A 43,008-nucleotide genomic window follows, 5' to 3' on the forward strand; every position below is an offset into this window, starting at 1 on the left:
GGGAAAAATAAACCAAACTTGGCACTGGCTTATACAAACACCCTGTTGAGTTCTCAAAGAACAAACACACACCGCGACTTGGATCTCCTCCGAGGAGCTCCCCGCCGTGGGGCACTTGTTTTACATTACCTGACCGCTTCGTTCCCGTCAAACCGGTGTGACCCGATCTGTGGAGCTAACGACAGGTTTGTCCCGAAGTTACGGACAGCAAGAAGCTGCTGACCATGATCCTCGGGGTTTGGCAGAACCGGCCGCTCGCGGTGATCCCGCGGCTCGCCCGGTGCCCTGCCGGTCGTCAACCTTACCCGGTCGGTCTCGCGTCGCCAAATCGGCTCCGCACCGCCCGTGGGCAGGGAGAAAGTTACGTGTGCGGAGGGGACAACGTCAAATCGGCGCGCCTTGTTCCACGTCACACAACAGAGCGTCATCGCGCCATCCCGGAAACACGAACGCGGCGCCCCGCGGAAGGACGCCGCGTTCCGTGTACTCAGGCCGTGACCTCGACACCGGCGAACGTGCGCTTGCCCCGCCGCAGCACCAGGAAGCGCCCGTGCAGCAGCGCGTCCGGCGACACGGGCGCCTCGGCGTCGGTGACCCGCTCGTTGTTGACGTACGCACCCCCCTCGGCGATCGCCCTCCGGGCCTCGTTGAGGCTCGCCACCAGCCCCGCGTCGCGGAAGAGGACGGCGACCGGAGGCAGCTCACCCTGTACCCGATGCAACCCCGCCTCCGCCAGCGCGGCCTGGAGGGTCGCGGGCATGAGCGAGTCGAGCGCGCCCCGCCCGAAGAGTGCGTGGCTCGCGGCGATCACGTCGTCCGCCACGTCGGCCCCGTGTACCAGCGCGGTGAGCTCGGCCGCCAGCGCACGCTGCCCCGCACGGGCGGCCGGGCGTTCGGCGATCTCCTTCTCCAGCGCGAGCAGTTCCTCCTGCGATTTGAAGGAGAAGTACCGCAGGTACCGGCCGATGTCGCGGTCGTCGGTGTTGAACCAGAACTGGTAGAACGCGTACGGGCTGGTCATCTCGGGGTCGAGCCAGATCGCCCCACCCTCGCTCTTGCCGAACTTGGTGCCGTCACTCTTGGTCACCAGCGGCGTGGTGAACGCGTGCACCGGCCCCGCCCCCCGGCGGCGGATGAAGTCGACGCCGGCGGTGATGTTGCCCCACTGGTCGGACCCGCCGAACTGGAGCTCGCATCCGTGCCGCTCGTGCAGCTGGAAGTAGTCGTGCGCCTGGAGCAGCTGGTAACTGAACTCGGTGTAGCTGATCCCCGACTCCAGCCGCGCCTTGACCACTTCTCGAGCGAGCATGCGGTTGACCGGGAAGTGCTTGCCCACGTCGCGGAGGAACTCGACCACCGACATCGGCCCGGTCCAGTCGAGGTTGTTGACCAGGGTGGCGGCGTTGTCGCCGGTGTACGTGACGAAGGGCGCGAGCTGGTCGCGGATCCGCTCGACCCAGCCTGCGACCACCTCGGGCGGGTTGAGCGTGCGCTCGCTGCTCTCCTTGGGATCGCCGACCTGGCCGGTCGCGCCCCCGACGAGCAGCAGCGGGCGGTGCCCGGCCAGCTGCCACCGCCGCGCGGTCAGCACCTGCATCAGGGAACCGGCGTGCAAGCTGGCCGCGGTGGGGTCGAAGCCGACATAGAACGTCACCGGCCCGGCGGCCACTCGGGCACGCAGCTCGTCGAGGTCGGTGGAATCCTGGATGAGGCCTCGCCAATGCAGGTCGTCGATCAGATCCGTCACGGTCGGTATTGTCCCCCATCGCCCGGACGGGTCCGCCACCCGGTTTCACGCCGGCACGCCGAAGGCCTTCCGCAGGTACTCCGCCACCCGCGCGGTCGCCTCCCGGGCCGCCGCGAGCGTGCCGGTCATCGTGAAGAAGCCGTGGGTCATGCCGTCGTAGCGGGCCAGCTCGACCGGCACCCCGGCGGCGCGCAGGCGCTCGGCGTACTGCTCGCCCTCGTCGCGGAGCGGGTCGTACTCGGCGGTGACCACCAGGGCCGGCGGAAGGCCGCTCAACGAGTCCGCGCGCAGCGGGGAGGCGAGCGGGTCGCCGGCGTCGGCCGGGTCGGCGAGGTAGTGGCCCCAGTACCAGTCGACGGAGGTGCGGTTGAAGAAGAACGGGTCGGTGTTGTCGCGCATCGACGGGGTGTCGGCGCCGTAGGCCACGTTGGGGTAGACCAGCACCTGGGCGGCGAGCGCCGGGCCGGCGTCGCGCGCCTGGAGGGTGACGGCGGCGGCGAGGTTGCCACCCGCGCTGTCGCCGGCCACCGCGAGGCGGGCCGGGTCGCCACCGAGCTCGGCCGCGTGCGCCGCCAGCCACGTCACCGCGGCGTGGCAGTCGCGCGGCGCGGCCGGAAACGGGTGCTCGGGGGCGAGTCGGTAGGCCACCGAGACGACCAGGCAACCCGCGTCGGCGCAGAGCCGCCGGCAGATGCCGTCGCTCGTCTCGAGGCTGCCCAGGACCCAGCCGCCGCCGAAGAAGTACGCGAGGAGCGGCAGCGGGCCGTCGGGAGCGCCGGCCGGACGGTACAGGCGGGCGTCGAGGTCGCTGTCGGGGCCGGGGATGCGCAGCGGGACCACGTCGCCGACCGGATGGGCGGCGCCGCGATCGGCCTTGATGGACGCGAGGTCGGCCGCGCGGGCCTCGGCGATGGACATCTCGTAGAGCGGGCGGGCGCCGGAAGCGGCGCGGTGTGCGCGCATCAACGCGAGCTGCGGATGCAGGGGCATCGGTGTCCTCCTAGCCACTTTCGACGGCTCCTGGAGGTGCCGTCGATACGGTGAGAAAACCGAAACCCAATCCCCGCAACGCATACTCCTACAGAGGTCCCGCCCGTGCAACTCACCGACCTGCATGGCTCGTTGAGTGACCCGCTGCTCGACACGATGAACTTTCTCAACGAGGTGACCGCCCGTTTCCCCGACGCGGTCTCCTTCGCGCCCGGCCGGCCGTACGACGAGCCCTTCGACCCGAGCGTCGTGGCGGGTTACCTCGACGCGTACGCGAAGTACCTGGAGCGCGACCGCGGCCTGTCACAGCGGCAGGTCGGCGGCCTGTTGTTCCAGTATGGACGGACGAAGGGGCAGATCCACGAGCTGGTCGCCGCCACCGTGGCCAACGACGAGGGCATCGAGGTGTCACCCGAGTCCATCGTGGTCACCGTCGGCGCGCAGGAGGGCATGCTGCTCGCGCTCCGGGCCCTGTTTCGCGACTCAGCCGACGTCCTGCTCGTCGCCTCCCCTTGCTACGTCGGCATCACCGGCGCCGCCCGCCTCCTCGACATCGCCGTCGAGCCGGTGCCGGAGGGACCGTCCGGTGTGGACGCCGCCGCGGTGGGCGCCGCCGCGGCCCGGGTGCGCGCGAGCGGGCGCCGGCCCCGCGCGCTCTACGCGGTGCCCGACTTCGCCAACCCGTCCGGCACGAGCATGCCGGAAGGCGCGCGCCGGGAGCTCCTCGCGACGGCGGTCGAGGAAGACCTCTACGTGTTGGAGGACAACCCGTACGGGCTCTTCTCCCGCACCGGCGCCCGCACACCCACGCTCAAGCAGCTCGACGAGCACCGCCGCACCATCTACCTCGGCTCGTTCGCGAAGACGTGCTTTCCCGGGGCGCGGGTGGGATACGCGATCGCGGACCAGCCGGTGGTCGGCCCCGACGGCGGCGTCACGCTCCTCGCCGACCAGCTCTCCAAGATCAAGAGCATGACCACCGTGAATACGTCGCCGCTGGCACAGGCGGCGATCGGCGGGATGCTCGTCACCTACGGCTGCCGGCTGCGGGCGCTCAACGAGGAGCGGATCCGGCGCTACCGCGAGCGGCTCGTCGCGCTGCTCGCGGCCCTGCGCCGGCACTTCGGTGACGACGGCGCGGTCAGCTGGAACGTGCCGGACGGCGGGTTCTTCCTCGTGGTGAGCCTGCCCTTCGTGGCGGACGAGGCGGCGCTCACCCGCTCGGCGCGCGACCACGGGGTGCTGTGGACGCCGATGAGCTACTTCTACGCCGGCGCGGGCGGCGAGCGGCAGATCCGCCTCTCGTGCAGCTACCTGGAGGTGGCGGAGATCGACGACGGGGTGCGCAGGCTGCGGGAGTTCACCAGAGCGCATAGATAAGCTTGACTGGATTGAAACGGTTCGATACGGTGCCGGCACGTCCGGAAAGCCCTTTCCCTTCCTGAAAGGCGGGCACCGTGAAACCACGATGGCTGGTCCTCCTCACCACGGCCGCGCTGGCCGTCCCCGGCGCCGCCTACGCCGCGACGGCGCCGGAAGCGCCGCCGGTCACCACCCTGGCCGCGTGCGGTGACGGGTCGTTCAACGCCGAGGCCGTGCTCAGCGGCAGCACCTGGACCTCGCGCAACGGCAGCCGCACCGTCTACACCGGCTCCGACATGCGCGCCGCCGTACAGGCCGCGCTGGACAGCCTCACCGCCGGCCGCACTTCCAAGCAGTCGGTGGTCGTGCGCGGCTCCGGCACGATGAGCGCCGGCTCGCGCATCTCCGTGCCCAGCTACACGATCCTCGACGTCTGCGGCGCCATCACCGTAAACGGCTCGGGCTCCGGCGACCAGGCGCCCATCTACTCCCGCGGCACCCGCGACATCGAGGTGCGCCACCTCCAGGTGCGCGGCGCGCCGCTCTACGGGATCTTCATGCGCAACGTGAACAACCTCGTGCTCGGCCAGATCGACATGCGCCTGTCCGGCGGGCTCGCGGTGCGCATCGACAACCACGGCGGCGACCGCGCGGTCAAGGTGCGCAACATCCGGATCGACAACGTGTACGTCGAGGGCGCGACGAACCAGGGCGTGGAGACGTACGGCGTCGACGGGCTGACCGTCGGCACAGTCACCGCCCGCCGCGTCGGCTACTCCGGGCTGCTGCTCAACGACACCATCAACGCCACCATCGGTACGGTCGACGCGGACAACGTGGCAGCCGGCACCGGATACGCGGCGTTCCGGATGGCCAACCGCAACGGGCGGATCGGCAGCAGCTACCCGACCAACATCCGGGTCGGCAACGTCATCGCGCGTGGTGGCGGGCGTGGCATCTTCTGCGTCTCGGAGAGCGGCGGCGCGGTCATCGACCGGATCACGCTGAGCAACAACGGCAACAACTCGATCCTGGTGGAAAACTGCTACAACGTGACGGTAGCGGCGCAGAGCGGCACGATCAGCGGCGGTGGCGAGGTGCGGATCGCGGCGCGGACGGAGTTCGCGCCGTCGTCCAACATCACGTTCCAGAACCTGACCGTGAGCAACACGAACATCCGGTGGAGCCCCTGCACCGGCAGCAACAACGTGGTCCGCAACGTGACCCGCAACAGCTCCAACCTCTACTGGTGCTGAGCACCGGCGAGTAGCGCGGAATCCACATCGGAGAGTCGGGGGCGTCCGGAGAGGACCATCGCCTCCTCGAGCTCGGCGGCGAGGATGTCGAGCACCGCCCGGGCCCCCGACTCCCCGTCGACGGCCAGGCCCCACAGCGCCGGCCGGCCGACCAGCACGGCGCTCGCCCCGAGCGCGAGGGCGCGCAGCACGTCGGTGCCGGTGCGTACGCCGCCGTCGAGCAGCACCGGGCCGCGCCCGCCCACCGCGGCGGCCACCTCGGCGAGCGCGTCGACGCTCGCGACGGCGCCGTCGAGCTGGCGGCCGCCGTGGTTGGAGACCACCACACCGGCCGCGCCGTGCGCCATCGCGAGGGCCGCGTCCGCGCCGGTCAGCACGCCCTTGACCAGCACCGGCAGGTCTGTCTGAGCGCACAGCCAGGACAGGTCGGCCCAGCCGAGCGCCGGGTCGAACTGCTCCCGGGAGTGCCGCACCAGCGCCGACTCCCCCTCGACCGCCTCGTGCGACCGCGCCATCACGGCGGCGTCCACATTGGCCGCGACGATCCCCGCCGGTACGGCGAAGCCGCGCCGCACGTCGCGCAGGCGCCGCCCGACGCGGGGCGTGTCAACGGTAAGCACCAGCGCGCGGTAGCCGGCCGCCTCGGCCCGCCGGACGAGACCGGTCACGACCTCGCGGCGGCGGAACCAGTACAGCTGTAGCCACAGTGGACCCGACGCGGCGGCCGCGATCTCCTCCAGCGTGCGGCTGGCGAAGACGCTTACCACGAGCAGCCCGGCGGCGCGCGCCGTCGCCACCTCGCCCTCCGGGTGGGCCAGTTGGTGGTACGCGACGGGAGCGACACCGATCGGCGCGCGCAGCGGGGCGCCGAAAAGCTCCGTCGACGTGTCCGGCCGCGACACGTCCACGAAGAACCGGGGGCGCAGGGCGAGCCGGGCGAAGGCCTCCCGGTTGGCGGCGAGCGTCCGCTCCTCTCCGCTCCCGCCGCAGATGTAGTCCCAGATCCCCTCGGGCAGGCGCTCGCGGGCGGCCGCCTCGTACTCGGCCACGCTCAGCAGGGTGTCCACGGTGGTCTCCTAGCCGGTCTCGAGCGCGGACGGAAAGGATATGGGTGTGGACGAGGTGTGCGTGTGGCTGGTGCGTTCACCGCTGCCGGACGCCGTGCTCGACCGCCTGGCCGGCCTGCTCGACCCGCGCGAGCGCGACCGCGCCGCCGCGCTCGACCCGGTGGGGCGGCGGCGGTTCGTCGCCGCGCACGGCGCCGCGCGGGTGCTCGTCGCCGAGCGGGTCGGCACCGCGCCGCGGGACGTGCGGTGGGAGTACGGGCCGCACGGCAAGCCCGAGGTCGACGGCGTGCGGATGAGCCTCTCCCACTCCGGCGACCTGGCCGCGGTGGCGCTCACCCCCGCGCGGGCGGTCGGTGTCGACGTGCAGCGGCACACGCCGGGCCTCGACACGCGTGCCATGGCGGTGCGGTATTTTCCGGCCGACGAAGCCCGCCTCGTCACCGGCGCCGCGGTCTTCGCCACGCTGTGGGCGCGCAAGGAGGCGTGCGTCAAGGCGACCGGTGGGCGGCTCACCCAGGGGCTCGCGCTCCCGGTGGCCGCCGGCCCGGTGGTCCGCGGCGCGTACCACGTCGTGGACCTGCCGGTGCCGGACGGCTTCGCCGGCGCGGTCGCGCTCCACGGGCCGGAGCCCCTGCGGGTCAGCACCGCGTGGTGGTCAGTCACGGAGTGAGCGGCCGGTCTTGGCCAGGAAGACGTCGTCGAGGCTGGGCCGGTGCAGCTGGATCGAGTCGAGGTCGAGGTGGGCACCGTCGAGCGCGCGCATGACCTGCGGGATCGCGGTGGCGCCGTCGTCCACGTACAACCGGAGGCCGGCGGCGTCGGTCTCCAGCTTGCGCACGTACGTCGCGCCGTCGAGCAACTCCGCCGCCTTGGGGGTGGCCCCGTTGAGGCCGACCACGAGCACGTCGCCGGTGATCTCCCGCTTGAGCTGCTCCGGTGACCCTTCGGTGACGATCTCGCCGTTGTCGATGATGGCGATCCGGTCGCAGAGCGCGTCGGCCTCGTCGAGGTAGTGCGTGGTGAGGAAGACGGTCATCCCGCCGTCGCGCAGCCGCCGGATCTCGTCCCACATGTGCGCCCGGCTCTGCGGGTCGAGCCCGGTGGTCGGCTCGTCGAGAAACACCAGCCGCGGCCGGTGGATGATGCCGAGCGCGATGTCGACGCGGCGCCGCTGCCCGCCGGAGTACGTGCGGCAGGGACGGTCGGCGTACTCGGTCAGCTGGAACGCCTCCAGCGCGTCGGCCGCCCGCCGCCGCGCCTCCGCCTTGCTGAAGCCGTGCATGCGCGCGTGCAGGACGAGCTCCTCGCGGGCGGTGGAGTCCTCCCACGTGCTGCCGCCCTGCGCCACGTATCCCACCCGCACGCGCACCTGCGCCGGGTCGCCGAGCAGGTCGACGCCGGCGATCGTCGCCTCACCGCCGTCGGGCTGGATGAGCGTGGTGAGCATCTGGAGCGTGGTGGTCTTGCCAGCGCCATTCGGCCCGAGGAAGCCGAAGATCTCGCCCTCTTTGACGTCGAGGTCGACGCCGCGCACCGCCTCGACGACCGTGGCCTTGCGACCCCGACCGGACCGGTAGGACTTGCGCAGGCCTCTGGTCACAATCATGGCCCTCACTTTATGTGCCGGCTCTCGAAGTCCCGTGGAAGTGGGCTAAAGGCCGCTCCCGCCTTGTTCCGCAACGGGATACCGTGAGACCACTATGGACACCCTGCGAGAGATCGCCGGCATGCTGCGCGATGTCACCGGCGAGGACGAGCGGTGGGCCGCGGCGGTCACACCGGAGAGCCGGCTCGAAGACGACCTGCGGCTGGAGAGCGTGGAAGTGGCCGCGCTGGGCGAGGCGCTGCACGCGCGGTGGGGCGTCGACCTGCCGGCGTACCTCGCCGACCTCGACCTCGACCAGCTGGTCGACCTGAAGGTCGGCGACCTCGCGAGGCTGGTGCGCGCGTGAGCCGTTTCCTCTTCGTCGCGCCGCCGCTGGCCGGCCACGTGTACGCGGCCGGTGCCGTCGCGAGCGCGCTCGCCGAGCGGGGACACGACGTGGCCTGGGCCGGCCCGGAGACCACGCTGCGCCGCATGCTCGGCGACGGCATGACCGTGTACTCCACCGGCATGCGCCCGTACCGGGGGCAGCGCGACCGCGGCTTCCGGGCGGTGCGCTCGCTGTGGGAGGGCTTCGTGCTGCCATACGCGACGTTCACGCTGCCGGCCGTGGAGAAGGCACTCGCTGCCTTCGGCCCGGACGTGGTGGCCGCCGACCAGCACGCGCTCGCCGGCGCCGTGGCCGCGCACCGGCACGGCGTGCGCTGGGCCAGCCTCGCGCCGCAGTCGATGGAGCTGACCCGCCCCTTCCACGCACTGCCCAAAGTGGAGGAATGGATCCGGCGCGGCATCGACAACGCCGGTCTGTCCATCGGAGACGGCGCCGACCCGCGCTTTTCGCCGCACCTGGTGCTGGCGTTCACCAGTCGGGCACTGACCGGAGCGCACGACTTCCCGCCGCACTACGCGCTCGTCGGGCCGGCGCTCGGCACCCGTGCGGCCGCGCCGGACTTCCCGTGGGACGCCCTCGACCCGGCCCGGCGGGCGGTGCTCGTCACGATGGGCACGCTCGCCGAAGACGTGGCCCGCGACTTCTACCCCCGGATGGTCGGGGCGCTGCGGGCGCTGGAGGGCCGCGTCCAGGCGGTCGTCGCCGCGCCGCCGGGCGCCGTGCCCGACCCGCCGCCCGGCACGATCGTGCTGCCCCAGGTGCCCGTGCTGGCGCTGCTGCCCCGCCTCGCCGCGGTCGTCTGCCACGCCGGGCTCAACACGGTCTGCGAGGCGCTCGCCCACGGCGTGCCCCTCGTCGTCGCGCCCATCAAGCACGACCAGCCGGTCACCGCCGCCCAGGTGGTCGCGGCCGGCGCGGGGCTCCGGGTGCGGTTCGGCCGTTCCGGCGCGGACGAGCTCGCGGCCGCGCTCACGGCGGTGCTCGACGAGCCCGGCTACGCGGCCGCGGCCGGGCGGGTGCGGGATTCGTTCGCCGCGGCCGGGGGTGCCCCGGCCGCGGCGTCACACCTGGAACGGCTTGCCGCTAGCTCGTGACAGCGGCCGCGCGCGCACGCCGGCCGCCCAGGGTGGACCGCCCGCCACGAGGACGCTGGCGGGCGGCCCATCGGTCGCGACTCCCAGGGGTCAGCTCTTGACGACCGCCTGGATCGCCGCGACCAGCTGAGCGCGGCTGGGCTGCACCGCGAGGTCGAGCTCGGGAGCACAACCCACCACCACCGCCGCGTCCGGGCGGGTGACCCGCTTGGGCGGGGCCACCAGCCGCATCTCCTCGGCCGCGGTGGCGAGCACCTCGGCGCCCACGCCGCAGAACCGGTTGCCGTCGTCGAACACGACGAGCCGGCCGGTGCGCTCCACCGACGCGGCCAGGCCGGCCCAGTCGAACGGATGCAGCGAGCGCGGGTCGAACACCTCCACCGACACGTCCTCGGCCAGCTCGCCGGCGACCGCGAGCGCCTCGTGCACCAGGTGGCCGACCGCGAGGACGGTCACGTCGGTGCCGGAACGGCAGACCCGCCCCACGCCGAGCGGGATCGGCGCGAGGTCCACGTAGGACACGTCCTCGCGCAGGGCGAGGGCCGGCATCGGGCAGAAGACGACGACCGGGTCGTCGTCGCGGATCGCGGACAGGAAGAGGCCGTACGCGTCCGTCGGGGTCGCCGGGATCACCGTCTTCACGCCGAGGTGGGCGAAGACCCCGTACGGCTGGTCGGAGTGCTGTGCGCCCCAGCCCGGGCGCCAGCCGGTGCCCGGCAGCAGGTACGTCACCGGCACCGTCACCTGGCCGGCGCTCATCAGCCGAAACTTGTTGGCCTGGTTGGCGATCTGTTCCAGCACGAGCAGCAGCAGGAACGGAATCTGGTACTCCACCACCGGCCGCTTGCCACCCATCGCCGCGCCGGTGGCGAAGTTGGTGAAACCCTGCTCGGACAGGGGCGTCTCGAGCACCCGGTCGGGAAACCTGTCGAGCAGGCCGGTGGTGACGTTGTTGAGCGCGAACTTGATGTCCTCACCGAGCACGAAGACGTCGGGATCGCGCTCCATCTCGTCGGTGAGCGCCCGGTTGAGGGCCTTGGCGTACGACAGCTTAGGCATGCGAAACTCCCGCGCGGAGGCGTACCGGCGTGGCGTAGAGGTAGTCGAACGCGTCCGCCGGGTCCGGCCGCGGGCTCTCCAGCGCGAAGCGCACCGCCGCGTCGAGCACCTCCTCGATCTCCGCGTCGATCGCCTCGCGGAGGGGCAGTGGCACGCGGGCGGACTGGATGGCGAGCGGGTCGCGCTCCCGCCACCGGGCCACCTCGGCCTCTTCCCGGTAGGCCAGGCGCATCCGCCGCTCGAAGGTGTGGTGTCCCTCGTACCGGTAGGTGGTGAACTCCACCAGCGACGGCCCGCCGCCGCTCCGGGCCCGGTCCACCGCGGCGGCCATCGCGTCGTACACCACCTCGGCGTCCTGTCCGTCGACAGTAGACGCCGGGATGCCGAACGCCTCGGCCCGCCCGACGACCGAGCCGGCGATCGCGGCACCGGCCGGCAGGGTCGTGGCGTACCCGTTGTTCTCGCACACGAACACGACCGGCACCCGCCACAGCGAGGCGAGGTTGAACGACTCCAGCAGCGCGCCCTGGGTCACCGCACCGTCGCCGAAGACGCTCACCGCGATCCGGTCGCCGTCGCGGGCCAGCGCCCAGCCCAGACCGGTCGCGATCGCCGCGCCGTGGCCGACCGTTCCGCTCGCGCCCCAGATGCCGGCGGACAGGTCGGACGGGTGGAACGAGCCGGCCCGCCCGCGGTCGATGCCGCCGACCCGGCCGGTCAGCTCGGCGAGAAACCGGCCCGGGTCGCTCCCCCGGGCCAGGAAGTGGCCGTGGCCGCGGTGGTTGCTCAGCAGGGCGTCGTCGGGGCGCAGCGCGGCGCACACGCCGGCCGCGACACCCTCCTGCCCGATGCAGGGGTGGATGCCGCTGCCGATGTCGCCGGAGCGGACCAGGTCGATACACCGCTCCTCGAAGCGGCGGATCAGCCGCATCGTGCCGTACAAAGCCTCCGGAGCCGGGCGCTGAGCCTTCCACGCTCCGCCGCTCGGCGCTCGTCCGCCGTCGTGGTCAAGGCCCGTGGCCTCGCGGCTCCCGCTCACCCGTCAGACCGCCTTGATGGCGGCGAGGATGCCGTCCCAGAAGGCGTACCGGGCGGTGAGGGCGTGGTTGACCGTGTCGGCGGCCTCCCGCCACTTCGCCTCGTCGTCGCCGCAGAGGTCGGTGACCATCTGCATGGCCATCGGCGTGTGCTCCTCGCCGTCGACCTCGATGTGGCGCTCCAGGTAGTCGACGAACGTGTCCAGCTTCGCGCCGCGCTCCTTGACCGCCACCACCTGGGTGAACATGTCCGGGATCAGGTCCTCCCGGCCGAACGCGAACGCCGCCGCCTGGCAGTGCACCGGCGCGTCCTCGATAAAACCCCACGTCGCCCGCACGAACTCGGCCGCCGGGGCCGGCACGCCCGCGCTGTCGAGGGCCGCCTTCACGTGTACCCCCGAGCGGATCAGGTCGATGAACGCGCCCACCACCGAAGTGTCCGCACCCGACTCGACCATGCCCTCGACGTAGAGCTCGAAGTGGCTGATGAACCCGCCGTGCAGTTCGTCGCTCTCCTCGACCAGCACGATGTCGTTGATGAGCCGGCGGCTGCCGGGCGGGCCGGTGGGCACCCACGGCACGCGTACACAGGTGAGGTTGCGCTGGAGCGACTTGAGCAGCGACATGAAGTCCCACACCGCGAAGACGTGGTGCTCCATGAACGTGACGATCGCCGCCTGGCTGTCGAGGTTGGCGTAGAGCGGGTGGGTGACGACCCGGGCGCGGGCGTCGTCGACGGCGCTCTCCAGGCGGCTGATGCCAGGGTGCGTCTGACCCCAGTCGTATCGGGACATGCGGGACCTCCTAGACCTGAGACCGGAAGAGCACCGGGCAGAACTCGGGATCGCTGTAGTCGGGCGCGCCCTCGGCCGTCCGGCGGACGAAGTGGTCGTGGTTGTACAGCACCGGCGTGCCGTCCGACAGGGTGTGGTAGCGGTGGCGGTTGTCGCCGTCCTGTAGGTGCAGCGAGATCGCGCGGCGCGGCTGGCCGGACCGGTTGGCACCGCTGCCGTGGTACGTCCGGCAGTGGTGGAAGCTCATGTGTCCCTTGGGGATCACCATCGGCACGGTGCGCATCTCGGTGCCGTTGTAGCGGGCGTTCTCCCGGACCAGCTCGTCGAGCTCGGCCGCGTCGCGATCGGCGAAGTGCCGGGCGGTGCTGTCGCCGCCGCCGAACTCCTTCCACCGGTGGCTGCCGTCGACCATCGTGATGGTGCCCATCTCCTCGCCGCAGTCGTGAAACGGGATGAAGGCGGTCAGCATCCGGTCGGACGTGCAGGTCTGCCAGTAGTGCCGGTCGAAGTGCCAGGGCACGAGGTTGCTTGGCTCCTCCGGCCGCGGCGGCTTGTAGATGAGCGTGGCCTGGAAGAGGCGGATCTCGTCGGCGCGGGCCAGCCGCGCGGCCACCGCGCCCACGATCGGCTTGCGCAGGATCGCCGCGATCGGGTCGCTCTCGTAGTGGATGTAGTCGTTGTGCCGCTGCACCGCCCCATTGGACGGCTCCCAGTAGGCCAGTGTGGACGGTCGCTTGCCGAGCCGCCGGCTGCGGGCGCCGGCGTAGAACGCCTCGCTCTCCGCGACCAGCGCGTCGACCTCCGCGTCGGTGAAGAGCTTCTTGGACAGGTACCAGCCGTGCTCCTCGTACGACCGCACATCGGCCTCGGACGGTAGGAGGTCCTCCTCCACCGGGATCGTGGTAGTCATTTCGGTCCCTTCCGGACGGTCAAACCCGCGTCTCCGCGGCGGCCCGCGCCCGCTCCTTGGCCTCGTACAGGGCCCTGATGTTGTTGCTTCCGAACGTGAGCGCCCCGTGCCGCTCGATGAGCTCGAAGAAGAACGTGCGGCGTTCCACCGTGGACTCGGTGAAGATCTGGAACATCTCGCCCCAGTGGTCGCGGTCGACGAGGATGTTGCCGGCGCGCAGCGCCGCGACGGAGAGGCTGACCTCGCCGAGCCGCCGCTCGATCGCGTCGTAGTAGCTGCCGGGCGTCCTGAGGAAGCGCACGCCGCGGGCGCCGAGCGCGGCGACCGCACCGGCGATGTCGCGCGTGCTGAGCGCCAGGTGCTGCACGCCGGCGCCGCCGTTGGCGCGCAGGAAGTCGTCGAGCTGGCCCGGCTTGCGCGCCGGGTCGGGCGACACGATCGTGAACGTGACCTCGCCCGAGGCGCTCTGCACCACCTTGGAGTCCATCGCCTGGTCGCCGACCTCGACCCGCTCCTCGAAGATCTCCTTGAAGCCGAAGACCTCGGTGTAGAAGCGGACGGTCTCGTCGAGCGCGCCGCCGGCCACGCACAGCGCCGTGTGGTCGAGGATCTCCAGCATGTCCACATCGGATGGCGCCCCGGCTGGCAGCGGCTCGATGGCGCCCGGCAGGAACTCCTCGCCGCGCCGCTCGACGAACCGGTGCGCGAGCGCGCCGGGGCCGGAGACGTCTGCGGTCACCACGTCCGGTCCCCAGGACCGCGGCTCGGCGACCGATGTAGCGCCCCGGCTCAGCGCCTCCTCGTAGGCCTCGGCGGCGTCGGCCACGCGCAGGGCTATCCGGGCCACCCCGTCGCCGTGCCGCTCCACGTGGGCGGCGACCGGGTGTGCCGGGTCGGTGGCGGCGGTGACGAGCAGGCGGATGCCGCCCTGCCCGAGCAGGATGGTGCGCTGGCCGGGCAGGCCCGGCCCGCTCTCGCCGAGGCGGCGGAAGCCGTACGCCTCGACGAGTGGCCGGGCCGTCTCCTCCGCGTCGGTTACGTAGAACTCGACGTGGTCGACAATCGTCACGTCCATCATGGACCTCCGGGGTGGGCGAGCGCGAGGCTGACGTTGTGCCCGCCGAACGCGAACGAGTTGGAGAGCGCGACGCCGGCGGCCGCCTCGCGGGGTGCCTTGCGGACGTGGTCGAGGTCGCACTCGGGATCGGGGTCGTCGAGGTTGTGCGTCGGCGGCAGCACGCCGCGGCGCAGCGCGAGCGCCGTCGCGGCGGCTTCCACGGCGCCGGCGGCGGCGAGCAGGTGGCCGGTGACGCCCTTGACCGAGCTGACCGCGGGCGTGTGCGCGCCGAAGACGGCCCGGATCGCGCGGGCCTCGGCGGCGTCGCCGCGCTTGGTGCCGGTGCCGTGGGCGTTCACGTAGCCGACGTCGGCCGGTGCCAGCCCGGCGTCGGTGAGGGCCAGCCGCATGGCGGTCACGGCTCCGGTGCCGTCGGCCCGCGGCGCGGTCGGGTGGTACGCGTCGGTGGCCACACCCCAGCCGGCGACCTCCGCGTACGCGGGGCGGCCGCGGGCGGCGGCGTGCTCGGCGCGCTCCACGACGAGCACGCCCGCGCCTTCGCCGAGCACGAAGCCGTTGCGCCGCCGGTCGAACGGGCGGCTCGCCTCGGCCGGTGCGGCCCAGCCGCCGGCGAGCGCCCGCGAGTTGCGAAACGTCGTGGCGGCGGTGGGCAGCAGGGGTGCCTCGGCGCCGCCGCAGACCACCACGTCGGCGAGCCCGTCCCGGACGAGGCGCAGCGCCTCGGCGACCGCGTACGCCCCGGAGGCGCACGCCGTGGAGATGGTCGAGCTGTAGCCGCGCACGCCGTGCTTGATGGCGATCCGGGCGGTGGCCATGTTGGGCAGCATCCCGGCCAGCAGGTACGGGCTGACCGCGGTGTGGCCGCTCGCCTCCCGGGCCAGTGCCTCCGCCTCGAACATGCCCAGGCCGCCGAACGCGTTCGCCAGCACCACGGCGGTGCGTGCCGGGTCGGCGTCCCGCCCGACGGCGATGCCCGCGTCGGCGAGGGCGGTGTCGGCGGCGGCCATGGCGAGCACCACGAACCGGTCCACCCGCCGCGCCTCGGCGGGCGGGAGCACGGTGGCCGGGTCGACGTCCGGCGCGAACCCGGCCGCCTCGAGGATCCCGGCGAGCGGGTGGGTGTCCGCCGGCCGGCGAAGCCCGGACCGGCCGGCGCACACCCCGTCGAAGAACCCGGCGGCGTCGGCACCGAGCGGCGTGAGCAGCCCGATCCCGGTGATCACCGCACGGCGTCTCACCGCGCCACCCCGACGTCGTCGGCGGGACGGCTCGGTCCGGACGCCGCCGCGCCAACTCGCTCACTCACTTAACCGCACCGTCCAACGAGGACGCGCGGGCCGAGACGTCGGCCGCGAACTCGCCGAGCGTCATGATGGCCAGCCGTTCCATGTCCTCCTCGCCGAACTTCACGCCGTACGCGTCCTCGACGCGCAGGGCCAGCTCGGCGACGGCGAGGGAGTCGAGGTCGACGCCGGCCGGCCCGAAGACCGTGTCAGCGCCGGCACCGTCGACGTCGAAGTTCATCTGGCGCAGGGACTCGATGGTGAACGCGACCACGTCAGCGGACATCGGCGGCGCCTCCTTTCACGCGGTAGGTGACTCGTGTACGGGTATTGCCGGTCGAAGCGGCGGGGTTGGGAACGCCGCCGCGCGCAGGGCCGGTACGGCGCGGACGAGCTTGCCGGTGGCGGTGCGGGGCAGCCGCGGCACCAAGGTGAGCCGGCGCGGCCGCTTGTATCCGGCCAGCCGCCCGGCGAGCGCCTCCTTCAGCGCCGGCAGCCCGGCCGTGCCGGTGTCGTGCACGACGAACGCCTCGATCGCGCCGTCCCACGCGACCACGACCTCGACGACCCCGGGCAGCCCGGCGATGGCCTGCTCGACCTCGGTCAGGTCGACCTTGAGCCCGCCGACCGACACCTGCGAGTCGAGCCGGCCGCGGATGGTGACGAGCCCGGTCTCCGGGTCGACGTCGCCGGCGTCGCGGGTGTGCAGCCAGCCGTCGACCCAGCGGGTCGGGTCGCTCAGCCCCACGTACGGGCTGGCGCCGGCGGCGAGCAGGATCTCGCCGCCCTCCGCGCGCAGCGCCATGCCGGGTGCGGGCGCGAGCGCCGGCCGGTGCTGTCCAAAGAGGTCGGTCGCGATGACGCCGGCCTCGGTCATCCCGTACATGTTTCCCAGGGGTACGGGCCAGCGGGCGGCGAACGCCTCGCGGATGGAGGGGCGGACCAGCTCGCCGCCGACCGTCATCCGCTTGAGCTGCGGCAGCCGCCGGGACCGGTCGGCCGCGGCGAGGAACTCGATGTGGAACGGCACGCCGAGCACCGTGGCCGGCTCCGGGCCGGACGCCACCGCGTCGAGGATCGCGTCGGTGGACAGGAAGCTCGGCACGACGAGCGTGGCGCCGGTGTGCAGCCCGTAGAGTAGGCCGCCGACCAGGCCGAGCACGTGCACCGTCGAGGCGAGCAGCACGATCCGCTCGCCCGGCTCGGGTACGCCCTCGACGAGCCGGTAGCGCTCGACCTCGGAGACGAGACTGGCGGAGGTGCGGCCGATCACTTTGGACGGTCCGGTGGAGCCGGAGCTGAGCTGGAGCAGCGCGTGCGGCGTGCGCGCGGGCTGGCCCGGGTGCTCGGCGACGACGGGCGCACCGTCCGACATGGACACGACCAGCTGCGGCGCGATCCGGGCCAGGGCACCGTCGACCTCGTGCTGGGTGAGCCGGTGGTCGAGCAACGCCACCTGCGCGCCGACCGTCCAGGCGGCGAGCAGGCTTTCCGCGTACACGATGCCGGGTGGCAGCCGGAGTGCCACCGTGCCGCCCGCGCGCAGGCCCGCCGCGCGGAGGTCGGTGGCCCTTGCGGCGACGCGCCGCCGCAGCTCGCGGCGGGTGATCGGCGCGCCGAGGCGGAGGCACTCCTCGTCGTCGCGCCCGGCGAGCAGATAGGCGCCCACCCATTCCCCGTCGAATGGGTCGATACCGATGCCGGCCGGCACGCCAGGAAACACAATGGCCCCCATAGAAAGTATTCACGCCGCGCTTTTGCGAAGGGTTTTGGCGGCGATCGGGCCGAACGCTAACAGCGCCTTTCCAGGGGGGTCAACCATGCCGAAAGGCCGCCCGGCGGCGACTCTTCGCGATCGCCGACCTAAGCGGCCTTCCGGAAACTCTCCCAAGCTGCGAAAACGTGGCCGACATCATCGGCGGCCTGCTTACTGTTCGTATTAGCGATCCATTCGCGAGGCGACCGCCAGGCAAACCGCGAGAGGGGATCTTCCCAGGTTCTAGCGATAGTCGACGTGGTCGCGAGACGGCGATTGACGGGTGCGCGGCGACTTACCTGACGGTGATCTGGTCGAGTAGCTGCGCGAGCCCGTCGGTGCGGGGGGCGACCTCGAGTGCGGGGTCGTCACTGAGGATGGCCTGTTGAAGCAGGTGCAGCCGCTTGGAAGGCTCCAGACCGAGCTCTTCGGTCATGGTGTTGCGGAGCTGCTGGAAGACCCGCAGCGCCTCCTGCCTGCGGCCACTGCGGTGCAGGGCCACCATGAACTGGGCGTGCAGGTTTTCGTGGAGCCGGTGCTCCGCCATCATGCCGGCGAGGTCGGAGAGCACCTCTTGGTGGCGGCCCAGCCGCAGCCGGGCCTCGATGCCCTGCTCGACGGTCGTGAGCCGGGACTCCTCCAGCCGTTTGACCTGCGGTTGCAGGAGAGGGCCGGCCCGCACGTCGGTGAGTGCCGGACCGCGCCAGAGCGCCTGCGCCTGGGTGAGCCGCTCGGCCGCGAGGGCATTCTGGCCGGTGGCGAGCGCCTGGCGGCCCTCGCTGGAGAGCCGCTCGTAGCGCGCCAGGTCGAAGTCGTCGGAGATGCCGCGGAACAGGTATCCGCCGGGGGTGGTCACGAGGACGCTCTTGGCGACCTCGGACGCGGGGGTGGCCAGGGCGGCGCTGAACAGCTTGCGCAGGTGCAGCACGTACGTCTGGAGCGTGGTCAGGGCGCTGGCCGGGGGCTCGTGACCCCACAGCTCCTGGATCAGGGCGGTGACCGGCACGGTCTGGTTGGCTTGCAGCAGCAGCAGCGCGAGTACGGAGCGCGGCTTGGGTGCGGTGGGGGTAGCAGAGGAATCGCCACAGTTGAGCATCAATGGTCCAAGGACCCGTATTTCAAGGCCCCTTCCCATGACATAAGACATTGACATGGACCTCCGGGGGAAACGTGCGCGCGCTTGGGGTGATCAGCAATCTACCCGAGTGCGGGCACGTTTCTGCCAGAGTAGTGACCCCTCCATCCCGGAGAGTGGGCGGATTTGTTTGACTGATCGAGGAACTTGTGCCTAACCCGGCAGTGACGGGCATCGATCACCAATTGGTGAGCGCCACGAATATCCGGATTTAGCCCTCGATCACCAGTGATGGAGGCCTATGAGAGACGGCATCTGCACGTGCATTGTGGAATGCTTCCAGGGCAAGCGCTTACCCGGCCGTGCTGCCTGCGAGATGACGCTGCCGCATGAGGAACTTGCGCACCTTGCCGGTCGGTCCGACCACGATCTGGTCGTCCGGCACGGCCACGACCCTGCGCAATGTCGCGCCGGCCGCCGGGCCGAGCGCCTGGCGCACCGCGGCGGTCCGGTCGGTGTCCGGGTCCGCGCCGGCGTCCAGCATCAGCAGCACGTCGGTGACGACCCGCCCGCCCTCCCGCCCGGCCACGACCGTGCAGTCGCGCACGTCCGGGCACCGCACGAGGATCCGCTCCTCCGACTGCGCGGTGTAGAGCCAGTCGCCGCCGCCGAGGTCGACCGCGTCCACGGCCCGGTCCACGTGATAGTAGAAGCCCTCGGCGTCCCGGTACATGAGGTCACCGGTCAGGTAGTAGCCCTGGAAGCGGGTGCGGTAGGTGGTCACCGAGTCGTTCCAGTAGCCGGGCGCGAGCGTGGGCGACTTGAGACCCACGTGCCCGACCGCGCCGACCGGCACCTCCGCGCCGGTCTCCAGGTCGAGGAGGGCCACTTCGGCGAACGGGTACGGCCGGCCGACGCAGCGCCCGTAACGGTTGCTCTCGGCCGTGTGGGTGATGTGGAACGCCGAATGGCCCATCTCGGTCGATCCAATGCCGTCGATGAACCGCGAACCGGGCACACTAAGTGGACCGTCCGGTGTGTACCGCTGGTGACTGCCGACCGCGACGAGCCGCCGGATGTGCGCCTCGTGCGCCGAGTCGCCGGTGTTGAACCACACCTTGACCGAGTCGAGGTCGCGCGCGCCGAGGTCGTGGCGGGCCAGCTCGGCCCACGTCACCGCGAAGCCGAACACGCCGGTCGGCCGCCACCGCTCGATCGCGTCCAGCACGGCGGCTCCGCTGGAGGCGAAGTGTCCACCTTGGGCGGAGAGGTACAGCAGCTCGTACCGGTTGCAGAGCGCCTGGTTGACGGTGATGAGGCCGGCGGCGTGCGCGGCCGGCATGACCGACAGCTCGCGGACCGCGTGGCTCGGCCGCGGCTCGACCAGGCGCACCCGGCGGATCGCGGCGAAAAGGCTGGCGTGCGAGTGCACGACCGCCGCCGGCACCCGGGTGGTGCCCGAGGAGTGCGTGATGGCGACCGGGTCGTCGGCGTGGTGCCGGTAGTACGGCGGCGCCTGTGCCGGGTCGCCGGTGCCGGTCTCCGCGGGGTCGATGGTGGCCGTCCCCGCCAACGCCTGGCGGTGCGCCTCGTCCGCGATCACGTGCGACGCGCGCAGCCGCTCCACGAAGCCCGGCGCGACCTCGGCGGGCATGTTGCCGTTCATCAGCGCGGGGATCGCGCCGATCCGGGCCAGCGCGAAGAAGTTGAGGAACACGTCGGCGGCGGACGTGACGTACACGGCCACCGGGTCGCGCGGGCGGACGCCGTGCGCGTGCAGCCAGGCGGCCCGCGCGGCGGCCCGCTCCTCGAGCGTGCCGAGGGTCAGCGGCTCGTACGCCGGGCGCCCGTCGACCGGGGTATCGAACGTGATGCCCGGCCCGTCCGGGTCGGCGCCGTGCTCCCGAAGCTTCGGCAGCACATTGCCGGCACCCAGCTCCGGGTCGGCGACGAGGGCGGCACGGATTCTCGCTGAACGATCCCCGCGTTGCTTGCGGCCCGCGGTACGCGAGAACGCTGAGTTTGATGATTCGCTCGCAAGCTCGCTCATAGCTGTCCCCTTTAGCGGATGGTGCGCTGGAAGAGCCTGGTAGACCAGGTGATCGCGATGGCCGCCAGCACGGTGACGCCGACGAGCCCCTGCCAGATCTCGACGTCGCCGGCCCGGCCCTCGAAGAGGGAGCGCATGCCGTTGGTGACCCAGTAGAACGGGTTCCAGTCGGCGATCGCCTGGATCCACGCGGGCGCCAACGCGATCGGCAACAGCACGCCGGCGAGGAGCGCGACCGGCTGCGCCACGGTGTTCATCACCGGGCCCAGCGCGCCCTCCTTGCGCACGAGCAGCGTCACCGCGTACGACAGCGAGGTCGTCATCAGCGCGATGACGGCCAGCAGCAGGTACGCCAGCAACAGGTTGAGCACGCCGACGGAGAGCCCGAACGGCACCGCGATGACGGTGATGATGAGCGCCTGCACGAGCAGCGAGGCCACGTCGCGCAGCGCCCGGCCGAGCAGCAGCGCGGAGCGGCTCACCGGCGTCACCCGGGCCCGCTCGATGATGCCGGCGCGCAGCTCGGCGAGCAGGCCGAAGCCGGTGAAGAGGCCGCCGTACAGGCACATCACGACGAGCAGGCCGGGCACGTAGACGCGGTAGGCGTCGCCGTAGCTGTCCGCGCCCAGCGCCGGCTTGAGCATCGGCGCGAAGAGCACGAGGTAGGTGATCGGCTGAGCGAGGCCGAAGACGAGCCAGGTCCGGCTGCGCAGCATCAGGGACATCTGGCGCTGCCAGACCAGCCACGTGTCGCGGGCGAGTTTCACGGGTGGGACGGTATGGCCTTTCCTCGATGCGCAACAAGCGCCTTGACCGGACGTCAAGCCCACCACCGCTCGTACTTCGACCGGGAGTCAAGCTCCGTCTACTTAGACTCCTGCCGATGATGACCCATCGTGTTCCGGTGAGGTTCGAGGGCGACGGCAGCGGCGTCGAGGAGCTGTCGTGGGGCCAGCGTGAGCTGTGGGAGGCGATGCGCCGCCAGTTCACGTGGATGCCGATGGGATACGCGCTGCCGGTGCCGCCAGGGACCACAGTGGACGACATGGTCGCGCAGCTGCGGTTCATGATGGGCCGCTACCAGTCGATGCGCACCCGGGTGCGGCGCGACCCGGACGGCCACGACCGCCAGGTGGTCGCCGCGTCCGGCGAGATCGACCTGGAAATCGTGGACGCCTCGCCCGACGAGGATCCCGCGGCCGTCGCCGAGGCGGTGCGGCAGCGGTTCTGCGACGCCGACCACGACTTCGCCCGCGACTGGCCGGTGCGGATGGCGGTCGTGCGCCACCACGGCGTCGTCACCCACCAGGTCGTCATCGTCTGCCACCTGGTGACCGACGGCTTCGGCGCGATGGTCGTCATCCGCGAGATCGAAGACCGCGACCTGGTACACGGCCGCAGGCCCGTGCCGCCGGTCACCGCGACGGAGCCGATGGCGCAAGCCCGGTGGGAGGCCTCGCCGGCCGGGCGGCGCGAACTGGCCGCCGTGCTCCGGCGCTGGGAAGGGTTGCTGCGCACCATCCCGGCGCGCCGCTTTCCCGGCCCGGCCGACCCGCGCGAGCCGCGGCATTGGCAGGTGCGGCTCGACTCCCCCGCGACGCTGCTCGCCGTGCGGGTGATCCGCGCGCGCACCACAGTGGACAGCTCGTCGATCCTCCTCGCGCTCTTCGCCATCGCGCTCGCCCGGGTGACCGGCGCCGACCCGCTCGTGACCCGGGTGATCGCGCACAACCGTTTCCGGCGCGGGCTCGCCGAGACGGTCAGCCCGGTCACACACACCGGTCTGTGCGTCATCCCCTTGGGCGACACCACTTTCGACGAGGCGCTGGCCATGGTGCACCGCCGGGCGATGGCCGCTTACCGGTACGCGTACTACGACCCGCGCGACCTCGACGCGCTCGTCGCGCGGGTGGCCGCCGAGCGGGGCGAGGAGATCGACCTGTCCTGCTTCTTCAACGACCGCCGGCTCGCCACCCGCGACCTCACCGAGGCGCCGCCACCGGCGCCGGACGAGATCACAGCCGCGCTTGGCCGCAGCCGGCTGCGGTGGAGCCAGCAGGACAAGCCGGTCGAGCGGCTCTTCGCCACCATCAACGACGAGCCGGACACGCTCGACTACGAGGTCTTCGCGGACACCCACCACGTGGCACCCGCCGACATGGAGGCGTGCGTCCGCGGCATGGAGGCACTCGCGGTGACAGCGGCTTTCGATCCTTCGGTACGGGTTTTTCAGGGGGTGGCAGCATGATAAGCGTCTCCTTCAAGGCGGATCCGCCCGCGGACGACACCGTCGCCGAGCTTGCCTGGGGCCAGCGGGAGATCTGGACCGCGATGGTGCGCCAGGAGTGGTGGTTGCCGATCGGATACGCCCGCGCCGTGCCACCAGGCACCACAGTGGAGGATCTGGCGGACGAGGTGCGGTTCATGATGAGCCGCTACCCCACGCTCCGCACGACGCTGCGCCACGACGCGGCCGGCGAGGTCCGGCAGGTCGTCGCCGGCTCCGGCGAGATCGACGTCGAGATCGTCGACGCCGCCGACGACGAAGACCCGGCCGAGGTCGCCGACCGGGTCCGCCAGCGCTACTGGGACGGCGACTACGACCTCGTGCACGGCTGGCCGGTCTGGATCGGCATCGTCCGGCACCGGGGCGCGCCAAGCCACCTGGTGACCGTCATGACCCACCTGGTGCTCGACGCGTTCGGCGGCATGGTGATGCTGGAGGAGGCCGCGTCGCGACCCGCCGAGCCCACCGCCATGCCTCCCGTGGAGCAGGTGCGGTGGCAGTCGTCCCCCGCTGGCCAGCGGCAGAACACGGCTGCCCTGCGCCACTGGGAAAAGGTTCTCCGGACCATACCGTCCCGGCGCTTTCCGCACCGCCACGAGCCGCGCTCGCCGCGGCACTGGGAGGGCCAGTTCCGCTCCCCCGCCGCCCAGCTCGCGCTGCGCGTGCTCGCCGCACGCACCAAAGTGGACGCCTCACCGCTGCTGCTCGCCACCTGGGCCATCGCGATGGCGCGGGTGACCGGCGTCAACCCGGTCGCCGTCCAGGTGGTCGTCAACAACCGCTTCCGGCCCGGCCTCGCCCGCTCGATGAGCCCGCTCAGCCAGACTGGCATCTGCTCCATCGACCTCGCCGGCCTGAGCGTCGACGACGCGGTGCGGCTCACCGCCCGGCAGGCGATCGCCGCGTACAAGCACGCGTACTACAACCCGTCCGATGTGGACGAGCTGGTCGCGCGGCTGGGCGAGGAGCGTGGTGAGGAGTTCGACCTCGCCTGCTTCTTCAACGACCGCCGCATCGACGCGCGGGAGCAGGACGACGGACCGCCGCCCACACCCGAGGAGGTACGCGCGGCCCTGCCACACACCACGTTCACCTGGGGCAGGCGGCGGGACACCTCGTTCGAGCGGATGTTCACCCACGTGGAAAACGTGCCAGACGCGATGACGATCACCATCGCCGGCGACACCCACTACATGTCGCCGGGTGAGCTGGAGGCCGTGGTACGCGGGATGGAAGCGGTCGCGGTCGAGGCGGCGCTCGACCCGGCGGCGCGCACCGGGATATCCTCATGACCGCGCTGGAGGCCGTCGCGACGTACCTACCGGACCACCGGGTGCCGCTCGAAGAGCTGGCCGGCGAGCTCGACCTGACGCCCATGCAGGTGCGCCTGTTCCGCCGCTTCCACAAGCTCTCCGACGTGTGCCGGGCGCCCGGCGCCACGCCGCTCGACCTGCTGCTCGCCGCGGCGTCCAACCTGGACGAGCTGCCTGCCGTGCGGCACCGGGTGCGCTACGTGGTGTGGGCCCGCACGTTTCCGGTCGTGGTGCCCTACCCGCTCAACCCGCTGGACACGATGTGCCGGCTGCTGGGCCTGGACAACGCGGCCGCGTTCACGGTCACCCACCACGCCTGCGCCACCGGGCTGCTCGCGATCGACGTGGCCGGGCGGCTCCTGGCCGGGTCGCCCCCGGACTCGCTGGCCCTGGTGATGGCCGGGGAAAAGGCGTTCACGTACGACGCGCGGGTGGTGCCGGAGACCTCCGTCTTCGGCGAGGGCGCCTCCGCCTGCCTCGTGCGGCACGACGGCCCCCGCGACCGGCTGCTCGCGTACGCGGCCCACCAGCGCGGCGACTTCGACGACGAGGTCACCACGGACATCGGGCGGTTCCAGGAGGAGTTTCAGGCGTCGCTGATGGCCGCGGTGCGGTCCGCGGTCGAGCGGGCCGGGCTAGCCCTGGACGACATCACCCTGGTGCTGCCGCACAACGTCAACATCGTGGCCTGGCAGCGGCTGTGCCGGCGGATCGGCTATCGGGTCGACCGGGTGCTGCTCGACAACGTACCGCTCACCGCGCACGTCTTCTGCGCCGACGCGTTCGTCAACTACCGGACCGCCCGCGCGCGCGGGCTGCTGCGGCCCGGTGACCGCTACCTGGTCGTCGCCGCCGGGGCCGGGCGGGGCGCGACGTTCTCGGCGATGGTCTTCCAGCACTGAATCGATGGGGTGATACAGCCATGGAGCAGCTCGACACCGACCTGCGGCCGCGGGTGGTCGACAGCATCCGCATGTTGCTGCCGCGGGTGCTGCGCAAGGAGATGCCCGAGCCGACCGAGCAGAGCCGGCTCATGGAAGACCTCGGCATGAGCTCCTCCAGCACGCTGGAGCTGATGCTGGAGCTGGAGGAGGACCTCGCGCTGCAAATCGACGTCGAAGACATCGACCGCGACGACTTCGCGACGGTCGGCACGCTCGCCGACTTCGTCGTGCGGCACCTGATACCGGAAGAGTGAGCGATGCTGTGGTTGGCGCGTGCCGCCCGGCGGGTGTTCGACGAGCCCGCCGCCCGGACGGCGCACCCCGAGCACGAGGCGCGTTTCGCCGGCTATCTGGCCGACCTCGTGGAGCCGTACGGGCTCACACCGCACCCGCCGGCCGGCGGCCAGTCGTACGGTGAGATGGCCGCCGCGCTGATCGCCGACGTGGTGCGGCCGGACGAGCCGGTCGACCTGCTGGTGCTCGCGTTCGCCGTGCCGGACGTGCGTCCCGGCCGCGCCGCGGCCACCTACCTGAGCCACGTGTGCCCCGGCTCGCCGCTGGCGTTCGCGGTGTGCGACCAGGGCGTCGCGGCCGGGTTCACCGCCCTGCGGATCGCACAGTCCTATCCCGACTGCCGGCGCTCGCTCGTCATCGTCGTCGAGCAGGCCACGCTCCACTACGACCTGCCGGCACCCGCGCCCCTGCCGACCCGGCACGCCGGCGTGGCCCTGCTGTGCGGCGACTCAGGGGTGGCGCGGGTCTCGTCCGTCGTGGTCGGGCGGGGCGAGCCGGTGGCCGGCGACCTGGACCCACCACCCGGGCAGCCGCACACCGGCGTCTGGTGGGCGCTCGCCGGCGCGCTCGCCGACACCACGCCGCGGCGGGTGGTGGTGGCCGACCACGACCCGGTGCTCGGCTACGCCTGCTCATCCACTGTGGACTTCGGATCACCGGCACGGGACGGGGGTGGCACCGGTGTCCGAGTGGGACTGGGGGCGGCCTGAGGAGCTGTCCGCGCGCATGGACGGGTTCCTCGAGGAGAGCGCGACCTGCGACAAGCTGGAGGAGGTGGCGCGGCCCGTCTTCGACCGGCCACTGCTGCGCGACCTGGGCGTCACGGGCGTCGAGTTCGCCGCTTGGCGCAGCCGGCACCCGGCCGCGCTCGCCTCCGACGTGGTGCCGCTGCGCGCCCCGGACTCGACGGCGGCACCCGGACACATCTACCGGGTCGACGGCGAGGCCCTCTTCGCGGCGCTCGACATCTGCGAGCCACTTCCCTTCACAGACGGCGCCGTCGACTGGGTGTACGCCGAGCACCTCGTCGAGCACGTCTCGCTCGGCGCGGGCATCGGCTGGCTAGCCGAGGTGCGGCGGATCCTCGCGCCCGGCGGGGTGCTCCGGCTCACCACGCCAGACCTGGCGACCTATGTGGACGGTTACCGTGCGGGCAACCCGTTCTTCTCCCGCCACCGCGGCCGGATGCGCGCCGCCGGCCTCGGCCCGCCGATGCCGTCGCGCCGGGCGTTCATGTTCAACCAGCTCTTCTACCTGTACGGCCACCGCTGGCTGTACGACTTCGACGAGCTACGCCACGCGCTCGTCTCCGCGGGCTTTCCGGCGGACGGCGTGCGGCGGTGCTCCTTCCGCGAGGGCGAGCGGCCGGACGTCGCGGACCTCGACCGAGTCCTGCGCAACGACGAAAGCCTGTACGTCGAGGTGGTAAAACAGGACACATGACCTATCCACCACCTCTGTACACGGGCGAGAACGGCGAAATCACCGCCAGTTACCGCCCGGACGGCCACGAGCCCGACCTCACCTACCCGAAGACCGGCAACACCGTGCACTACCTGGCGACGCACAAGTCGACCGGCGGGCTGTTCGGCCTGTACCGCTGGGAGATGGGCCCGACGCCGAGCGGCCCGGACCCGCACTTCCACCGGTCCATCTCCGAGTCCTTCTACGTTCTCACCGGCACGATCCGCATCTACGACGGCAACAGGTGGATCGACTGCACGCCCGGAGACTTCGTGCACGTGCCCGCGGGGGGCGTACACGGATTCCGCAACGAGTCGGGCGAGCCGGCGTCGATGCTGCTGCACTTCGCGCCGGGCGCGCCGCGCGAGGGCTACTTCGAGGGGCTGCTCGACCTCGCCTCGAAGTCCGACGAGGAGAAGGCCGCCTTCTACCTCGAACACGACAACCACTGGCTCTGAGCGTCGCGCTGCTTCGACCCCTGAATCCCTTATTTGACAGAGATTTGAGCTACCGCGACGGACGTCGTGGTCCAGACCGCTGCGCGGGGCCCCCGGGGAAACGTGGAGCGCAGCGGAGCGTTTTCTTGGGGTGCATTTCCCGCGGCCTCACCCGTCCGCCTTTGGTCGCGCTCACCCCCGCGGCCAACCGGCGGGGAGGAAAGGGAGCGGGGTGATGGAACTCGCGCCAGGCGGCGGTCCCGACCCCGGCTGGTTAGCCTGCGGGCTTGTCCTGCGGAGGGGGTGGCCACTCCAGGGAAGCAGAGCAAATGCATCCCGCGCGCCCCTACCCAGCCGGGGGCTGTAAGGCCCGGCGCAGCCGCCGGGGTGAGCGTGACCAGCGGCGGAAGGGTGAGGCCGCGGGAGCAACGGCACGGACCACGACGGACGTCGCGGTAGCTCAAAATTGCTCTAATGGATCGGGTCATGGCTGTTGGAGTAGCCGAGCGTCGTACCAGGTGACCCGCCGCGGTTTCAGGCGCGTTCGCGGGCGCGCTGGGTGAGCACGACGCACGCCAGCACCACCACCGCGGCCGCGATGGAGGCGGGGGTTACGGCCTCGCCGAGCAGCAGCGCGGACCAGGCGAGGGTGAGCACCGGCTGGGCGAGCTGGATCTGGCCGACCTGCGCGATGCCGCCGCGCGCGAGGCCCGCGTACCAGGCGAAGAAGCCCAGAAACATGGAGACCGCGGTGACGTAGCCGAACGCGGACCACGCGTCGACGTCCGCCCGCGGCGGATGGGCCGCGGCGGCGACGGCAGTCACGGGCACCGTGACGGGCAGCGAGAGCAGCAACGCCCAGCAGATCGTGCGGGCACCACCCAGCGCGCGGGCGAGCGCACCGCCCTCGGCGTACCCGAGGCCGCAGAGCACGACCGCGGCGAGGAGGAACAGGTCCGCCACGGTCAGGGCGCCGCGCACCGCACCGCTGGCGCCGAGGAAGGCGAGCACCGCCAGCAGCCCGCCCGCGCTCGCCACCCAAAAGAGCGGCGGTGGGCGCTCACCGGCCCGCAGCACCGCGAACACGGCGGTCATCGCGGGCAGCACGGTGATGACGACCGCGCCGTGCGCGGAGGTCTGCGTGGTCAGCGCCAGCGACGTGAACAGCGGGAACCCCACGACCACCCCGGCCGCCACGATCCACAGCCGCCGCCACTGCTCGGGCGTGGGTCGCGGGGCGCCGGTGAGGCGCAGGTACGCCCAGGCCAGCAGGCCCGCGCCGACCGCACGCCCGAAGGCCACGAACCACGGGTCGAGCTGCTGCACGGCGACGCGGGTGGCGGGCAGCGACATGCTGAAGGCGAGCACGCCCAGCGCGCCGAGGGCGAGGCCGGTGACCCGGTCCGCCGTTACCGTGGTCGCGGCAGTAGCGCTACTCTTGGCCGTCATGAGTGACGGTAACGCAGCCGCTCGCGTTATCCAAGATCTGCGCAAGCTGGTCGCCGCCGCGGCGCCCGGCACCCGGCTGCCGTCGGTCCGCGAGCTGACCGCGCGCCACCAGGCCTCGCCGGTGACCGTCGCCGAGGCGATCCGGCAGCTGGTGGCGCAGGGCCTGATCGAGGCACGGCCGGGCAAGGGCACGTTCGTGGCCACCCCGCCGGACGAGCGGCGCGCGCCCGACCTGTCGTGGCAGACCGTCGCGCTCGGCCCCCGCCGGCCGGGCGAGGACGAGATGCAGGCGTTACTGGCGTTACCGCCGGCGGGTGCCATCCCGCTCTCCGGTGGTTACCTCGACGCGGACCTTCAGCCCACCGCCGCACTCGGCGCCGCGCTCGCCCGCGCCGCCCGGCAGCCCGCCTCGTGGCAGCGCGGACCGGTCGAGGGGCGCGCGGACCTGCGCGCGTGGTTCGCCCGCGAGGCCGGCGGCGGCCTCCGCGCCGACGACATGGTGATCTGCCCGGGCGGCCAGGCCGGCCTCTCGTCCGCGCTGCGCGCGCTCACCACGCCCGGCGACACCCTGCTCGTCGAGTCGCCCACCTACCTGGGCGCGCTCGCCGCGGCACGGGCGTCCGGCCTGCGGGTGGTGCCGGTGCCGGCCGACGCCGACGGGGTGCGGCCCGACCAGCTCGCCGCCGCGTTCGCCCGCACCGGCGCCCGTCTCTTCTACTGCCAGCCGCTCCACGCCAACCCGCACGGCGCCACGCTGGCGGGCCACCGCCGGGAGCAGGTCGCCGGTGCGGTACGCGAGGCCGGCGCCTTCCTGATCGAAGACGACTACGCCCGCGACCTCACCATCGACGGCGAACCCCCACCCCCGCTGGCCGCCGACGACCCCGACGGCCACGTCATCTACCTGCGCTCCCTGACCAAGTCGGCCGCCCCCGGCCTGCGCGTCGCCGCCATCGGCGCCCGCGGCCCGGCCGGCGCGCGGCTGCGGGCCGCCCGCCTGCTCGACGACCTCTTCGTCTCGGGACCGCTCCAGCAGGCCACGCTGGAAGTCGTCACCGCACCGGGCTGGTCCCGCCACCGCCGCGCCCTGCGCACCGCGCTCCGCGACCGGCGCGCGGCACTGCTGACCGCCCTGCGCCGCCACCTGCCGGAGCTGGCCCAGCAGGCCGTCCCGCGCGGCGGCCTACACCTGTGGATCCGCCTCCCCGATGGCACGGACGACGTCGCGGTGGCCACCGCCGCGGCCGCCGAGGGCGTCATCGTCTTCCCCGGCCGTCCCTGGTACGCCGCCGAACCCGCGGGCCCCCACCTCCGCCTCACCTACGCCGCCGCCCCACCCGACCTCATGGACGAGGCCGTCGGCCGCCTGGCCCGCTGTTTATGACCGCGCGGCGGTGACGGGATCGGGGTGGGATCGGCGGCAGACTGTCGGGATGGGCGAGATCGTGACGGTGGCCGACCTCGACTACTACGTGGTCATGGAGGGCGGCGGGCGGGCCGCGGCCGTGGTGGTGGAGGAGTTCGTCCTGGCCGGCGACCACACCGCCGCCGGGCTGGCGAGCGCCACCTGGACGGCGGCCGGCTGGCGGCCGTCGTTGAGCATGCGGATGCGGTCGGACGCGGGCCTGCGGGCGCGGGTGACGTTCGCCTCGCGTGCCGGGGCGGCGGAGGCGTTTCGGGTGCTGGGTGGGGGTGAGCTGCCGGGCGAGGCTGAGTTGCGACGCCAGCTGCGTGACTACGAGCCGTTGAACACCGCGCCGCCGCTCCGGCTGGGCCTCACCGACGCGCCGTACTACCGCATCCTCTTCGCGGGGGAGCCGAGAGACGACGCCGCGCATCCAGGCCTGCGGCGGATCGGCAACGGGTTGGCGTGGTGTGTCGACATCTCCGCGCCCGAGGGTGCCAACATGGGGCGGCCGCTGCGGGAGGCGCGCGACGCGATGCGGCGCAACGGGCTGATCCCGGTCACGATCGAGCGCTTCTACTGACGCTCAGCCTCGCTTGCGGGGTACGTGGCGGCGGTAGGCGCTGACCGTCGGGTCGTCGGCGATCCAGAAGCGCCACTCGCGGTCGTGGGCGCCGGTCACGCCGACGCGCGGGCCGGCGGCGATCCGCGACTCGGGCACCGGGGTGCGCGGCGGGCGGAGCCGGACCGGGGAGTCGGCGGCGAGCAGGTCGGCGCCGTAGGCGGTGCCGTCGATGCCGAGTGCCTGGCACAGCCTCGCCGGGCCGCGGGCCAGGTCGCGCTCCACTGTGGATCGGCGCCGCACGGCGGCCTCGTCCAGCCCGGCGACGACGGCACCGGCGCGCAGCAGCACCGCCGAGGCCTCACCCTCGACGCCGGTGACCACGTTGGCGCACCAGTGCATGCCGTAGGTGAAGTACACGTAGAGGAAGCCCGCCGGGCCGAACATGACGGCGTTGCGCGGTGTGCGGCCGCGGTGGGCGTGCGAGGCCGGGTCGCCGGCGGTGCCCGCGTAGGCCTCGACCTCGGTGACGCGGACCGTGACGCCGCCGGCGGTCAGCTCGCACCCCAGCAGGCCGCGCGCCGCCGGGAGCACCGGGCCGGCGAGCAGGTCGCGCAGCGGGTTCAGCGGGGTACGACGTGCGCGGTCGCCCATTCCCGCCATCCGTCCAGCTTGTCCACAGCGGACGCCAGCTGGTCGGCGACCGGGCCGGGACCGGTGGAGCCGGGCGTGATCCGCGCGGCGAGCGCGGAGCGCACCGACAGCACGTCGCGCACGCTGGGGTCCAAATAGGAGCTGACCAGCGCCAGGTCTTCGTCGCTGACCTCGTCGAGCGCGCACTCGCGGGCCACGCAGAGTGCCACCAGGCGGCCGGTCACCTCGTGCGCCTCGCGGAACGGCACGCCCTTGCGCACCAGCCAGTCGGCGACCTCGGTGGCCAGCGTGTACCCCACGGGTGCGGCGGCGACGAGGCGGTCGACCCGTACCGTCATCGTGGAGATCATGCCGGCGAGGGCCGGCAGCACCAGCTCCAGGGTGTCCACCGCGTCGAAGACGGGCTCTTTGTCCTCCTGCATGTCGCGGTCGTAGGTGAGCGGCAGGCCCTTGAGCATGGTGAGCACCGTGACGAGGCCGCCGATCAGACGGCCGGCCTTGCCGCGGGCCAGCTCGGCGATGTCCGCGTTCTTCTTCTGCGGCATGATGGACGACCCGGTGGCGAAGCCGTCGTCGAGCTCGACCCAGCCGAACTCCTGCGACGTCCACAGCACCACCTCCTCGCCCAGCCGGGAGAGGTGCACGCCGACCAGCGCGGTGACGAAGAGGAACTCGGCCACGAAGTCGCGGTCGGCGACCGCGTCCATCGAGTTGGCGGCGGGGGCGGTAAAGCCGAGCTCCTTGGCCACGCCGGCCGGGTCGAGCGGCAGCGACGAGCCGGCCAGCGCGCCGGCGCCGAGCGGGCTGATCGCCGCGCGGGCGTCCCAGTCGCGCAGCCGCTCTAGGTCGCGCAACAGCGGCTGTACGTGCGCGAGCAGCCAGTGCCCGAACGTCACCGGCTGCGCGTGCTGCACGTGCGTCATGCCCGGGGCGGGCGTGTCGACGTGCCGCTCGGCCTGCTCGACCAGCGCGTCGGCGAGCTGCACCAGGTTGGTGGCCACGCCGCGCGCGTGGTCGCGCAGGTAGAGCCGCAGGTCGGTGGCGACCTGGTCGTTGCGGGAACGGCCGGCGCGCAGCTTGCCGCCGAGGGTGCCGAGCCGTTCGAGCAGGCCGCGTTCGAGCGCGGTGTGCACGTCCTCGTCGTCGACCGTCGGACGGAACGCCCCGGAGGCGCAGGCGGCCTCCAGGTCGTCGAGGGCGGCGAGCATCTGGCCCAGCTCGTCGGCGTCGAGCAGCCCCGCCCCGGACAGCACGCGGGCGTGCGCGCGGGAGGCGGCTATGTCGTACGGCGCGAGGCGCCAGTCGAACTGGACGCTGACGGAGAGCCGGGCCAGAGCCTCGGCGGGGCCGCCGGCGAAGCGGCCGCCCCAGAGAGAGGTACGAGAAGACACAACCAGCTACCGTAGCCGGGCGTCCCGAGCCGCCGCGATCCGGCTTGGCAGGCCCCACAGCTGCACGAAGCCCTTGGCCAGCGACTGGTCGAACGTGTCGCCCGTGTCGTAGGTGGCGAGGTTGAAGTCGTACAGGCTGGCCTCGGAGCGCCGGCCGGTGACCACCGCGCGGCCGCCGTGCAGCGTCAGCCGGATGTCGCCGGAGACGTACTTCTGGGTGTCGGCCACGAACGCGTCGAGCGCGTACTTGAGCGGCGAGAACCACAGGCCGTCGTAGACGAGCTCGGCCCACCGCTGGTCGACGCCCTTCTTGAACCGGGCCACGTCGCGCTCGACGGTCACCGCCTCCAGCTCCTGGTGGGCGGTGATCAGCGCGATCGCGCCGGGCGCCTCGTACACCTCGCGGCTCTTGATGCCGACGAGCCGGTCCTCGACCATGTCGAGCCGGCCGACGCCCTGTGCCCCGGCCCGCCGGTTGAGCTCGGCGATGGCCTGGAACGGCGTGACGGTCTCGCCGTCGATCGCCACCGGCACGCCCGCCTCGAACGTGATCACGACCTCGTCGGCGTCGCGCGGCTCGGCCGGGTCGGCGGTGTACTCGTACAGGTCCTCGATCGGCGCGTTCCAGATGTCCTCGAGGAAGCCGGTCTCGACCGCGCGGCCCCACAGGTTCTGGTCGATCGAGTACGGCGACTTGTGGCTGACGTCGATCGGCAGGCCCTTCTCCTCGGCGAGGGCGATGGCCTTGTCCCGCGTCCACGCGAAGTCGCGGGCCGGCGCGACGATCTTCAGGTCGGGCGCGAGCGCGCCGATGCCGACCTCGAACCGCACCTGGTCGTTGCCCTTGCCGGTGCAGCCGTGCGAGACGACCGTGCCGCCGTGCCGCTTCGCGGCCTCGACGAGGTGCTTGACGATCAGCGGGCGGCTGAGCGACGAGAGCAGCGGGTAGCGGTCCATGTAGAGCGCGTTGGACTTCACCGCCGGCAGGCAGTACTCGGCGGCGAACTCGTCCTTCGCGTCGATGACCTCGGACTCGACGGCGCCGCAGTCGAGCGCGCGCTGGCGGATGACGGCCATGTCCTCGCCGCCCTGCCCGAGGTCGACCGCCACCGCGATCACCTCGGCGCCCACCTTGTCCGCCAAGTACGGGATGGCGACCGACGTGTCCAGGCCGCCGGAGTACGCCAGAACGACGCGCTCAGTCATGAGTGATCTCCTTGGTTGTTCTCGTCGCGCCCAGCCCAGGCGCTCAGCTTTTCGGCGAGGTCAGCGCCGGTCAGTGGCTCGCGGGCCACCACGAAGATGGTGTCGTCACCGGCGATCGTGCCGACGACCTCCGGCAGGCCGGCCCGGTCGAGCGCGCTGGCCAGAAACTGCGCGGCACCCGGCGGGGTGCGCAGCACGGCCAGGTTGCCGCTCGCGTCGGTGCCGGTGAGCAGCTCGCGCAGCAGCCGCACGAGGCGGGCCGGCGCCTGCTCGGCCGGGCGGGGACGGGGCAGCCCGTCCTCCGGGATCACGTAGACGCCGGGGCCGCCGTCGCCGCCGCGCACCTTGTACGCGCCCAGCTCCTCCAGGTCGCGGGAGAGCGTGGCCTGGGTGACCTGCACGCCGTCCGCGCCGAGCAGCTCGGCAAGCTCGGTCTGCGAGCGCACGCCGCGTTCCCGGATGAGGTCGACGATCCGCGCGTGGCGCGCGGTGCGTGTGCCCGGGCCGGTCATTGGTCCAGCAACCATGTCAGGAGCGCTTTCTGGGCGTGCAGGCGGTTTTCGGCCTGGTCGAAGACGGCGCTCTGCGCGCCGTCGAGCACGTCGTCGGTGATCTCCTCGCCGCGGTGCGCGGGCAGGCAGTGCAGCACGACCGCGCCGGGCGCGGCCGCCGCGAGGAGGTCCTTGTTGATCTGGTACGGCCAGAAGGGGGTACGCCGGTCGCGGCCGTCCGCCTCCTGCCCCATCGAGGTCCACGTGTCGGTGGCCACCACGTCAGCGCCGTCGACCGCCTCCCGCGGGTCGCGCAGCACCTGGGTCGAGCCGCCGGTCCACGCGGCGATCTCGTCGGCCCGCGCGACGACCACGGGTGACGGGTCGTGCCCTGGTGGGCCGGCGACCCGCACGTGCATGCCGGCGGTGGCCCCGGCGAGCAGGTACGAGTGGGCCATGTTGTTAGCGGCGTCGCCGACGTACGCGAGCGTGCGGCCGGCCGTGCCACCGCACCGCTCCCGGACGGTGAGCAGGTCGGCGAGGAGCTGGCAAGGGTGGAAGCCGTCGGTGAGCGCGTTGACCACGGGCACGGTGGCGCCGGCCGCGACCTCGGCGATCCGGTCGTCGCCGAACGTGCGCATGACGATCGCGGAGACGTACCGGGAGAGCACCTTCGCGGCGTCGCCGAGCGTCTCGCCCCGGCCGAAGTGCGTGCCCTGCGTGTCGACGACGATCGGGTTGCCGCCCAGGTCCGCGATGCCGACGTCGAACGAGAAGCGGGTGCGCAGGCTCTGCTTGTCGAAGAGCACCGCCACCGACTTCGGACCGGCGAGCGGGGTGTAGGCGAAGCGGTCCGCCTTCATCGCGGCGGCCAGGTCGAGCACGGTGGACTGCTCGGCCGGCGTGAGGTCGTCATCCCGAAGGAAATGGCGCGTCATGACGCCGCGTCCAGTGCGGTCGGCAGGGCGGCGAGGAACGCGTCGACCTGGTCGGCGGTGAGGATCAGCGGCGGCGCGAGCCGGATGACGTCGGCCTGCACCGGGTTGGTCAGGAAGCCGTGGTCGCGCAGCACGCCGGCGACGGCGCCGGAGGCGGGCGCGTTGAGCACCACGCCGAGGAGCAGGCCGGCACCGCGCACCTCGCGCACCAGTGGGTGGCCGAGCGCCTCCACACCCCGCCGGATCCGCTCCCCCACCCGCTTGACGTGGTCGAGCAGGCCCTCGTTGGCGATCGTCGAGATGACCGCGAGCGCGGCGGCGCAGCTGATCGGGTTGCCGCCGAACGTACTGCCGTGGCTGCCCGGCCCGAACAGGTCTGCCGCGCCGCCGAACGCCAGGCAGGCGCCGATCGGCAGCCCTCCCCCGAGCCCCTTGGCGAGCGTGACGACGTCGGGCTCGATGCCCTCGGCCTGGTGGGCGAACCAGTGCCCGGTGCGCCCGACGCCGGTCTGCACCTCGTCGAGCGCCAGCAGCGCGCCCCGGGCCGCGGTGATCTCGCGGGCCGCGGCGAGGTAGCCGGCCGGGGGCACCACGACGCCGCCCTCGCCCTGGATCGGCTCGAGGATCACCAGCGCGGTGTCGGTGGTGACGGCGGCGTCGAGGGCGGCCACGTCGCCGTACGGCACGTGGGTGACGTCGCCGGGCAGCGGGCGGAACGGGTCGGCCTTGGCCGGCTGCCCGGTCAGCGCGAGGCTGCCCATCGTGCGGCCGTGGAAGCCGCCCTTGGTGGCGACCGCGCCGGTGCGCCCGGTCAGCCGGGAGAGCTTGAACGCCGCCTCGACCGCCTCCGCGCCGGAGTTGCCGAAGAACACCCGGCCCTGCCGCCCGGCGAGGGCCAGCAGCAGCTCGGCCAGGGCCACCGGCGGCTCGGCGACGAAGAGGTTGGAGACGTGGCCGAGCGTGCCGATCTGCTTGGAGACGGCGGCCACGACGGCCGGGTGGGCGTGGCCGAGCACGTTGACCGCGATGCCGCCGAGCAGGTCCACGTAGGAGCGACCTGTCTCGTCCCACACCACGGCGCCCTCGCCGCGCACCAGCGCCAGCGGCGGCGTGCCGTAGTTGTCCATCATGGACTGTGACCAGCGGTCGACGAGACTCGTCATGAGGGGATCACCATCGTTCCGAAACCTTCCGAGGTGAAGACTTCCAGCAGGATGGAGTGGGCCATCCGCCCGTCGACGACGTGGGCGGCCGGCACGCCACCCCGCACCGCCCGCAGGCAGGCCTCCATCTTCGGCACCATGCCGGACTCCAGCCGCGGCAGCAGCGCGGCGAGGTCGGTCGTGGTGATCTGTCGGACCAGGCTCGTCGTGTCCGGCCAGTCGGTGTAGAGGCCGGCCACGTCGGTGAGCACGACCAGCTTGCGCGCGCCGAGCGCCACGGCGAGGGCGGAGGCGGCGGTGTCGGCGTTGAGGTTGTGCAGCACGCCGTCGGCGTCCGGCGCGACGGAGGAGATGACCGGGATGCGGCCGGCGGCGATGAGGTCGGTGACCGAGGAGACGTTGACGTGCTCGACGTCGCCCACCTGCCCCACGTCGACCGCCTGGCCGTCCACATAGGCCGGACGCCGCACGGCGGTGAAGAGGCGGGCGTCCTCACCGGACAGTCCGACGGCGAACGGGCCGTACTCGTTGACGAGCCCGACAAGCTCGCGCCCGACCTGGCCGACGAGCACCATCCGCACGACGTCCATCGCCTCCGGCGTGGTGACCCGCAGGCCGCCGCGGAACTCGCTCGCGATGCCCAGCCGCCCCAGCATCGCCGAGATCTGCGGGCCGCCGCCGTGCACGACGACCGGCTTGAGCCCCGCGTACCGCAGGAAGACCATGTCGGCCGCGAACGCCTTCTTGAGCTCGGGGTCGATCATCGCGTTGCCGCCGTACTTGACCACGACCGTGGCGCCGTGGAAGCGGGCCAGCCACGGCAGCGCCTCGATGAGAGTGGCGGCCTTCTCCTGCGCGGTGATGAGTGTGTCGGTCATGTGGAGTAGGCCGAGTTCTCGTGCACGTACGCGTGGGAGAGGTCGTTGGTCCAAATGGTGGCCTCGTCGGCGCCGGCGTGCAGGTCGATCCGGATCGTCACCGCCCGGCCGGAGAGGTCCACAGTGGAGCGGTCATCGGCCGCCGCGCCGCCCTTGCACACCCACACGCCGTTGACCGCGACGTCGAGCGCGTCCGGCTCGAAGGCGGCGGCGGTGGTGCCGACCGCGGCGAGGATGCGGCCCCAGTTGGGGTCGTTGCCGAAGAGGGCGGTCTTGACAAGGTTGTTGCGGGCGACCGAGCGGCCCACCTCGACCGCGTCGTCCTCGCTGGCCGCGCCGACCACCTCGATGGCGACGTCCTTGGTGGCGCCCTCGGCGTCGGAGAGCAGCTGCTGGGCCAGGTCGTGGCAGGCCGCGGCGACCGCGGCGGCCAGCTCCCCCGGCGCCGGCTCGACGCCGGAGGCGCCGCTGGCCAGGAGCAGCACGGTGTCGTTCGTCGACATGCAGCCGTCGGAGTCGACCCGGTCGAACGAGACCCGGGTGGCCGCCCGCAGCGCCGCGTCGAGCACCTCCGGGCCGGCGACCGCGTCGGTGGTGAGCACGCACAGCATGGTGGCCATGCCGGGGGCGAGCATGCCGGCGCCCTTGGCCATGCCGCCGACGCTCCAGCCGCCCTTCTCCACCACGACCGTCTTCGGCCGGGTGTCGGTCGTCATGATCGCCTCCGCCGCGGCCGGCCCGCCGTCGAAGGCCAGCGCGCCGGCGGCGGCGTCGACACCGAGGAGCAGCTTGTCCATCGGCAGCAGCTCGCCGATCAGCCCGGTGGAGCAGACCGCGACGTCGCCCGCGCCGATGCCGCCGAGGGCCGCGGCGGCGTGCTCGGCCGTGGTGTGGGTGTCCTGGAAGCCCTGCGGCCCGGTGCAGGCGTTGGCCCCGCCGGAGTTGAGCACGACGGCCCGGACCACGCCGGCGCGGAGCACCTGCTGGCTCCAAAGCACCGGTGCCGCCTTGACCCGGTTGGCCGTGAAGACGCCGGCGGCGGCCGACCCCGGCCCGTCGTTGACCACGAGGGCGACGTCGAGCCCGCTCGACTTGAGCCCGGCGGCGACACCCGCGGCCCGGAAGCCCTTGGGCGCGGTGACGCTCACGGCGCGACCCGCTTCGTCACGGCCGGGTCGGTCGCGCGGGCGGTCACGGTGCGACCCCGTGCATCGGCAGGCCCATCGTCTCGGGTAGGCCGAGCATCAGGTTGGCGCACTGCACGCCCTGGGCGGCGGCGCCCTTGCCGAGGTTGTCGAGCGCGCTGCTGACGATCACCCGGCCGGAGTCGACGTCGGTCGTGGCCTGGAGGTGGCACGCGTTGGACCCGAGCGTCGCGGCCGTGTGCGGCCAGGCCCCCTCGGGCAGCACGTGCACGAAGGGCGCGTCCGCGTACGCCTCGGCGAGCACCTGGCGCGCGTCGCCTTTCGACGCCGGCGTCGCGGTTACGGTGGCGAGGATCCCGCGCGGCATCGGCGCGAGCACCGGCGTGAACGACAGGCTCCGCGCCCCGGTCGCCTGCTTGATCTCCGGAACGTGCTGGTGCCGGCCCACCTTGTAGGGCGTCAGGTCGCCCATCACCTCGCTGCCGAGCAGGTGGGCCTTGGCGCCCCGCCCCGCACCGGAGGTGCCCGAGGCGGCCACCACCACGACGTCGTCGGCCGAGACCGCGCCCGCCGTGATCAGCGGGGCGAGCGCCAGCGAGATCGTCGTGGCGTAGCAGCCGGGCGCGGCCACCCGGGTGGCGGTCGAGATCTCGCCCCTTTGCCCGGGCAGCTCGGGCAGCCCGTAGGTCCAGGCGCCGGCGTGCTCGCCACCGTAGTAGCGCACCCACGCGTCAGGATCGCGCAGGCGGTGGTCGGCCCCGAGGTCGACCACCTTGACGCCACTGGGGAGGGCGGCGGCGAGCGCGCCCGACTCGCCATGCGGGAGCGCGAGGAAGACCAGGTCGGCGTCCGCGAGCGCCTCCGGACCGGTGGCACCGAGCGTGATGTCGAGGCCGGTCAGGTGCGGGTGCACCACGGCGAGCGGCGAGCCCGCCTGGCTGTGCGCGGTCGCGGCGACGAGGTCGAGCTCCGGATGGCCGGCGATCAGGCGCAGCAGCTCGCCACCGGCGTAGCCACTCGCCCCCGCCACCGCAACCCGGATCCCCATGACAACCTCCGCATGTCTATGCAGAGCACGGTATCAGCTTGCCGTCGACGCCTGCAAGGTCATGCAGCGGAGTGAATAGTGAGTCAGCTCTCCAGCGGCAGGCGGCGCAGACCCAGGCGCAGGGCGAGGCCCAGCAGCACGCCCGCGGCGCAGTCGGTGATCCAGTGGTAGCCCAGGTAGGTCACGGCGACGAAGACGGTCACCACGGGCACGACGAGCAGCGCGCGACGGAGCCGCCCCGGCAGGGGGCGGCGCAGCGCCCGCTGCGCGAGGGCCACCAGGACGGGGTACCAGATCAGCGTGTTCACCACGTGCCCCGAGGGGTACGACCAGCCGGCGTCGTGGGTGAAGAGCTGGACCGCGTCGGGCCAGGGCGCGTGCGGGGCGGAGCGGTCGGTCAGGATCTTGAGCGGCACCACCACGACGTAGCTGGCCGCGGCCGTGACCAGCACGAGGAGTACCGGCCGCACGGTGCGGTCGCGGGCGCCGAGCAGCACGGCCGCGACGAGCAGGATGGACGCGATGAGGTTGGCCGAGCCGAGGAAGTAGAGCGCCTTGGCCGCCAGCCGCAGCGGCTCGGGGCGGTGGGCGTCGACCCAGTTGCGCACGGCGAGGTCGAGGTCGAGCAGCGCGCCGGCGGCGAGCGCCCCGGTCAGCAGCGCGAAGGCGGCGGCACAGACGACCTCGCCGTATCCCCCGCGGCGTTCCATCCATCGAAGTCTGGCACGGCTTGACATGTGACCTTTTGGTCACGTAACTTTGGGTGGTGATCGACGACGACCTGGTCTTCAAGGCGCTCGCCGACCCGACCCGGCGCTTCCTGCTCGACCTGCTCTTCACGCGAGACGGCCGGACGCTCACCGAGCTGGAGTCGGAGCTGGCGATGACCCGCTTCGGCGTCATGAAGCACCTGCGGGTGCTCGCGGACGCCGGCCTCGTGATCACGCGCCGCCAGGGCCGGGAAAAGCTGCACTTCCTCAACCCGGTGCCGATCCGCCAGATCCACGACCGCTGGATCGACAAGTACACGGAGCACCGCACCGCGGCGCTACTCGACCTCAAACGCGAGCTGGAGGGGGACTCCCCATGAGCACCACGACGAGCACCACCACCCAGGTCTACCGCGTCTACATCAAGGCCACGCCGCAGGCGATCTGGGACGCGATCACCCAGCCCGAGTGGACCAACAAGTACGGCTACCAGGGCTTCGCCGAGTTCGACCTGCGCCCCGGCGGCGCCTACCGCGCACGGGCGAGCGAGGAGCTCCAGGCGGCCGGCATGCCCGAGATCCCGGTCGAGGGCGAGGTGATCGAGGTCGACCCGCCACACAAGCTCGTCCAGACATGGCGCGCCACCTGGCTCGACGAGCCACCCACCCGCCTGACCTACGAGATCCGCGAGAGCAGCGCCGGCGTCTCGTCACTGACCGTGACACACGAGCTGGACGGCGCGCCCCAGACGGCGGCGCAGACGGCCGGCGACATCGAGGGCGCCGGCGGCGGCTGGGCCGAGGTCCTCAGCGACCTCAAGACCCTCCTCGAAACCGGCAACTCCATGCACGCCTGACCGACTGGCACTCTTCCGGGTCCGCGCGACCCCGGCCGCCGCCCACCCACCACCGTGCCGTCCCGGCGGCAGCGCGCTGCCGTCGTCGACCGAGTTTCGCACCCGCGAGTCGGCGTGCCGCAGGAACTGTCCGGGGAAGTTGACCGACTCGAACGAGTAGCAGCTCCCGTCGGCGAGGCCGGCCCGCACGGGGCAAAGACCGCGACCAACAGCGGACGGGTGAGGCCGCGGGAGCAGCGGTCGGGACCACGACGGACGTCGCGGTAGCTCTGGTCTCTGTCTATGCGGGAGTCGGTCAGCGCAGGCGGCTGCAAGGGACGGCGAAGGCGCCCCACGCGCGCTTGTTCGCGGGGCCGGAGCGGAAGGTCACGGCCTTGAGCGCCGGGTCGGCCTTGCAGGCGGCCGTGTTGGCGGTCACCTGCTTGCTCCAGCTCGGCACGCTCGTCGTGCGCCAGATGTGGTCGTGGCGGTAGTTGCCGATCGCGACCACCGTGAGCAGCGTGGCCAGCACGACGATCGGCACGTAGGCGAAGCCCTCGGGGCCGCGCCAGGACGTGCCGCCGGCCCAGGATCGGGGGATCAGCAGCGCCACCGTGGCGGTGACCAGCAGGAGCAGCGACGGGAGCACGTAGCGGCCGGGCACGCCGCCGCGGAGGGCGACCTGCACGGCGAAGAGGCCGAGCGCGTGCACCCCGGCGACCGCGGCCAGCAGCCACGCCGGGCGGGTGCGGCGCCACACGGCCAGGGCGACCGCCGCCAGGAGGACGCCCCAGGCGAGCAGGATCAGCGCCTTGTGCTCGGTGGTGTGCACGACCTTGCCGCGTATCCACGCCTCACCGAGGTAGGTCACCGGCACCTGGATCTCGGCGAACTGCTGGAGGTTCCACAGTGGATCGTAGTTGGGCACCACGCCGATGATCTCGCGTTCGGCCTCACCGCTCACGTAGGTCCACAGCTGCACACCGACGCCGAGCGCCATCGCGACCACCATGAGGATGCCCGCGCGGTCGCGGCGGACCACGGCGCGGACCAGGGCCAGTGGCAGCAGGGTCAGCGCCAGGGTGGTGGAGAACGCCACGACGAGCGCGAAGACGGGCGCGGCGATCTTCCCGAGCGGGCGCACCTGCACGGAGAGCAGCACCCAGAAGAGCGCGTACAGGGCGGGAAACTGGAGCGTCGCCACGTTGTCGACGATCTCGCCGTTGGAGGCCCACTGCGCCACGACCGGCGCGGCGACGAGCAGGCGGAGCACTGGGTGGCGCAGGTGGGCGCCGCTGGCCGCGTACACGATCAGGGCCAGGCCGACCGTGGAGAGCGCGGCGAGCGTGGCGTTGGCCGCCGCCCACGCGGAGACCGGCAGGAGCGTCGTGATCTCGGCGAGGACGCGCGGGAAGAAGTGGTAGTAGCCGTTGAGCGGCGTGGTGAACGCGTCGTACGGCGTCATGTTGGCCGCGTCGTGCAGGAAGTTGGCGCCGTCTTCGGCCCACACGGTGTCGAGCGCGCCGGCGCCCGGACCGCGTACCCGGCCGAGGGAGTAGATGACGCCGAAGCTGACGAGCGCGGCGGTGACGAGGATCCGGCGAGGGGTTACCGGGGTGGGGGACGCTTCGGGAAACAGCGCGTCGCGCAGCCGACCGGGCCAGCCCGCCGGCGGCCGCGGTGCCTGCTCGCCGGAGGGGACGGGTGCACCGTCCACGTCCGGCCGCTGGGGCACCGCGGCGCCGACGGCCGTGGTCACAACCGGCCGTCGTGTACGGCCTGGGTCACCCATGGGACGACCTCGTCGAGCATCGTGTCCAGGCTGGTGGTCGCTTCGAAGCC

The 43,008-nt window shown here is 72.5% G+C and carries 43 protein-coding genes and 1 pseudogene; 16 read left to right on the forward strand and 28 right to left on the reverse strand.

Annotated elements, in window-relative coordinates:
- Nucleotides 1-487: 487 nt before the first annotated feature.
- Both tyrS and ACTMTJ_RS44010 read right to left on the reverse strand, forming a co-directional pair.
- Nucleotides 488-1,747, reverse strand: coding sequence for a tyrosine--tRNA ligase (gene tyrS / locus ACTMTJ_RS44005; protein WP_441224906.1), 1,260 nt, complete (start codon nucleotides 1,745-1,747; stop codon nucleotides 488-490).
- A gap of 45 nt (nucleotides 1,748-1,792) precedes the next feature.
- Nucleotides 1,793-2,737, reverse strand: coding sequence for an alpha/beta hydrolase (locus tag ACTMTJ_RS44010; RefSeq protein ID WP_441224908.1), 945 nt, complete (start codon nucleotides 2,735-2,737; stop codon nucleotides 1,793-1,795).
- A 156-nt stretch (nucleotides 2,738-2,893) separates the two neighbouring features.
- Here ACTMTJ_RS44010 and ACTMTJ_RS44015 point away from each other — a divergent pair, with 156 nt between their 5' ends.
- Together ACTMTJ_RS44015 and ACTMTJ_RS44020 are read left to right on the forward strand one after the other, a co-directional pair.
- Entirely contained in the window at nucleotides 2,894-4,117 is a 1,224-nt protein-coding gene (locus ACTMTJ_RS44015; protein WP_441224973.1) for a PLP-dependent aminotransferase family protein, read from the forward strand.
- 77 nt (nucleotides 4,118-4,194) lie between these two features.
- Complete coding sequence (locus ACTMTJ_RS44020; protein ID WP_441224910.1) at nucleotides 4,195-5,355, forward strand: hypothetical protein; 1,161 nt, start codon at nucleotides 4,195-4,197, stop codon at nucleotides 5,353-5,355.
- Here the strand turns inward: ACTMTJ_RS44020 and ACTMTJ_RS44025 are convergent.
- Nucleotides 5,343-6,422 (reverse strand): alpha-hydroxy acid oxidase, encoded by a 1,080-nt coding sequence (locus tag ACTMTJ_RS44025; RefSeq protein ID WP_441224912.1) that lies wholly within the window; start codon nucleotides 6,420-6,422, stop codon nucleotides 5,343-5,345. The two genes, ACTMTJ_RS44020 and ACTMTJ_RS44025, sit on opposite strands and share 13 nt — an antisense overlap.
- Nucleotides 6,423-6,468: 46 nt before the next feature.
- Between ACTMTJ_RS44025 and ACTMTJ_RS44030 the strand changes: the two genes are divergently transcribed.
- Nucleotides 6,469-7,092: a 4'-phosphopantetheinyl transferase family protein gene (locus ACTMTJ_RS44030; protein WP_441224913.1), complete on the forward strand. Its 624-nt coding sequence runs from the start codon at nucleotides 6,469-6,471 to the stop codon at nucleotides 7,090-7,092.
- Here the strand turns inward: ACTMTJ_RS44030 and ACTMTJ_RS44035 are convergent.
- Complete coding sequence (locus tag ACTMTJ_RS44035) at nucleotides 7,078-8,028, reverse strand: ATP-binding cassette domain-containing protein (protein ID WP_441224915.1); 951 nt, start codon at nucleotides 8,026-8,028, stop codon at nucleotides 7,078-7,080. The genes ACTMTJ_RS44030 and ACTMTJ_RS44035 overlap by 15 nt on opposite strands.
- Nucleotides 8,029-8,122: 94 nt before the next feature.
- Here ACTMTJ_RS44035 and ACTMTJ_RS44040 point away from each other — a divergent pair, with 94 nt between their 5' ends.
- Nucleotides 8,123-8,374, forward strand: a complete 252-nt coding sequence (locus ACTMTJ_RS44040) for a hypothetical protein (protein WP_441224916.1) — start codon at nucleotides 8,123-8,125, stop codon at nucleotides 8,372-8,374.
- A complete protein-coding gene (locus ACTMTJ_RS44045) occupies nucleotides 8,371-9,510 on the forward strand; it encodes a glycosyltransferase (protein ID WP_441224918.1) in 1,140 nt (379 codons plus the stop codon). Before ACTMTJ_RS44040 ends, ACTMTJ_RS44045 begins: the two co-directional genes overlap by 4 nt.
- A gap of 90 nt (nucleotides 9,511-9,600) precedes the next feature.
- On the opposite strand, the gene ACTMTJ_RS44050 is transcribed toward ACTMTJ_RS44045, so the two are convergent.
- The 11 genes from ACTMTJ_RS44050 to ACTMTJ_RS44100 form a co-directional block, all read right to left on the reverse strand.
- The gene (locus ACTMTJ_RS44050; RefSeq protein ID WP_441224920.1) at nucleotides 9,601-10,569 is read right to left on the reverse strand and encodes an alpha-ketoacid dehydrogenase subunit beta; all 969 of its coding nucleotides are present in this window, start codon (nucleotides 10,567-10,569) and stop codon (nucleotides 9,601-9,603) included.
- A complete protein-coding gene (locus ACTMTJ_RS44055) occupies nucleotides 10,562-11,500 on the reverse strand; it encodes a thiamine pyrophosphate-dependent dehydrogenase E1 component subunit alpha (protein ID WP_441224921.1) in 939 nt (312 codons plus the stop codon). The genes ACTMTJ_RS44050 and ACTMTJ_RS44055 overlap by 8 nt, the downstream gene beginning before the upstream one ends.
- 111 nt (nucleotides 11,501-11,611) lie before the next feature.
- Nucleotides 11,612-12,400 carry a DUF3050 domain-containing protein gene (locus tag ACTMTJ_RS44060; RefSeq protein WP_441224923.1) on the reverse strand — a complete coding sequence of 263 codons (789 nt, stop codon included), beginning with the start codon at nucleotides 12,398-12,400 and terminating at the stop codon, nucleotides 11,612-11,614.
- A gap of 10 nt (nucleotides 12,401-12,410) precedes the next feature.
- Nucleotides 12,411-13,310, reverse strand: a complete 900-nt coding sequence (locus ACTMTJ_RS44065) for a phytanoyl-CoA dioxygenase family protein (protein WP_441224925.1) — start codon at nucleotides 13,308-13,310, stop codon at nucleotides 12,411-12,413.
- 19 nt (nucleotides 13,311-13,329) lie between these two features.
- Nucleotides 13,330-14,385, reverse strand: a complete 1,056-nt coding sequence (gene hppD / locus ACTMTJ_RS44070) for a 4-hydroxyphenylpyruvate dioxygenase (RefSeq protein WP_441224927.1) — start codon at nucleotides 14,383-14,385, stop codon at nucleotides 13,330-13,332.
- Nucleotides 14,385-15,626: a beta-ketoacyl-[acyl-carrier-protein] synthase family protein gene (locus ACTMTJ_RS44075; protein ID WP_441224929.1), complete on the reverse strand. Its 1,242-nt coding sequence runs from the start codon at nucleotides 15,624-15,626 to the stop codon at nucleotides 14,385-14,387. The genes hppD and ACTMTJ_RS44075 overlap by 1 nt, the downstream gene beginning before the upstream one ends.
- Nucleotides 15,627-15,690: 64 nt before the next feature.
- On the reverse strand, nucleotides 15,691-15,957 hold the full coding sequence (locus tag ACTMTJ_RS44080) for a phosphopantetheine-binding protein (protein WP_441224931.1): 267 nt from the start codon (nucleotides 15,955-15,957) through the stop codon (nucleotides 15,691-15,693).
- A 15-nt stretch (nucleotides 15,958-15,972) separates the two neighbouring features.
- Entirely contained in the window at nucleotides 15,973-17,406 is a 1,434-nt protein-coding gene (locus tag ACTMTJ_RS44085) for a class I adenylate-forming enzyme family protein (RefSeq protein WP_441224933.1), read from the reverse strand.
- Between the two features lie 316 nt (nucleotides 17,407-17,722).
- Nucleotides 17,723-18,523, reverse strand: a complete 801-nt coding sequence (locus ACTMTJ_RS44090; RefSeq protein WP_441224935.1) for an AfsR/SARP family transcriptional regulator — start codon at nucleotides 18,521-18,523, stop codon at nucleotides 17,723-17,725.
- Nucleotides 18,524-18,854: 331 nt separating this feature from the next.
- Nucleotides 18,855-20,423, reverse strand: coding sequence for a class I adenylate-forming enzyme family protein (locus tag ACTMTJ_RS44095; protein WP_441224936.1), 1,569 nt, complete (start codon nucleotides 20,421-20,423; stop codon nucleotides 18,855-18,857).
- A gap of 140 nt (nucleotides 20,424-20,563) precedes the next feature.
- The gene (locus tag ACTMTJ_RS44100; RefSeq protein WP_441224938.1) at nucleotides 20,564-21,319 is read right to left on the reverse strand and encodes an ABC transporter permease; all 756 of its coding nucleotides are present in this window, start codon (nucleotides 21,317-21,319) and stop codon (nucleotides 20,564-20,566) included.
- Nucleotides 21,320-21,456: 137 nt separating this feature from the next.
- On the opposite strand from ACTMTJ_RS44100, the gene ACTMTJ_RS44105 reads away from it, so the two are divergent.
- From ACTMTJ_RS44105 to ACTMTJ_RS44135, 7 genes are read left to right on the forward strand one after another with little or no spacing between them, the layout of a single operon-like run.
- The gene (locus tag ACTMTJ_RS44105; RefSeq protein ID WP_441224940.1) at nucleotides 21,457-22,800 is read left to right on the forward strand and encodes a condensation domain-containing protein; all 1,344 of its coding nucleotides are present in this window, start codon (nucleotides 21,457-21,459) and stop codon (nucleotides 22,798-22,800) included.
- Nucleotides 22,797-24,131: a condensation domain-containing protein gene (locus tag ACTMTJ_RS44110; RefSeq protein WP_441224942.1), complete on the forward strand. Its 1,335-nt coding sequence runs from the start codon at nucleotides 22,797-22,799 to the stop codon at nucleotides 24,129-24,131. Before ACTMTJ_RS44105 ends, ACTMTJ_RS44110 begins: the two co-directional genes overlap by 4 nt.
- The gene (locus ACTMTJ_RS44115; protein WP_441224943.1) at nucleotides 24,128-25,054 is read left to right on the forward strand and encodes a 3-oxoacyl-[acyl-carrier-protein] synthase III C-terminal domain-containing protein; all 927 of its coding nucleotides are present in this window, start codon (nucleotides 24,128-24,130) and stop codon (nucleotides 25,052-25,054) included. Before ACTMTJ_RS44110 ends, ACTMTJ_RS44115 begins: the two co-directional genes overlap by 4 nt.
- Nucleotides 25,055-25,074: 20 nt before the next feature.
- Nucleotides 25,075-25,350, forward strand: coding sequence for a phosphopantetheine-binding protein (locus ACTMTJ_RS44120; protein WP_441224945.1), 276 nt, complete (start codon nucleotides 25,075-25,077; stop codon nucleotides 25,348-25,350).
- A 3-nt stretch (nucleotides 25,351-25,353) separates the two neighbouring features.
- Entirely contained in the window at nucleotides 25,354-26,100 is a 747-nt protein-coding gene (locus ACTMTJ_RS44125) for a hypothetical protein (protein WP_441224946.1), read from the forward strand.
- The gene (locus ACTMTJ_RS44130) at nucleotides 26,072-26,833 is read left to right on the forward strand and encodes a class I SAM-dependent methyltransferase (RefSeq protein WP_441224947.1); all 762 of its coding nucleotides are present in this window, start codon (nucleotides 26,072-26,074) and stop codon (nucleotides 26,831-26,833) included. The genes ACTMTJ_RS44125 and ACTMTJ_RS44130 overlap by 29 nt, the downstream gene beginning before the upstream one ends.
- Nucleotides 26,830-27,312 carry a cupin domain-containing protein gene (locus ACTMTJ_RS44135; protein WP_441224948.1) on the forward strand — a complete coding sequence of 161 codons (483 nt, stop codon included), beginning with the start codon at nucleotides 26,830-26,832 and terminating at the stop codon, nucleotides 27,310-27,312. The genes ACTMTJ_RS44130 and ACTMTJ_RS44135 overlap by 4 nt, the downstream gene beginning before the upstream one ends.
- Nucleotides 27,313-27,825: 513 nt before the next feature.
- On the opposite strand, the gene ACTMTJ_RS44140 is transcribed toward ACTMTJ_RS44135, so the two are convergent.
- Nucleotides 27,826-28,740 carry a DMT family transporter gene (locus ACTMTJ_RS44140; protein WP_441224949.1) on the reverse strand — a complete coding sequence of 305 codons (915 nt, stop codon included), beginning with the start codon at nucleotides 28,738-28,740 and terminating at the stop codon, nucleotides 27,826-27,828.
- On the opposite strand from ACTMTJ_RS44140, the gene ACTMTJ_RS44145 reads away from it, so the two are divergent.
- Together ACTMTJ_RS44145 and ACTMTJ_RS44150 are read left to right on the forward strand one after the other, a co-directional pair.
- Nucleotides 28,739-30,124 (forward strand): PLP-dependent aminotransferase family protein, encoded by a 1,386-nt coding sequence (locus ACTMTJ_RS44145; protein WP_441224950.1) that lies wholly within the window; start codon nucleotides 28,739-28,741, stop codon nucleotides 30,122-30,124. The genes ACTMTJ_RS44140 and ACTMTJ_RS44145 overlap by 2 nt on opposite strands.
- 49 nt (nucleotides 30,125-30,173) lie before the next feature.
- Nucleotides 30,174-30,728, forward strand: a complete 555-nt coding sequence (locus tag ACTMTJ_RS44150; RefSeq protein ID WP_441224951.1) for a hypothetical protein — start codon at nucleotides 30,174-30,176, stop codon at nucleotides 30,726-30,728.
- Between the two features lie 3 nt (nucleotides 30,729-30,731).
- Here ACTMTJ_RS44150 and ACTMTJ_RS44155 read toward each other — a convergent pair whose 3' ends face one another.
- From ACTMTJ_RS44155 to ACTMTJ_RS44200, 10 genes are all read right to left on the reverse strand, one after another.
- Nucleotides 30,732-31,361 (reverse strand): DNA-3-methyladenine glycosylase, encoded by a 630-nt coding sequence (locus ACTMTJ_RS44155; protein WP_441224953.1) that lies wholly within the window; start codon nucleotides 31,359-31,361, stop codon nucleotides 30,732-30,734.
- Entirely contained in the window at nucleotides 31,331-32,752 is a 1,422-nt protein-coding gene (gene argH / locus ACTMTJ_RS44160; RefSeq protein WP_441224954.1) for an argininosuccinate lyase, read from the reverse strand. Before argH ends, ACTMTJ_RS44155 begins: the two co-directional genes overlap by 31 nt.
- 6 nt (nucleotides 32,753-32,758) lie before the next feature.
- On the reverse strand, nucleotides 32,759-33,958 hold the full coding sequence (locus ACTMTJ_RS44165; RefSeq protein WP_441224955.1) for an argininosuccinate synthase: 1,200 nt from the start codon (nucleotides 33,956-33,958) through the stop codon (nucleotides 32,759-32,761).
- Nucleotides 33,955-34,470, reverse strand: coding sequence for an arginine repressor (locus tag ACTMTJ_RS44170; protein WP_441224956.1), 516 nt, complete (start codon nucleotides 34,468-34,470; stop codon nucleotides 33,955-33,957). Before ACTMTJ_RS44170 ends, ACTMTJ_RS44165 begins: the two co-directional genes overlap by 4 nt.
- The gene (gene argF / locus ACTMTJ_RS44175; protein WP_441224958.1) at nucleotides 34,467-35,387 is read right to left on the reverse strand and encodes an ornithine carbamoyltransferase; all 921 of its coding nucleotides are present in this window, start codon (nucleotides 35,385-35,387) and stop codon (nucleotides 34,467-34,469) included. The genes ACTMTJ_RS44170 and argF overlap by 4 nt, the downstream gene beginning before the upstream one ends.
- On the reverse strand, nucleotides 35,384-36,550 hold the full coding sequence (locus tag ACTMTJ_RS44180) for an acetylornithine transaminase (protein ID WP_441224960.1): 1,167 nt from the start codon (nucleotides 36,548-36,550) through the stop codon (nucleotides 35,384-35,386). The genes argF and ACTMTJ_RS44180 overlap by 4 nt, the downstream gene beginning before the upstream one ends.
- The gene (argB, locus tag ACTMTJ_RS44185; RefSeq protein WP_441224961.1) at nucleotides 36,547-37,428 is read right to left on the reverse strand and encodes an acetylglutamate kinase; all 882 of its coding nucleotides are present in this window, start codon (nucleotides 37,426-37,428) and stop codon (nucleotides 36,547-36,549) included. The genes ACTMTJ_RS44180 and argB overlap by 4 nt, the downstream gene beginning before the upstream one ends.
- On the reverse strand, nucleotides 37,425-38,576 hold the full coding sequence (argJ, locus tag ACTMTJ_RS44190) for a bifunctional glutamate N-acetyltransferase/amino-acid acetyltransferase ArgJ (protein WP_441224963.1): 1,152 nt from the start codon (nucleotides 38,574-38,576) through the stop codon (nucleotides 37,425-37,427). The genes argB and argJ overlap by 4 nt, the downstream gene beginning before the upstream one ends.
- A gap of 43 nt (nucleotides 38,577-38,619) precedes the next feature.
- Nucleotides 38,620-39,621, reverse strand: a complete 1,002-nt coding sequence (gene argC, locus ACTMTJ_RS44195) for an N-acetyl-gamma-glutamyl-phosphate reductase (RefSeq protein WP_441224964.1) — start codon at nucleotides 39,619-39,621, stop codon at nucleotides 38,620-38,622.
- An 83-nt stretch (nucleotides 39,622-39,704) separates the two neighbouring features.
- Nucleotides 39,705-40,331: a phosphatase PAP2 family protein gene (locus ACTMTJ_RS44200; RefSeq protein ID WP_441224966.1), complete on the reverse strand. Its 627-nt coding sequence runs from the start codon at nucleotides 40,329-40,331 to the stop codon at nucleotides 39,705-39,707.
- Between the two features lie 56 nt (nucleotides 40,332-40,387).
- On the opposite strand from ACTMTJ_RS44200, the gene ACTMTJ_RS44205 reads away from it, so the two are divergent.
- Both ACTMTJ_RS44205 and ACTMTJ_RS44210 read left to right on the forward strand, forming a co-directional pair.
- Nucleotides 40,388-40,711 (forward strand): ArsR/SmtB family transcription factor, encoded by a 324-nt coding sequence (locus ACTMTJ_RS44205; protein ID WP_441224968.1) that lies wholly within the window; start codon nucleotides 40,388-40,390, stop codon nucleotides 40,709-40,711.
- Entirely contained in the window at nucleotides 40,708-41,187 is a 480-nt protein-coding gene (locus tag ACTMTJ_RS44210) for an SRPBCC domain-containing protein (protein WP_441224970.1), read from the forward strand. Before ACTMTJ_RS44205 ends, ACTMTJ_RS44210 begins: the two co-directional genes overlap by 4 nt.
- An 84-nt stretch (nucleotides 41,188-41,271) precedes the next feature.
- Here ACTMTJ_RS44210 and ACTMTJ_RS44215 read toward each other — a convergent pair.
- Both ACTMTJ_RS44215 and ACTMTJ_RS44220 read right to left on the reverse strand, forming a co-directional pair.
- Nucleotides 41,272-41,376, reverse strand: a pseudogene (locus tag ACTMTJ_RS44215) (AbfB domain-containing protein); the annotation flags it as partial.
- 106 nt (nucleotides 41,377-41,482) lie between these two features.
- Nucleotides 41,483-42,925, reverse strand: coding sequence for a hypothetical protein (locus tag ACTMTJ_RS44220; protein ID WP_441224972.1), 1,443 nt, complete (start codon nucleotides 42,923-42,925; stop codon nucleotides 41,483-41,485).
- Nucleotides 42,926-43,008: the final 83 nt, after the last annotated feature.

The organism is Phytohabitans sp. LJ34 (assembly GCF_052068095.1).
Lineage (GTDB): Bacteria > Actinomycetota > Actinomycetes > Mycobacteriales > Micromonosporaceae > Phytohabitans.

What these genes read in the sequence shown, in the direction of transcription:
- ACTMTJ_RS44055 (WP_441224921.1), bottom strand. Translation starts at nt 11,500, where the DNA reads ATGCGGCTGATCCGCCGCTTCGAGGAGCGGTGTATCGACCTGGTCCGC.
- ACTMTJ_RS44165 (WP_441224955.1), bottom strand. Translation starts at nt 33,958, where the DNA reads ATGACTGAGCGCGTCGTTCTGGCGTACTCCGGCGGCCTGGACACGTCG.
- argB (WP_441224961.1), bottom strand. Translation starts at nt 37,428, where the DNA reads ATGACCGACACACTCATCACCGCGCAGGAGAAGGCCGCCACTCTCATC.
- ACTMTJ_RS44090 (WP_441224935.1), bottom strand. Translation starts at nt 18,523, where the DNA reads ATGCTCAACTGTGGCGATTCCTCTGCTACCCCCACCGCACCCAAGCCG.
- ACTMTJ_RS44180 (WP_441224960.1), bottom strand. Translation starts at nt 36,550, where the DNA reads ATGACGAGTCTCGTCGACCGCTGGTCACAGTCCATGATGGACAACTAC.
- ACTMTJ_RS44135 (WP_441224948.1), top strand. Translation starts at nt 26,830, where the DNA reads ATGACCTATCCACCACCTCTGTACACGGGCGAGAACGGCGAAATCACC.
- ACTMTJ_RS44110 (WP_441224942.1), top strand. Translation starts at nt 22,797, where the DNA reads ATGATAAGCGTCTCCTTCAAGGCGGATCCGCCCGCGGACGACACCGTC.
- ACTMTJ_RS44060 (WP_441224923.1), bottom strand. Translation starts at nt 12,400, where the DNA reads ATGTCCCGATACGACTGGGGTCAGACGCACCCTGGCATCAGCCGCCTG.
- ACTMTJ_RS44210 (WP_441224970.1), top strand. Translation starts at nt 40,708, where the DNA reads ATGAGCACCACGACGAGCACCACCACCCAGGTCTACCGCGTCTACATC.
- ACTMTJ_RS44125 (WP_441224946.1), top strand. Translation starts at nt 25,354, where the DNA reads ATGCTGTGGTTGGCGCGTGCCGCCCGGCGGGTGTTCGACGAGCCCGCC.
- ACTMTJ_RS44015 (WP_441224973.1), top strand. Translation starts at nt 2,894, where the DNA reads ATGAACTTTCTCAACGAGGTGACCGCCCGTTTCCCCGACGCGGTCTCC.
- ACTMTJ_RS44010 (WP_441224908.1), bottom strand. Translation starts at nt 2,737, where the DNA reads ATGCCCCTGCATCCGCAGCTCGCGTTGATGCGCGCACACCGCGCCGCT.
- ACTMTJ_RS44080 (WP_441224931.1), bottom strand. Translation starts at nt 15,957, where the DNA reads ATGTCCGCTGACGTGGTCGCGTTCACCATCGAGTCCCTGCGCCAGATG.
- argF (WP_441224958.1), bottom strand. Translation starts at nt 35,387, where the DNA reads ATGACGCGCCATTTCCTTCGGGATGACGACCTCACGCCGGCCGAGCAG.
- argC (WP_441224964.1), bottom strand. Translation starts at nt 39,621, where the DNA reads ATGGGGATCCGGGTTGCGGTGGCGGGGGCGAGTGGCTACGCCGGTGGC.
- ACTMTJ_RS44085 (WP_441224933.1), bottom strand. Translation starts at nt 17,406, where the DNA reads ATGGGGGCCATTGTGTTTCCTGGCGTGCCGGCCGGCATCGGTATCGAC.
- ACTMTJ_RS44200 (WP_441224966.1), bottom strand. Translation starts at nt 40,331, where the DNA reads ATGGAACGCCGCGGGGGATACGGCGAGGTCGTCTGTGCCGCCGCCTTC.
- hppD (WP_441224927.1), bottom strand. Translation starts at nt 14,385, where the DNA reads ATGGACGTGACGATTGTCGACCACGTCGAGTTCTACGTAACCGACGCG.
- ACTMTJ_RS44140 (WP_441224949.1), bottom strand. Translation starts at nt 28,740, where the DNA reads ATGACGGCCAAGAGTAGCGCTACTGCCGCGACCACGGTAACGGCGGAC.
- ACTMTJ_RS44115 (WP_441224943.1), top strand. Translation starts at nt 24,128, where the DNA reads ATGACCGCGCTGGAGGCCGTCGCGACGTACCTACCGGACCACCGGGTG.
- ACTMTJ_RS44065 (WP_441224925.1), bottom strand. Translation starts at nt 13,310, where the DNA reads ATGACTACCACGATCCCGGTGGAGGAGGACCTCCTACCGTCCGAGGCC.
- ACTMTJ_RS44050 (WP_441224920.1), bottom strand. Translation starts at nt 10,569, where the DNA reads ATGCCTAAGCTGTCGTACGCCAAGGCCCTCAACCGGGCGCTCACCGAC.
- ACTMTJ_RS44150 (WP_441224951.1), top strand. Translation starts at nt 30,174, where the DNA reads ATGGGCGAGATCGTGACGGTGGCCGACCTCGACTACTACGTGGTCATG.
- ACTMTJ_RS44170 (WP_441224956.1), bottom strand. Translation starts at nt 34,470, where the DNA reads ATGACCGGCCCGGGCACACGCACCGCGCGCCACGCGCGGATCGTCGAC.
- ACTMTJ_RS44155 (WP_441224953.1), bottom strand. Translation starts at nt 31,361, where the DNA reads ATGGGCGACCGCGCACGTCGTACCCCGCTGAACCCGCTGCGCGACCTG.
- ACTMTJ_RS44120 (WP_441224945.1), top strand. Translation starts at nt 25,075, where the DNA reads ATGGAGCAGCTCGACACCGACCTGCGGCCGCGGGTGGTCGACAGCATC.
- ACTMTJ_RS44145 (WP_441224950.1), top strand. Translation starts at nt 28,739, where the DNA reads ATGAGTGACGGTAACGCAGCCGCTCGCGTTATCCAAGATCTGCGCAAG.
- ACTMTJ_RS44040 (WP_441224916.1), top strand. Translation starts at nt 8,123, where the DNA reads ATGGACACCCTGCGAGAGATCGCCGGCATGCTGCGCGATGTCACCGGC.
- ACTMTJ_RS44035 (WP_441224915.1), bottom strand. Translation starts at nt 8,028, where the DNA reads ATGATTGTGACCAGAGGCCTGCGCAAGTCCTACCGGTCCGGTCGGGGT.